The organism is Saccharopolyspora sp. NPDC000995 (assembly GCF_053599315.1).
The window spans coordinates 1-47,441 of the sequence record NZ_JBSFLZ010000040.1; the positions used below are offsets into that span (position 1 = coordinate 1).

Annotated in this window: 44 protein-coding genes and 1 pseudogene; 24 read left to right on the forward strand and 21 right to left on the reverse strand. The window is 69.7% G+C overall.

Annotated features, from left to right (window positions below):
• Positions 1 to 117 precede the first annotated feature (117 nt).
• Positions 118 to 2,922: an aconitate hydratase AcnA gene (gene acnA, locus ACWDKQ_RS15790; protein WP_450139468.1), complete on the reverse strand. Its 2,805-nt coding sequence runs from the start codon at positions 2,920 to 2,922 to the stop codon at positions 118 to 120.
• 261 nt (positions 2,923 to 3,183) lie between these two features.
• On the opposite strand from acnA, the gene ACWDKQ_RS15795 reads away from it, so the two are divergent.
• Entirely contained in the window at positions 3,184 to 4,116 is a 933-nt protein-coding gene (locus ACWDKQ_RS15795; protein WP_450139469.1) for an EamA family transporter, read from the forward strand.
• A gap of 230 nt (positions 4,117 to 4,346) precedes the next feature.
• On the opposite strand, the gene ACWDKQ_RS15800 is transcribed toward ACWDKQ_RS15795, so the two are convergent.
• From ACWDKQ_RS15800 to ACWDKQ_RS15840, 9 genes are all read right to left on the reverse strand, one after another.
• A complete protein-coding gene (locus ACWDKQ_RS15800) occupies positions 4,347 to 4,613 on the reverse strand; it encodes a hypothetical protein (protein ID WP_450139470.1) in 267 nt (88 codons plus the stop codon).
• 332 nt (positions 4,614 to 4,945) lie between these two features.
• Positions 4,946 to 5,314: a hypothetical protein gene (locus ACWDKQ_RS15805; protein WP_450139471.1), complete on the reverse strand. Its 369-nt coding sequence runs from the start codon at positions 5,312 to 5,314 to the stop codon at positions 4,946 to 4,948.
• Positions 5,315 to 5,433: 119 nt separating this feature from the next.
• Complete coding sequence (locus ACWDKQ_RS15810; protein WP_450139472.1) at positions 5,434 to 6,123, reverse strand: sirohydrochlorin chelatase; 690 nt, start codon at positions 6,121 to 6,123, stop codon at positions 5,434 to 5,436.
• A complete protein-coding gene (locus ACWDKQ_RS15815) occupies positions 6,102 to 7,244 on the reverse strand; it encodes a uroporphyrinogen-III synthase (RefSeq protein WP_450139473.1) in 1,143 nt (380 codons plus the stop codon). Before ACWDKQ_RS15815 ends, ACWDKQ_RS15810 begins: the two co-directional genes overlap by 22 nt.
• Entirely contained in the window at positions 7,241 to 7,564 is a 324-nt protein-coding gene (nirD, locus tag ACWDKQ_RS15820; protein ID WP_450139474.1) for a nitrite reductase small subunit NirD, read from the reverse strand. The genes ACWDKQ_RS15815 and nirD overlap by 4 nt, the downstream gene beginning before the upstream one ends.
• Positions 7,561 to 10,074, reverse strand: coding sequence for a nitrite reductase large subunit NirB (gene nirB, locus ACWDKQ_RS15825; protein WP_450139475.1), 2,514 nt, complete (start codon positions 10,072 to 10,074; stop codon positions 7,561 to 7,563). Before nirB ends, nirD begins: the two co-directional genes overlap by 4 nt.
• Positions 10,071 to 11,456: an FAD-dependent oxidoreductase gene (locus ACWDKQ_RS15830; protein WP_450139476.1), complete on the reverse strand. Its 1,386-nt coding sequence runs from the start codon at positions 11,454 to 11,456 to the stop codon at positions 10,071 to 10,073. Before ACWDKQ_RS15830 ends, nirB begins: the two co-directional genes overlap by 4 nt.
• The gene (locus ACWDKQ_RS15835) at positions 11,453 to 13,519 is read right to left on the reverse strand and encodes a molybdopterin oxidoreductase family protein (protein ID WP_450139505.1); all 2,067 of its coding nucleotides are present in this window, start codon (positions 13,517 to 13,519) and stop codon (positions 11,453 to 11,455) included. The genes ACWDKQ_RS15830 and ACWDKQ_RS15835 overlap by 4 nt, the downstream gene beginning before the upstream one ends.
• Position 13,520: 1 nt before the next feature.
• Positions 13,521 to 14,921, reverse strand: coding sequence for a nitrate/nitrite transporter (locus ACWDKQ_RS15840; RefSeq protein ID WP_450139477.1), 1,401 nt, complete (start codon positions 14,919 to 14,921; stop codon positions 13,521 to 13,523).
• Between the two features lie 175 nt (positions 14,922 to 15,096).
• Between ACWDKQ_RS15840 and ACWDKQ_RS15845 the strand changes: the two genes are divergently transcribed.
• The 8 genes from ACWDKQ_RS15845 to ACWDKQ_RS15880 all read left to right on the forward strand — a co-directional run bounded on the left by ACWDKQ_RS15845 (position 15,097) and on the right by ACWDKQ_RS15880 (position 22,753).
• Entirely contained in the window at positions 15,097 to 15,924 is an 828-nt protein-coding gene (locus ACWDKQ_RS15845; protein ID WP_450139478.1) for an SIR2 family NAD-dependent protein deacylase, read from the forward strand.
• 174 nt (positions 15,925 to 16,098) lie between these two features.
• Positions 16,099 to 17,427: an NlpC/P60 family protein gene (locus tag ACWDKQ_RS15850; RefSeq protein WP_450139479.1), complete on the forward strand. Its 1,329-nt coding sequence runs from the start codon at positions 16,099 to 16,101 to the stop codon at positions 17,425 to 17,427.
• 57 nt (positions 17,428 to 17,484) lie between these two features.
• Positions 17,485 to 18,069, forward strand: a complete 585-nt coding sequence (gene mobA / locus ACWDKQ_RS15855; RefSeq protein WP_450139480.1) for a molybdenum cofactor guanylyltransferase — start codon at positions 17,485 to 17,487, stop codon at positions 18,067 to 18,069.
• 227 nt (positions 18,070 to 18,296) lie between these two features.
• Positions 18,297 to 19,427, forward strand: coding sequence for an AAA family ATPase (locus tag ACWDKQ_RS15860; protein ID WP_450139481.1), 1,131 nt, complete (start codon positions 18,297 to 18,299; stop codon positions 19,425 to 19,427).
• A gap of 14 nt (positions 19,428 to 19,441) precedes the next feature.
• Entirely contained in the window at positions 19,442 to 20,395 is a 954-nt protein-coding gene (locus ACWDKQ_RS15865; RefSeq protein ID WP_450139482.1) for a DUF58 domain-containing protein, read from the forward strand.
• 2 nt (positions 20,396 to 20,397) lie between these two features.
• Positions 20,398 to 21,378 carry a VWA domain-containing protein gene (locus tag ACWDKQ_RS15870; protein WP_450139506.1) on the forward strand — a complete coding sequence of 327 codons (981 nt, stop codon included), beginning with the start codon at positions 20,398 to 20,400 and terminating at the stop codon, positions 21,376 to 21,378.
• Positions 21,379 to 21,392: 14 nt separating this feature from the next.
• The gene (locus ACWDKQ_RS15875) at positions 21,393 to 21,983 is read left to right on the forward strand and encodes a class I SAM-dependent methyltransferase (RefSeq protein WP_450139483.1); all 591 of its coding nucleotides are present in this window, start codon (positions 21,393 to 21,395) and stop codon (positions 21,981 to 21,983) included.
• Positions 21,984 to 22,030: 47 nt separating this feature from the next.
• A complete protein-coding gene (locus ACWDKQ_RS15880; protein ID WP_450139484.1) occupies positions 22,031 to 22,753 on the forward strand; it encodes an MgtC/SapB family protein in 723 nt (240 codons plus the stop codon).
• Between the two features lies 1 nt (position 22,754).
• Here ACWDKQ_RS15880 and trxA read toward each other — a convergent pair whose 3' ends face one another.
• Positions 22,755 to 23,105, reverse strand: a complete 351-nt coding sequence (gene trxA / locus ACWDKQ_RS15885) for a thioredoxin (protein WP_450139485.1) — start codon at positions 23,103 to 23,105, stop codon at positions 22,755 to 22,757.
• Positions 23,106 to 23,195: 90 nt separating this feature from the next.
• Positions 23,196 to 25,051: pseudogene (locus tag ACWDKQ_RS15890) on the reverse strand (FAD-binding and (Fe-S)-binding domain-containing protein).
• A 175-nt stretch (positions 25,052 to 25,226) separates the two neighbouring features.
• On the opposite strand from ACWDKQ_RS15890, the gene fabG reads away from it, so the two are divergent.
• From fabG to ACWDKQ_RS15905, 3 genes are all read left to right on the forward strand, one after another.
• Positions 25,227 to 25,931, forward strand: coding sequence for a 3-oxoacyl-ACP reductase FabG (gene fabG / locus ACWDKQ_RS15895; protein WP_450139486.1), 705 nt, complete (start codon positions 25,227 to 25,229; stop codon positions 25,929 to 25,931).
• A 68-nt stretch (positions 25,932 to 25,999) separates the two neighbouring features.
• The gene (fabI, locus tag ACWDKQ_RS15900) at positions 26,000 to 26,767 is read left to right on the forward strand and encodes an enoyl-ACP reductase FabI (protein ID WP_450139487.1); all 768 of its coding nucleotides are present in this window, start codon (positions 26,000 to 26,002) and stop codon (positions 26,765 to 26,767) included.
• A gap of 67 nt (positions 26,768 to 26,834) precedes the next feature.
• Positions 26,835 to 27,854 carry a ferrochelatase gene (locus tag ACWDKQ_RS15905; protein WP_450139488.1) on the forward strand — a complete coding sequence of 340 codons (1,020 nt, stop codon included), beginning with the start codon at positions 26,835 to 26,837 and terminating at the stop codon, positions 27,852 to 27,854.
• Here ACWDKQ_RS15905 and ACWDKQ_RS15910 read toward each other — a convergent pair.
• Positions 27,754 to 28,116, reverse strand: coding sequence for an arginase family protein (locus ACWDKQ_RS15910; RefSeq protein WP_450139489.1), 363 nt, complete (start codon positions 28,114 to 28,116; stop codon positions 27,754 to 27,756). The genes ACWDKQ_RS15905 and ACWDKQ_RS15910 overlap by 101 nt on opposite strands.
• Positions 28,117 to 28,284: 168 nt before the next feature.
• Complete coding sequence (locus tag ACWDKQ_RS15915) at positions 28,285 to 29,058, reverse strand: hypothetical protein (RefSeq protein ID WP_450139490.1); 774 nt, start codon at positions 29,056 to 29,058, stop codon at positions 28,285 to 28,287.
• A 140-nt stretch (positions 29,059 to 29,198) separates the two neighbouring features.
• On the opposite strand from ACWDKQ_RS15915, the gene ACWDKQ_RS15920 reads away from it, so the two are divergent.
• The 3 genes from ACWDKQ_RS15920 (at position 29,199) to ACWDKQ_RS15930 (ending at position 31,677) form a co-directional block, all read left to right on the forward strand.
• Positions 29,199 to 30,005, forward strand: a complete 807-nt coding sequence (locus ACWDKQ_RS15920; protein ID WP_450139491.1) for a DUF3097 domain-containing protein — start codon at positions 29,199 to 29,201, stop codon at positions 30,003 to 30,005.
• A gap of 75 nt (positions 30,006 to 30,080) precedes the next feature.
• Positions 30,081 to 30,512: an NfeD family protein gene (locus tag ACWDKQ_RS15925; RefSeq protein WP_450139507.1), complete on the forward strand. Its 432-nt coding sequence runs from the start codon at positions 30,081 to 30,083 to the stop codon at positions 30,510 to 30,512.
• A 16-nt stretch (positions 30,513 to 30,528) separates the two neighbouring features.
• Positions 30,529 to 31,677, forward strand: coding sequence for an SPFH domain-containing protein (locus ACWDKQ_RS15930; protein WP_450139492.1), 1,149 nt, complete (start codon positions 30,529 to 30,531; stop codon positions 31,675 to 31,677).
• Between the two features lie 46 nt (positions 31,678 to 31,723).
• On the opposite strand, the gene ACWDKQ_RS15935 is transcribed toward ACWDKQ_RS15930, so the two are convergent.
• The 3 genes from ACWDKQ_RS15935 to ACWDKQ_RS15945 form a co-directional block, all read right to left on the reverse strand.
• Entirely contained in the window at positions 31,724 to 32,131 is a 408-nt protein-coding gene (locus ACWDKQ_RS15935; protein ID WP_450139493.1) for a VOC family protein, read from the reverse strand.
• The gene (locus ACWDKQ_RS15940) at positions 32,025 to 32,975 is read right to left on the reverse strand and encodes a helix-turn-helix domain-containing protein (protein WP_450139494.1); all 951 of its coding nucleotides are present in this window, start codon (positions 32,973 to 32,975) and stop codon (positions 32,025 to 32,027) included. The genes ACWDKQ_RS15935 and ACWDKQ_RS15940 overlap by 107 nt, the downstream gene beginning before the upstream one ends.
• Before the next feature lie 153 nt (positions 32,976 to 33,128).
• Positions 33,129 to 33,422: an FCD domain-containing protein gene (locus tag ACWDKQ_RS15945; RefSeq protein ID WP_450139508.1), complete on the reverse strand. Its 294-nt coding sequence runs from the start codon at positions 33,420 to 33,422 to the stop codon at positions 33,129 to 33,131.
• A 369-nt stretch (positions 33,423 to 33,791) separates the two neighbouring features.
• Between ACWDKQ_RS15945 and ACWDKQ_RS15950 the strand changes: the two genes are divergently transcribed.
• Entirely contained in the window at positions 33,792 to 33,962 is a 171-nt protein-coding gene (locus ACWDKQ_RS15950) for a hypothetical protein (protein WP_450139495.1), read from the forward strand.
• A gap of 90 nt (positions 33,963 to 34,052) precedes the next feature.
• Complete coding sequence (locus ACWDKQ_RS15955; protein WP_450139509.1) at positions 34,053 to 35,507, forward strand: aldehyde dehydrogenase family protein; 1,455 nt, start codon at positions 34,053 to 34,055, stop codon at positions 35,505 to 35,507.
• 6 nt (positions 35,508 to 35,513) lie between these two features.
• On the opposite strand, the gene ACWDKQ_RS15960 is transcribed toward ACWDKQ_RS15955, so the two are convergent.
• Entirely contained in the window at positions 35,514 to 36,428 is a 915-nt protein-coding gene (locus tag ACWDKQ_RS15960; protein WP_450139510.1) for a LysR family transcriptional regulator, read from the reverse strand.
• 178 nt (positions 36,429 to 36,606) lie between these two features.
• Here ACWDKQ_RS15960 and ACWDKQ_RS15965 point away from each other — a divergent pair, with 178 nt between their 5' ends.
• Entirely contained in the window at positions 36,607 to 37,575 is a 969-nt protein-coding gene (locus ACWDKQ_RS15965; RefSeq protein WP_450139496.1) for a YeiH family protein, read from the forward strand.
• Positions 37,576 to 37,587: 12 nt separating this feature from the next.
• Here ACWDKQ_RS15965 and ACWDKQ_RS15970 read toward each other — a convergent pair whose 3' ends face one another.
• On the reverse strand, positions 37,588 to 39,006 hold the full coding sequence (locus ACWDKQ_RS15970; RefSeq protein WP_450139497.1) for an amidase: 1,419 nt from the start codon (positions 39,004 to 39,006) through the stop codon (positions 37,588 to 37,590).
• A complete protein-coding gene (locus ACWDKQ_RS15975; protein ID WP_450139498.1) occupies positions 39,006 to 39,983 on the reverse strand; it encodes a D-2-hydroxyacid dehydrogenase in 978 nt (325 codons plus the stop codon). Before ACWDKQ_RS15975 ends, ACWDKQ_RS15970 begins: the two co-directional genes overlap by 1 nt.
• A 268-nt stretch (positions 39,984 to 40,251) precedes the next feature.
• Here ACWDKQ_RS15975 and ACWDKQ_RS15980 point away from each other — a divergent pair, with 268 nt between their 5' ends.
• The 4 genes from ACWDKQ_RS15980 to ACWDKQ_RS15995 all read left to right on the forward strand — a co-directional run bounded on the left by ACWDKQ_RS15980 (position 40,252) and on the right by ACWDKQ_RS15995 (position 43,110).
• Entirely contained in the window at positions 40,252 to 40,746 is a 495-nt protein-coding gene (locus ACWDKQ_RS15980; protein WP_450139499.1) for a DUF3830 family protein, read from the forward strand.
• Between the two features lie 11 nt (positions 40,747 to 40,757).
• The gene (locus ACWDKQ_RS15985) at positions 40,758 to 41,516 is read left to right on the forward strand and encodes a maleate cis-trans isomerase family protein (RefSeq protein ID WP_450139511.1); all 759 of its coding nucleotides are present in this window, start codon (positions 40,758 to 40,760) and stop codon (positions 41,514 to 41,516) included.
• Positions 41,517 to 41,653: 137 nt separating this feature from the next.
• Positions 41,654 to 42,403, forward strand: a complete 750-nt coding sequence (locus ACWDKQ_RS15990) for a maleate cis-trans isomerase family protein (protein WP_450139500.1) — start codon at positions 41,654 to 41,656, stop codon at positions 42,401 to 42,403.
• Between the two features lie 14 nt (positions 42,404 to 42,417).
• Entirely contained in the window at positions 42,418 to 43,110 is a 693-nt protein-coding gene (locus ACWDKQ_RS15995) for a GntR family transcriptional regulator (protein WP_450139501.1), read from the forward strand.
• Between the two features lie 63 nt (positions 43,111 to 43,173).
• Here ACWDKQ_RS15995 and ACWDKQ_RS16000 read toward each other — a convergent pair whose 3' ends face one another.
• Complete coding sequence (locus ACWDKQ_RS16000; RefSeq protein WP_450139502.1) at positions 43,174 to 44,655, reverse strand: NAD-dependent succinate-semialdehyde dehydrogenase; 1,482 nt, start codon at positions 44,653 to 44,655, stop codon at positions 43,174 to 43,176.
• Between the two features lie 116 nt (positions 44,656 to 44,771).
• On the opposite strand from ACWDKQ_RS16000, the gene ACWDKQ_RS16005 reads away from it, so the two are divergent.
• Positions 44,772 to 46,028 carry an aspartate aminotransferase family protein gene (locus ACWDKQ_RS16005; protein ID WP_450139503.1) on the forward strand — a complete coding sequence of 419 codons (1,257 nt, stop codon included), beginning with the start codon at positions 44,772 to 44,774 and terminating at the stop codon, positions 46,026 to 46,028.
• Positions 46,029 to 46,201: 173 nt separating this feature from the next.
• A complete protein-coding gene (locus tag ACWDKQ_RS16010; protein ID WP_450139504.1) occupies positions 46,202 to 47,335 on the forward strand; it encodes an LCP family protein in 1,134 nt (377 codons plus the stop codon).
• Positions 47,336 to 47,441 lie beyond the last annotated feature (106 nt).

Consider the following 47,441-nt stretch of genomic DNA (forward strand, 5'->3'; position numbering starts at 1 on the left):
GGGATCACCTGGCAGGCTCACGCCACAGTGGTGTCAACCGACTTGATCGACTTCGTAGTGGCAATCATTGTGGCGCACCGGGCCCGTTCGGTATTTCCCGGCCGGATCGGCAGGGGGTCAGGAGCGGATCATCTTGCGCAGCACGTACTGCAGGATGCCGCCGTTGCGGAAGTAGTCCGCCTCACCGGGGGTATCGATGCGGACCTTGGCGTCGAACTCCACGGTGGAGCCGTCGGCCTTGGTCGCGGTCACCTTCACCGTCTCCGGGGTCTCGCCCTCGTTGAGCTTGGTGATGCCCGCGAAGTCGAAGGTCTCGGTGCCGTCCAGACCCAGGGACTTGGCGGACCGACCCGCCGGGAACTGCAGCGGGATGACGCCCATGCCGATCAGGTTCGAGCGGTGGATGCGCTCGAAAGACTCGGCGATGACGGCGCGGACCCCGAGCAGCCGGGTGCCCTTGGCGGCCCAGTCGCGGGACGAACCGGAGCCGTACTCCTTGCCGCCGAGCACCACTAGCGGGATGTCCTGGGCGGCGTAGTTCTGCGCGGCGTCATAGATGAACGCCTGCGGGGCGCCGTCCTGGGTGAAGTCCCGGGTGTAGCCGCCCTGCACGTCGTCCAGCAGCAGGTTGCGCAGCCGGATGTTGGCGAAGGTGCCCCGGATCATCACCTCGTGGTTGCCGCGACGGGAACCGTAGGAGTTGAAGTCCTTGCGGTCGATGCCGTGGTCGGTGAGGTACTTGCCCGCAGGCGAGTCCGGCTTGATCGCGCCGGCTGGCGAGATGTGGTCGGTGGTGACCGAGTCGCCGAGCAGCGCGAGCACGCGGGCACCGGAGATGTCGGTGACCGGAGCCGGTTCCATCGCCATGCCCTCGAAGTACGGGGGCTTGCGCACGTAGGTGGAGTCGGCGTCCCATTCGAAGGTCTGGCCCTCCGGGGTGGGCAGCGACCGCCACCGCTCGTCGCCCTTGAAGACGTCCGCGTAGGACTTGGTGAACATCTCGTTGGTGATCGCCGAGTCGATGACGTCCTGGACCTCCTGCGGCGACGGCCAGATGTCGCGCAGGTAGACAGGCTTACCCTCGGTGTCGGTGCCCAGCGGTTCGTTCTCGAAGTCGAAGTCCATCGAGCCCGCGAGCGCGTAGGCGATCACCAGCGGCGGCGAGGCCAGGTAGTTCATCTTGACGTCGGGGTTGATCCGGCCCTCGAAGTTCCGGTTGCCCGACAGCACAGAGACCACCGACAGGTCGTTGTCCTGCACCGCGGCGGAGATCTCCTCCGGCAGCGGCCCGGAGTTGCCGATGCAGGTGGTGCACCCGTAACCGACCAGGTGGAAGCCCAGCTTTTCCAGGTAAGGCCAAAGACCGGCCTTCTCGTAGTAGTCGGTGACGACCTGCGAGCCGGGGGCCATCGAGGTCTTCACCCACGGCTTGCGGGTCAGGCCCTTGTCGACGGCGTTGCGGGCCAATAGGGCCGCGCCCAGCATCACCGACGGGTTGGAGGTGTTGGTGCAGGAGGTGATCGAGGCGATCACCACGGCGCCGTGGTCCAGCTCGAACTCGCCGAGCTCCTCCGAGGCGACCTTGACCGGCTTGGAGATCCGGCCGTTCGAGCCGTTGGCGGCCGAGACGATCTGCGGCGCAGACTCGTGGTGGGTGAGTGCCGGGGCGTCGCTGGCGGGGAAGGACTCTTCGCCGGCCTCGTCGAGCGCCTTGTCGTCTGCGGTCTCGACCTTGGCGTAGTCGGTCAGCGTGGTGCGGAACGACTGCTTGGCCTCCGCCAGCACGATCCGGTCCTGCGGGCGCTTCGGCCCGGCGATGGAAGGGACCACAGTGGACAGGTCGAGCTCCAGGTACTCGGAGTACTCCGGCTCGTGGCTCGGGTCGTGCCAGAGGCCCTGTTCCTTGGCGTAGGCCTCGACCAGGGCGACCTGCTCGGTGGAGCGACCGGTGAGCTTGAGGTAGCGGACGGTCTCGTCGTCAATCGGGAAGATCGCGCAGGTGGAGCCGAACTCTGGGCTCATGTTGCCGATGGTGGCGCGGTTGGCCAGCGGCACCGAGGCGACGCCCGAACCGTAGAATTCGACGAATTTGCCGACAACGCCGTGCTTGCGCAGCATCTCGGTGATCGTCAGCACCACGTCGGTGGCGGTGGCGCCGGCCGGGATCTCGCCGGTGAGCTTGAAGCCGACGACGCGCGGGATGAGCATCGACACCGGCTGGCCGAGCATCGCGGCCTCGGCCTCGATGCCGCCGACGCCCCAGCCCAGCACGCCCAGGCCGTTGACCATGGTGGTGTGCGAGTCGGTGCCCACGCAGCTGTCCGGGTAGGCCTGGCCGCCCCGGGCCATCACGGTGCGGGCCAGATGCTCGATGTTGACCTGGTGCACGATGCCGGTGCCCGGGGGGACGACCTTGAACTCGTCGAAGGCGCCCTGGCCCCAGCGCAGGAACTGGTAGCGCTCCTTGTTGCGGCCGTACTCGAATTCGACGTTGCGCTCGAAGGCGTCCGGCTTGCCGAACACATCGATGATCACCGAGTGGTCGATCACCAGCTCGGCCGGGGCCAACGGGTTGACCTTGGCGGTGTCCCCGCCGAGGTCGGACACCGCCTCGCGCATCGTGGCCAGGTCGACCACGCAGGGGACGCCGGTGAAGTCCTGCATGATCACCCGGGCCGGGGTGAACTGGATTTCAGTGGCCGGCTCGGCCTTGGCGTCCCAGTTAGCGAGGGCGCGCACGTGGTCGGCGGTGATGTTCGCGCCGTCCTCGGTGCGCAGCAGGTTTTCCAGGAGGATCTTGAGGCTGTAGGGCAGCCGCTGCGCGCCGTCGACCGCGCTGAGCCGGAACACCTCGTAAGAGGCGTCACCGACGTTCAGCGTGCCGCGGGCGCCGAAGCTGTCCTTGCTCGCAGGTGCAGTCACGTTCAACTCCATCTCGCGACGGGCGCAAGTTCGGGAACGATTGCGAGTCTCGCGCACGTCGGCCGAGCGTGCGCGAGAACCCGCTCTCTTCGCGCTAACAGTACGCTTGTCCTGTATTCGCCCTCAACTAAGGGTCGGCAAACTCTCGATCACATGTACCACGGCGTGCAAACCCGCAGAATTTCCGTGCTTGCGATGAACTGGGTCGCCGGTACCAAAACTGGCTTCAGGGCCGGTGGGGCGGCGTGATTCGATTGGCGGATGCGAAACCTGACCGACAACGCGAAGTCCGGCGGCGTGGCGATCGCGATCGTCTCCGCGTTCTGCTTCGGCGGTTCCGGACCGTTCGCGAAGCCGCTGATTACTGCGGGATTCACCCCGCTTCAGGTGGCTTGGTTGAGGTTGGCCGGGGGCGCGCTGCTGATGCTCCCGTTCGTGATCCGCTACGCGCCGACCGTGCGCCGGGTGCCGAAGCTACTCGTCGGGTACGGCCTGTTCGCCATCGCCGGGGTACAGGTCTTCTACTTCGCCGCGATCGTCACGGTGCCAGTCGGAGTGGCGCTGCTGATCGAATTCCTCGGTCCGGTGATGGTGCTGGGCTGGATCCGGTTCGTCCGCCGCTATCCGGTAACCCGCTCGGCGGCCATCGGCGTGGCCGTCGCGATGGTCGGCCTGGCGTGCGTCGTGGAGCTGTGGTCGGGGTTGACCTTCGACCCGATCGGCCTGCTGCTGGCGCTGGGCGCGGCGGGCTGCCAGGCCACCTACTTCCTGTTGTCGGACAGCGGGCCCGAGGTCAATCCACTCGCCCTCGCGGGCTTCGGGCTGCTGCTGGGCACCGTGATCGTCACACTGCTCGCGCAGCCGTGGGAGCTGGACTGGGTGCTGCTGGTCGGCCACGTCCAGCTGGCAGAACACGAGTTCCCCGCGTTGTTCGCGGTCGGCTGGATCGTGGTGCTGAGCACGGTCCTGGCGTACCTGACCGGGATCGTCGCGGTGCGCCGCCTGTCGCCGCAGGTGGCTGGCGCGGTCGCGTTCCTGGAGCCGGTTATCGCCACGGTGCTGGCGTGGGCGCTGCTCGCCGAGGCGTTGGGGCCGATCCAGCTCGTCGGTGGGGCGCTGATCCTCGCCGGCGCGTTCACCGCGCAGCGTGCGGCACCGGCGAAGACCCAGACGTCCGAGCTCGAGGGAATTTAGGTCGGGCGCGTTGCGGGTCAGGCCGTGCGGATGGCCGACTTCACCAGGTGGATCAACAAGGTCTCGATGAGGGCGATGGCCACGCCAGCGAGGACGGTGGTGAGGAACTGGGGCATCGGTCTGCTTTCTCCAATGTTGCTCTGTTGTTACGCCCCGACTGTGCGCCGACCGGGTTAGCCGCGGTTGCGCGGAAGATGACGCGCAGGTGAATCGAGCCAGAACAGTGCAGGTCAGGAGGTCATCGGCGACCGCATCTGCCCCAGCAGCACCACAAGTCGCCGCGATCGAAGTGCCGAGCGCGATGAACCACTGGTCCAGCTCCGCCCCAGTGAGCCTCCGCTTGTCGCCGAGCATGACACCGCACCGCTGAGCTGCGTGACCGCTTCGGCGGTGGTCGGGTGCACCGGATCGGCCAGACCCAGCAGTCCAACGAATTTGAGCTCGTCCACATCGGCCTCGGTGAGTTCGAAGGTTTCCGGTACAGTGCGTTCGGCCACGGCCAGCAGCCGCGCAGAGCCAGCCGTTCGACCGCAGCTTCCACGAGTTGGCGCCGCCGAGCGCCATCGTGTCGACCGGGGCGCGGCCGAGCTTGCGCTCCAAGCCGGCGCGCATCCACGGCGCCGAGTCCACCACCGGCACCACGAGCTGCGACACGGCCCGCACCGGAGGGAAAGGCGCAGACGGCGGAGTAGTGCCACGCCCACGGCCAGGGCGGTCACGTCGCCGAGCACAACTCCCGCGTTTTCCGGGCGCGTCGCGTTGCGCCGGCGCGGCGAACTACGCGGCTTTCGACAGGAGGCCAACCCAGCGGCATCGAGGACCTTCGCGATCAGGCTTCGCTGATCTCCTTGCGCACGCTGCGCTGGAGAAGTGCGTTCCCGATGCCGATCGCCGCGGCTACCGGCCACTCGATCACGCTGAACGCGGCCGCTGCAGTCAGCCCACCGTAGAACAACGCCTGGTCTCGGGTGGGCAGCTGACCGCGCACCGTCTCGACGGCGGATGCCAGCTCCTTGCGGCCGGGAATCCCCGGTAGCTCGGGCAGCTGGACCTTGGTGGTGCGGAGTTCCGCCGTGACGTAGGGCAGGGTGATCGCCGTGCCGCCGCGCGCCGGGCTGGATTTGGTCGCGGGCTGCCTGCGCGTGCGCTGCGAGCCCGAGCTCGTCGACGAGGTGCTCGAGCTTGTCGTGGTGGCCATCGGGACCCCTCCTCCGGGACTGCAACCAATTAGAGCTATACGCCGAACGTCAGATTCCTAAGCTGTTCGATCCTGTTGAGGTACCCCGATGGGCGCAGATGAATCTCGGAGGCGTGCGCTCAGGCGGCGGAAACGTGGTCGCGCACCGCCAGCCGGTAGCGGCGGGCGACCAGGTCGATCACGTCCGGGTGCGCGCCGATCGGCTCGGCGACACCGGCCACCGGCAGTTCCGCGAGCCGCCGGTGGAACTGTCCCGGTGCCAGCAGGTACGGAGCGATGTAGTCCGCCGGGCCGCAGATTTCGGCCGTCGTGGGCGAGGCGGTGGTGACGTAGCTCGGGGTCAACCACCGGCCGACGCGGCGGCCGAGCATGCGCGCCGCGGCGCGCACGTCGGACAGCGCCCGCTCGTCCGACGACCCGGCCGCCGCGAACACGACCGGGTCCCCGGGCTGCCACCCGGCAGCGACCAGCCGCCGAAACATCGCCGCGATGATTTCCGGGGCTGGCCCGAGCGGGGCGCTGACCGCCACGTCTTCGTGCCCGCTGGCGACGATCTGCTCCGGCAGGTCGGTGCGCACGTGGTAACCGGTCGCGAGGAAGGCGGGCAGCGCGACCACCGGGCCGTCGATCTCGCTCAGGGCCGCTGCGACGGTCGGGCCGATCACGTCCACGTACGCGACGTGCACCGGCACCCGCAGGCGGTCGGCCGCGGCATCGGCGAGGCGTTCGACCACCCGTGGCCCGGCGGGATCTCGGGTGCCGTGGGCGACCAGCAGCAGCGGGGGAGTCACGGTTGCGGATCGGCGCATCGCGGGGCATCCCTCATCGGTTCCAGCGGAAGTCGGTATCCGCGCTTGATCACGGTCTGCACCAGCTCGGGCGCACCCAGCGAGGCCCGCAACCGGGCGACCGCCTGTTCCACGGCGTGCTCATCAAGCGAGTTCCCGGCGCCGCTGAGCGCCTCGGCTAGGCTGCGCCGTGATACCACCCGACCGGGCCGCTCCGCGAGCGTCTGGAGCAATGTTCTCCCCTGCGGAGAGAGCGGCTTCACCACTCCGTCGACGACGGCGGCGTGCCCGCGGATCTGGAGTTCCCGGCCGCTGACCGGCAGCATCGGCGAGCGGCTCGGCAGCGCGTCGCACAACGACCGCACCAGCGCGCCGATTCTGAACCGCTGCGGGATCACCGCGGGCACGCCGTGATCGGCCAGCGGCGCGTGCGTCACCGGCCCGACGCAAGCGACGAGAACCGGTCCGCGGAGCGCGGCGAGCAGCTCGTCCCGGCAACGTCGTTCGGCGGCCAGCGAAAGCATGCTGGCCGCAGCGGGCGCGCTGGTGAACGTCACCGCGTCGATCTCCCGCGCGCACACCGAGGTCAACAGCCCGTCCAGTGCGGTGATGTCGGCGGGCGCGGTCCACCGGTACACCGGGATCTCGATGACCTCCGCGCCTGCACAGTGCAGCGCCTCGACGAAGTCCGGCAGCGGCTGGCCGTGCAGCTGCACCGCGACCCGAACACCGTCCAGCGGCTGGTCGAGCAGATGTTCCAGCAGTTCCGCGGAGGACTCGGAGGCAGGCGACCACGGATCGGGCAGCCCAGCGGCGCGGACCGCTCCGCGCGCCTTCGGCCCACGGGCCAGCAGTTGCGCGGGGCGCAGCGCGTCGAGCAGTTCGGTGCCCATGCCCCAGCCGTCGCCCGCCTCGATCCAGCCGCGGAACCCGATGCCGGTGGTCGCCACGACCACGTCAGGTGGGTCGGTGATGCATTCGCGGCTGACCCGGAGCAGCTCGGTGTCGTCGGCCAGCGGGAGAATCTGCAGCGCGGGGCCATGCACGACCCGCGCGCCGCGGCGCTCCAACAGGGAACCGAGCTCGTCGGCGCGCCGAGCCGCGGTCACGGCGACGGTGTAACCAGCGAGTTCGTCGGTCAAGGGACCGCGACCTCCACCACGTCGGCCCGGCGGCGCACCGGGTACACCGGCAGCCGCGCGTCCGGGTCGTCCAGGCACTGCCCGGTCCGCAACGAGAAGACCTGCTTGAGCATCGGCGAGGCGACCGTGGGCTCGCCGTCGCGGTCGCCGACGATCCCGCGGCTCATAACGCCGGCCCCACAGAACGGGTCCACGTTGCCGACCGCGAACAGCTCATCGTCGCGGGTGCGGAACAGCGCCACCGGGTGGTCCCGGATCAGCGCGGGCAGCCCGTACTCGGGCGGCAGCAGGTTGAGTTCGCAGATCTGATGCCAGTTCACGTGAGCACCTCCTGGTTCGGGATGGCGGGCATCGGCAGCCAGACCCGGCCCGGCCGGATCTGGCCGCGCTCCTGGACGAAGCGGATCGTCGGGTCCGGGGCCTCGGGGGCATTGACGAAGGACACGAAGCGGGCGAGCTTGCCGGGATCGGCCAGCACCCCGGCCCACTCGTCGGCGTAGTTGTCGACGTGGCGCTGCATCGCGGCCTCCAGTTCGGCGCCGATGCCGAGGGAATCCTCGACGACCACCTCCCGCAGGTGGTCCAGCCCGCCGTCCAGCGACTCCAGCCACGCCGAGGTGCGCTGCAGCCGGTCGGCGGTGCGCACGTAGAACATCAGGAACCGGTCCACGAGCCTGATCAGTTGCGCGTCGTCGAGGTCGGCGGCCAGCAGCTCGGCGTGCCGTGGGGTGAAGCCGCCGTTGCCGCCGACGTAGAGGTTCCAGCCTTTGTCAGTGGCGATCACGCCGAAGTCCTTGCCGCGCGCCTCGGCGCATTCGCGGGCGCAGCCGGACACCCCGGCCTTGATCTTGTGCGGCGCTCGCAGGCCCCGGTAGCGCAGCTCCAGCCGGATTGCCATGCTCACCGAGTCCTGCACGCCGTAGCGGCACCAGTCGTTGCCGACGCAGGACTTCACGGTGCGCAGCGCCTTGCCGTAGGCGTGGCCGGATTCGAACCCGGCGTCGACCAGCCGCCGCCAGATCAGCGGCAGCTGCTCTACCCGGGCCCCGAACAGGTCGATGCGCTGCCCGCCCGTGATCTTGGTGTAGAGGCCGAACTCCTTGGCGACCTCGCCGAGAACGATTAGCTTGTCCGGGGTGATCTCGCCCCCGGGCACCCGGGGCACCACCGAGTACGTGCCGTTGCGCTGCATGTTGGCCAGGAACCGGTCGTTGGTGTCCTGCAGCCCGGCCTGCTCGCCGTCGAGGATGTGGCCGTGGCCGAGGCTGGCGAGGATGGATGCGACGGCGGGCTTGCAGATGTCGCAGCCGCGGCCGGTGCCGTGCTTGCCGATCAGCTCGGAGAACGAGCTGATCGCGGTCGCCTGGACGATCTCGAACAGTTCCGTGCGGGACTGGGAGAAGTGCTCGCACAGCGCCTCGGAGATGCTGACACCGCACTCGGCGAGCAGCTTCTTCAGCATCGGCACGCACGATCCACAGCTGGTGCCGGCCTTGGTGCAGCCCTTGATGCCGGGCAAGTCGGTGAGCCCCTGCTCGGCGATCGCCATGGTGATGTCCTCTTTGGACACGTTGTTGCACGAGCAGACCGTGGCGTCGGAGGGTAGCGCGCCGGCGTCGACACCGGAGCCGGCGGGCAGCAGCAGTTGTTCCGGCGGGGCGGGCAGTTCGCGGTCGATCAGCGGCCGCAGCACCGAATATGCGCTGGCATCGCCGACCAGCACACCACCGAGCAGGATCCGCGCGTCGTCGCTGAGCACGAGCTTGGCGTAGGTGCCGGCGGCGTTGTTGGCGTAGACGACCTCCAGGGCCCCTTCCGTCTGCCCGTGGGCGTCGCCGAAGCTGGCGACGTCGACGCCGAGCAGCTTGAGCTTGGTGGACAGGTCCGCGCCGGGGAAGGTTCCCTCGCCGAGGGAGAGCAGCTGCTCGGCGACGCCCTCGGCCATGCTGTAGCCGGGCGCGACTAGGCCGTAGCAGCGGCCGTCCACGGCGGCGCATTCGCCGATGGCCCAGATGTTCTCGTCGCTGGTGCGACAACCTTCGTCGACCAGGAAACCACCGCGTTCCGCACGCTCCAGCCCAGCGAGTTCGGCGAGTTCGTCACGCGGTCGGACCCCGGCGGAGAACACCACCACATCGGTGTCGATCACGGTGCCGTCGGCCAGCGTGACGCTGCGGACGCGGTCCTCGCCGTCGATGGACTTCGTGGCGGCGCCGCAGTGGATCGCCAAGCCGAGGTCGCCTACCAACCGGCTCAGGACCTGACCGCCGCCCTCGTCGACCTGCAACGGCATCAGCCGCGGAGCCATCTCCACGACGTGCGCGCGCATGCCCAGCAGCCGCAGGGCGTTGGCAGCTTCCAGACCGAGCAGACCGCCGCCGATTACCACCCCGGGCTTGCCCTCGGTCGCGGCGGCGCGGATGGAGTCGAGATCGTCGATGGTGCGATAGACGAAGCAGCCGTCGAGGTCGTGGCCGGGCACCGGCGGCACGAACGGCCGCGAGCCGGTGGCCAGCACCAGCGCGTCGTAGGACAGCTCTGAGCCGTCCGATGTGGACACCGTGCGGGCGGCCCGGTCGATGCCGGTCGCTGCCGTGCTCAGCCGCAGGTCGACCATCGGGTCGTCCAGCAGCTCATGGCCGGCCAGGCTGAGGTCTTCGGCGCTCTTGCCGTCCAGGTAGGACGACAGCGCCACCCGGTCGTAGGCGGCCCGGGGCTCCTCGCCGAGGACGGCGATCCGCCAGGTGTTGTCCACGTCGCGCTCCCGGAGCGTTTCGACGAGCCGGTGTCCGACCATCCCGTGGCCGACGACGACAAGCGTGCGGGTCAAGCCGCGCCCTCCTTCTGGTGTTCGATGCGGTCCGCCAGCGCGCCGCAGATGCGGCCGACGTCATCGACGCAGCCTCCGCAGCCGGTGGTCGCCCGCGTTGCCCTGGCCAGCTCGGGCACCGAGCGGGCGCCGCCTTGCCAGGCGGCGGTCAGGGACTTCTTGGTGACGTTGTTGCAGCGGCAGATCACTGCGTTTTCGGGCAGCTCGACGGGTGTGCCGGACACCGCGGCCGGGGTGCCCAGCAACAGCGCGAGGCGGTCGCTTGGGACCGGAAGGTCGCGGTCGTGCAGCTGGATGACCGATGCGATCGCATCCGGGAAGCCGAACAGAACCGCGCCGGTGATCCGCTCGTCCCGCAGCGCGAGCTTCGCGTAGCGACCGCGGGCCGGGTCCGACAGCGTTACGACCTCGGCGTCTGCGCTCTTGAGGCAGTCGACTGAGCCGATCGAGACGAGGTCGATGCCGCGGGCCTTGAGCCGGGTGACGGTGTGGGTGCCGCGGTAGCGGGCGTCGCCGCCGGTGAGCAGCACTGCCAGCGCGTCGGCCTGTTCCCAGGCCGAAGAGATCAGGCCGGGTGTGTCGCCGTCGTGCTCGGCGCAGTCGCCGATGGCGTGGATCCGCGGATCGCTAGTGCGCAACTGGTCGTCGACGACGATCCCGCGCTGAACCGGCAATCCGGCCCGCATCGCCAGTCCGGTCTCAGCTGTCACCCCGGTGCACGCCACGACCAGGTTGGCCAGCGCGACGTCGCTGCTGTCCAGGATGAGCCGACTGCTCCGGTAGGCGATCGCCCGGCGGCCCAGGTGCAGGTCCACGCCGAGCTTTCCGAGCCGCTCGGCGAGCAGCCGCCCACAGGGCTCGTCGAGCTGCCGGTGCATCAGGTGCGGATTCGGGTGCACCAGCGTCACGTCGTGGCCGCGGGCCAGCAGGGCCCGCGCCGCCTCGACACCGAGAATTCCACCGCCCAGCACCGCGACCGGGCCTGTGGCGGAGCCGATGCGTGCGCAGTCGGCGAGTGTGCGCAACGGCTGGAGGCGATCTCCGCTCAAACCGGGAATTTCCGGCATTCTCGGCCGCGAGCCAGTGGCCAGCACGAGGATGTCGTACGGGTGTTCCTCGCCCAAATCAGTGCGCACCACGCGCCGGGCGCGATCGATGTCAGTGGCGGTGACCCGCAGGCACACCTCGGCGTCCACAGCGGGCAGCGCCACAGTGGAGGGAGTCAGCGTGCGGTCCAGCACCGCGCCGAGCAGGACCCGGTTGTAGGCGGGGTGCTCCTCGCGGCCGAGCACCGTGATCGGGCCGGTGTGGTCGTGCGCGCGCAGCCGCTCGACGAGCCGGTGCGCGGCGGGCCCGTTGCCGACGATGACGATACGGCTCATCGGGTGACCACCTCCTCGACGGGTTCGATCCGGACGGCGCTGACCTTGAACTCCGGCATCCGGCTGCGCGGGTCCAGGGCGTCGCCGGTGAGCAGGTTCGCCCGCGCCGCGCCGGGGAAGTGGAACGGCAGGAACACGGTGTCGGTGCGCATCGTGGCGACGACGCGCACGCGTGCCAGCGCGCTGCCGCGCGCGGAGGTCACCTTGGCCATGGCCCCGTCGGCGAGACCGGCGCGGTCGGCAGTGTCCGGGTGGATCTCGACGAATGCCTCGGGCGAAACCTCGTTGAGCTCGGCGACCCGGCGCGTCTGCGCCCCGGACTGGTACTGGGCCAGCACGCGACCTGTGGTGGCGATCAGCGGGAACGCCTCCTGCGGCGTCTCGGCCGGATCACGGTGGTCCACGGCGGCGAAGCGGGCCAGCCCCTCGGGATGCGCGAACCCGTCGAGGAACAACCGCGGCGTGCCGGGGTGTTCCGGGTGCGGGCAGGGCCAGTGCAGGGCCTCACCGGCGTCGAGGCGGTCGTAGGTGATCCCGGCGTAGTCGGCCTTGCCGCCGGCCGATGCTCGGCGCAGCTCTTCGAAGACCTCGCGAGGTGAGGTGGGGTAGCGGTGGCCGGGCTCGCCGAGCCGGACCGCCAGGCCGTGCAGCACTTCGAGATCGCTGCGCGCATGGCCGGGTGGGACCTGCAACCGGCGGCGCCGCAGGATGCGCCCTTCGAGGTTGGTCATGGTGCCGTCCTCTTCGGCCCACTGCGTCACCGGCAGCACCACATCGGCCAGCCTGGCGGTCTCAGACGGCACGAAATCGGCCACCACCAGTAAGTCCAAAGCGGACAGGCGCTTCCCGACGTGGTCTACGTTCGGGGCCGAAACGACGGGGTTGGAGCCGAAGACCAGCAGCGCCCGGGGGCCGTCGGCGGTGCCCAGCGCGTCAAGCAGCTCGTAGGCGCTGCGACCCGGGCCCGGCAGCACATCGGGCAGCACGCCCCAGGTCTCGGCCACGTGCGCCCGCGCGGCAGGATCGGTGATCATCCGATAACCGGGCAGCTGGTCGGCCTTCTGGCCGTGCTCGCGCCCGCCCTGCCCGTTGCCCTGCCCAGTCAGGCAGCCGTAGCCGCGACCGGGGCGGCCCGGCAGGCCGAGCGCGAGGGCGAGGTTTATGAACCCCGCTACGGTGTCGACGCCTTTGCTGTGCTGCTCGGCGCCGCGACCGGTGAGCACGTAAGCACTTTCGGCCTCGGCGAGCATCCGCACCGCCTGCCGCTGCGCGGTCACCGCAACCCCGGTGACGCGCTCGACGCGCTCCGGCCACCAGGCCGTCGCTCGCTGCCACGCGACGTCGAACCCCGTGGTCCGGTCCTGGACGTAGGCGGTGTCGGTCCAGCCGTCGACCACCGCGACGTGCAGCAGCCCCAGCGCCAGGGCCAAGTCGGTGCCGGGAGCCGGTCGCAGGTGCAGCGCGGCGCTCTCGGCGGTCGTGGTCCGGCGCGGGTCGATGACCACTAGCTGCGCGTCGCGCAGGTGTTGCATCAGCGGCGGCATGGTCTCGGCCGGGTTCGCCCCGGCCAGCAGCACCACGTCGGCGCCGCCGAGATCGGTGACCGGGAACGGCAGCCCCCGGTCGACCCCGAAGGCGGCGTTACCCGCGGCCGCGGCCGAGGACATGCAGAACCGGCCGTTGTAGTCGATCTGGCTGGTGCCCAGCGCCAGCCGGGCGAACTTGCCGAGCAGGTAGGCCTTCTCATTGGTCAACCCGCCGCCGCCGAACACGCCGACCGCATCCGGTCCGTGCTCGCGCCGGATCCGGTCGATGCCGGCGGCGACGGTGCCCAGCGCGGTGTCCCAGTCGACCGGGGTGAGCTCGCCGCCACGGCGCACAAGCGGGTGCCGCAACCGGTCCGGGACGTCCAGCAGGGCCGGTGCGGTCCAGCCTTTCTGGCACAACCCGCCCCGGTTGACCGGGAAATCCGTCGGCCGCACCGACACCCCGCGCCGTTCCCGCGTCAGCTGGGTACCGCACTGCAGGGCGCAGTAGGGGCAGTGCGTGGCCACGGTCCGAATGTCAGGCACTACCGGCCTCGGCCTTCGACGACTGCTGGGCCGGGAACGGCTGCGCAGCGGCGGTTTTCTTGAGCGCCCCGCGCACGTACACAGCCCACGTGAGGATCCCGCAAACCACGTAGTAGACGAGGAACGTGGTCAGGGCAGCGTCGCCGTTGGCGGCCTCGCCGCCGTAAGAGGAGCGGAAGGCGAGGTTGATGCCCACGCCGCCGAGCGCGCCGATCGCACCAGCGATGCCGATCACCGCACCGGACATGCGCCGGGCCCGGGCGAAGGCCGCGACGGCTTCACCGCCATCGGTCACGTCGTCCTCGGCCTCCTTGGCGAAGATCGCCGGGATCATCTTGTAGGTCGAGCCGTTGCCGATGCCGGTCAGCACGAACAGCACGAAGAACGCCGCGACGTATAGCGCGAAGGAGTGCTGCGACGATGAGAACAGCAATGCCCCGGTGCCCGCGGTCATGCCGGCGAAGGTCCAGAGCGTGACCCGGGCGCCGCCCAAGCGGTCGGAGAGCCAACCCCCGAACGGGCGGGCGATCGAACCCATCAGTGGGCCGAGGAACGTCCAGCTCGCGGCCTGCAGCGGGGTGAAGTCGAACTCGGTCTGCAGCACCAGGCCGAAGGCGAAGCTGTAGCCGATGAACGAGCCGAACGTCCCGATGTAGAGGAACGAGATCCACCACGTGTGCTTGTTCGCGGCGGCCTCCCGCAACGCACCGGGGCGGGCCCTTACCGCGTCCACGTTGTCCATGAACAGCGCCGCGCACAGGGCTGCGATCACGGTCAGCGGCAGATAGATCGCCGCCACGTAGGACGGGTGGGTGTTGCCAGCGGTGGCGATCACCAGCAGGCCGACCACCTGGATCGCCGCCACGCCGAGGTTGCCGCCGCCGGCGTTGAGCCCCAGCGCCCAGCCCTGGTGGCGCTGCGGGTAGAAGGTCGTGATGTTCGTCATCGACGAGGCGAAGTTTCCGCCGCCGACCCCGGCCGCGGCGCCGATCAGCATGAACACCCACAGCGGCGTGCCCGGCTGCTGCACGAAGAAGAACGCCAGCGAGGCCGGCACCAGCAGGATCGCCGAGCTGAAGATCGTCCAGTTGCGGCCGCCGAAGCGGGTCACCGCCGCGGCGTAGGGCAGCCGCAACACGGCGCCGACCAGGTTCGGGGTGACGACCAGCAGGAACTTCTCCGCCGCGGTGAACGGCAGGCCGATGCTCGGGGACATGAACAGCACCAGCACCGACCAGACGCTCCAGATGGAGAAGCCGATGTGCTCCGAAAGGATCGAGAAGATCAGATTCCGGCGCGCCACGCGCTTGCCGGTGGACTCCCAGAACCGCTCGTCCTCCGGGGCCCAGCCCTCGATCCAGTGGCCTCGGCCGGCCAGAGCTCTCGTGGTCAACTCGGCTCCTCTCGTCGGGTTGCTCCGAAGGTAGGAACCGGGTGTTTCATGCGGGCTCGCCGATCGTTACCACGATGCAAACCAGGCTTCACATGCCCTGGTCCAGGCGGTGTGAGCAGCGCAACGGTGCCCGAAGACATTCCCTGCGGGCGGTCCGTGGCACCGTGGAGTCGTGATGCAGCGAGGCACTGGCGACGGTGCGGACTGGCAGCTCGCCCGGGAATTGTTCGGCGGCGCGCGCCGGATCACGACCCTCACCGGCGCAGGGGTGTCCACGGCCTCCGGGATCCCCGACTTCCGCGGCCCCAACGGGGTGTGGACCAAGAACCCGGCGGCCCAGCGGCTCAGCGACATCGACAGCTACGTCGCCGACCCGCAGGTCCGCGAGCAGGCGTGGCGCAGCCGCGCCGTGCACCCGGCGTGGCGCGCCGAACCCAACGCCGCCCACCGCGCGTTCGTCGACCTCGACCGCTCCGGGCGGCTGGGTGCGCTGCTGACCCAGAACATCGACGAGCTGCACCAACGAGCTGGCCTGGACCGGGACCGGGTCCTGGAGCTGCACGGCACGATCTTCCGCACGGTGTGCCTGGACTGCGGCGCGACCGGCCCGATGAGCGCCGCGCTGGACCGGGTGGCCGCGGGTGAGGCGGACCCGCCCTGCCGTTCCTGCGGCGGAATCCTGAAGTCGGCCACCGTCTCCTTCGGGCAGTCCCTGGACCAGGAGGTCTTGCGCAGCGCCCAGCGCGCGGCGCTGAACTGCGACCTGTTCGTCGCGGCAGGCACCTCGCTGACGGTGCACCCGGCCGCAGGTTTCGCGGAGCTGGCTTTCAGGGCGGGTGCGGCGCTGATCATCTGCAACGCCGAGGCGACCCCGTACGACGACGCGGCGGCCGCGGTGCTGCGCGAGCCGCTGGTCGAGGTGCTGCCGGCCCTAGTCGCCGCGCCGCTGATCGACCCGCCGCGCCCGTTGAGCACCTGGGGCGATCCCAGCACTTGGAGCTGACCACTCCGAAAGCGGACTTCAACTCGTGTGACACGAGTGGTTGATGATGCATGTGTGTCGTAGCCGTTTCCATTGGTGCATTCGGGGCAGGAGTGGCAAAGTCCCGACCGTCGTGTGACTCCATTCGGCCGATCGACTACCTCCGATCGGGCGCAGCAGCTGGAGGTGACGGTCGTGTCTCGATCCCGAGGGGTGTTCCGCACGCAATCCATCGCCACGATCACGCTGCTGACCGCCGTAGGACTGGCGGTATCCGGTACCGCCCTGGCCGTGCCGCCCCCGCCGCCCAACCCCAGCGACGCCGAGCTGAACGCCGGCCGAACGGCGGCGCAGTACTCGGCGGGCCAGGTGGGGGAGCTGGCCAACCGGCTGGCCGAGGCCGAGTCGCAGCTGGTCGGCCTGCAGTCCCAGGTCGAGATCAAGATGGAGGACGCGAACAAGGCGCGAGTCGACCTCGGCCGTGCGGAACGCGCCTACGACGACGCGCGGAAGGCCGCCGAAGTGGCCGGTGCCGAGGCGAATGCGGCGGCCAGGCAGATCGAGGAGCACCGCAAGCGGCTCGACCAGTTCGCGGCCAGCAGCTACCGGCAGGCCAGCCGGGTCGGCTCGGTCACGGCCTACATCGGTTCGACGAACCCGCAGGACGTGCTCGACCGGGCGGTCCTGCTGGACGCGATCAGTGCATCCCAGCTCGACGCCCTGGACGACCTGCAGCGCGCACGGGTCGAGAAGGTCAACAAGGACTCGCTGACCCGAGCTGCCCTGCAGGACGCGGAAGCGAAGCGCATCGCGGCAGACCGGGCACGCAGCGCCGCCGAGGCTGCCAAGCAGGTGGCCATCACGGCGCAGGTGACGCAGGCGGATCAGGCGCGCCGGCTGGAGGCCGACAAGGCGGGTGTTGAGGCGCAGCTCGCCCAGGCGCGCTCCCGCGTAGCGGGCCTGGAAGCGCAGCGCGGCCGGTACGAGAACTGGCAGGCTGCGAAGCAGCGCGAGGAGGACGCCGCTGCGCAAGCGGCGCTGCAGGCCGCAGCGAGCGGCGAAGCCGCGTCGGCGGCGGTCGCGGACACGCAGCTTTGGAGCGGCCCGTCGGTGGATGTAGTCGTCGGGCGGGCGCTGTCCCAGCTCGGGGTGCAGTACGCCTGGGGTGGCGGGACTTCGCGCGGCCCGTCGCGGGGCATCCGGGACGGGGGAGTGGCCGACTCGTACGGCGACTACCGCAAGGTCGGTTTCGACTGCTCGGGGTTGATGATCTACGCCTTCGCCGGCGCGGGCGTCGACCTCGACCACTACAGCGGCTACCAGTACCAGTCCGGTCGGCGGGTGCCGCTGTCGCAGATGCGACGCGGCGACATGCTGTTCTGGGAGGACGGCGGCAGGATTCACCACGTGGCGCTCTACCTCGGTAACGGCAAGATGGTCGAAGCACCGTACTCGGGCTCGCGGGTCCGGGTGACCGCAGTCCGCTACGGCGGCATCGCCCCGTACGCGGTCCGGATGCTCTGAGCCGCCGAACGCAGACCGGCTGTCCGTGCGGTTCGGTCGGCTGGAAGCATTGCGCTCGTGGCAGCGGCGTTCGCGGCAGTGGTGCTGGCCGGTGGTAGCGCCCGTCGGCTCGGCGGCGTGGACAAGGTCCTGCTGCCGGTCGAGGGCAGGACCCTGCTTGACCGCACGCTAGATGCGGTCGTGGACGCCGACCCGATAGTGGTGGTAGGGCCTCCGCGCACGGCGTCCAGGCCGGTCGTGTGGACGCTAGAAGACCCGCCGGGTGGGGGTCCACTCGCCGGTGTGCACGCTGGCTTGCTGAAGGTGCCCGCGTCGATGCCGTTGGTGGCGGTGCTCGCTGGAGACCACCCACATCTGACGTCGGCGACGATCTCGCGCTTGCTGCAGGCGTTGCGCGCCGATCCCGAAGCCGCTGGCGCGGTGCTGGCGGACGATGGTGGGAATCCGCAATGGCTGGTGGGGGTGTGGCGGACAGCCGCTCTTCGGGTGTCGATGCCCGCAGAAATCCGCAACGGTTCGCTGCGTTCCGTCTTCGCGCCGCTCGCCCCGCTACGGGTTCCGGCCGCCGGGTCAGAGGCGTCCGATGTGGACACGCCCGAAGACCTCCGGCAAGCGCGTCAGGCCCGAGAAGGCGATTTGTGAGAGGCATCCGCTGACGACCAACTCGGCAAAGGACGTCTCGCGAGGTTTGTAGTAACTGTAGCTTCAGTGCTGAACGAATTCAATTTCCGATTGGGCTTCACAGCGGTCATACCGCCGGTGAGGTTGGGTGTGCGTGGGAGATTGCCCCCGCGCGAGTTTGCGACGGGCGCGTGCCAGGATCTTGATCGGCCGGGAACGGCCGCACCGACGACAGGAGGCTGGGAGAAGTGACCGAGGCCGGCAACGGTGAGAGCGGGGGCGCCGGAGCCGCGGCGGCGCGCCCGGCGGACCAGGTGAGCACACCGGCGCGGGACGCGCAGCTTTTGGAGCGCACCGTCTTCGAGGTCAAGCGGGTGATCGTCGGCCAGGACCGGCTCGTCGAGCGGATGCTGACCGGGTTGCTGGCCAAGGGCCACATCCTACTGGAGGGCGTGCCCGGCGTGGCCAAGACGTTGGCCGTGGAGACATTCGCGCGGGTGGTCGGCGGTTCGTTCTCCCGCCTGCAGTTCACCCCCGACCTGGTGCCCGCCGACATTCTCGGCACCCGGATCTACCGGCAGGGCAGCGAGCGCTTCGACGTCGAGCTCGGCCCGGTGCTGGCCAACTTCGTGCTCGCCGACGAGATCAACCGCGCGCCCGCGAAGGTCCAGTCGGCGCTGCTGGAAGTAATGGCCGAGCGGCACGTCTCCATCGGTGGGCAGAGCTTTCCGATGCCCGCTCCGTTCCTGGTGCTGGCCACCCAGAACCCGATCGAGAACGAGGGCGTCTACCCGCTTCCGGAAGCGCAGCGGGACCGATTCTTGTTCAAGCTTCCCGTCGAATACCCGTCGGCGGAGGAAGAGCGCGAGATCATCTACCGGATGGGCGTGGCCGCTCCAGAACCCAACCCGGTGCTCAACCCCGACGAACTGATCCGCCTGCAGAACGTGGCGGCCGGGGTGTTCGTGCACCACGCGCTGGTCGACTACGTCGTGAGGCTGGTGGTGGCCACCCGGCTACCCAACGACCACGGCCTGTCCGACATCGCCGGCTGGGTCTCCTACGGTGCCTCTCCGCGCGCCAGCCTGGGCATCATCGCAGCCTCGCGGGCGCTGGCGCTGGTGCGCGGACGGGACTACGTCCTGCCGCAGGACGTGCTCGACGTGGTCCCAGATGTGCTGCGGCACCGCCTGGTGCTGTCCTACGACGCGCTGGCCGACGGGATCCCCGTCGAGCACATCGTCGGCCGGGTGCTGCAAACCGTGCCGCTGCCGCAGGTGTCGGCGCGGCCGCAGGCAGGCTCGCTTGTTCCGGTCGGTCCCGGTGGTCCCGGTGGTTACGGCCAGCAGCCGCACCTCGGGCCCAACCCGCACCAGTGAGGAGCGACGCAGCGGTGTCGGCAGCACTCCATTCCGGCCGCGACGATCGTCCGTCCTGGGCACCGCCCGCCCTGGACTCCGGACGGCTGGAGGTCGCCCTGCGGTCGCTGGAGCTGAACGTGCGCGGACGGCTCGATGGCCTCCTGCAGGGCAACCACCTGGGGCTGGTGCCCGGTCCGGGCACCGAGCCGGGCGAGGCGCGGGTCTACCAGCCAGGAGATGACGTGCGGCGGATGGACTGGGCGGTCACCGCCCGCACCGCCGAACCGCACATCCGGCAGACGGTCGCGGACCGCGAGCTGGAGACCTGGGTGGCGATGGACCTGTCGCCGAGCCTGGACTTCGGCTCGGCGGCCTGCGACAAGCGAGAGCTGGCCGTCGCCGCGCTTGCCGCAGTGATGTTCCTGACCAGCGGCGGCGGCAACCGGATCGGCGCGGTTGTGGACAACGGCACCAGCCCGGTACGGCTGCCGGCGCGCGGTGGCGCGGCGTATGCGCGGGGGCTGCTGAAGAAGGTGGCCGAGACGCCGCGCGCAGCGGAAGGCACACGGGGTGATCTAGCGAAATTGCTGGAGTCGCTGCGTCGACCCCCCCGGCGGCGCGGGCTGGCGGTGGTCATCTCGGACTTCCTGGGGCCGACGGATTGGCAGCGCGCGCTGCGCGGGCTGGGGGCACGCCACTCGCTGCTGGCGATCGAGGTGCTGGACCCGCGCGACCTGGAATTGCCCGATGTCGGCACCGTCTTGTTGTCGGACCCGGAAACGGGCAAGCAGCGGGAGGTTCACACGACCCCGGTGCTGCGCAAGGAGTTCGCCGCCGCCGCTGCGTCGCACCGCGACGAGGTCGCGGCCGTGCTGCGGCGAGCCGGGTGCGCGCACCTGTCGCTGCGGACGGACTCGGACTGGATCGCCGATGTGGTGCGGTTCGTGGTGGCGCGCAAACGGGGTTGGTCCGGAGGAGCTGCTTGATGTTGAGTTTGTCGGGATTCACCACACCGTGGTGGTTCCTGCTGCTGTTCGTGGTCGCGGCATTGGTCGCCGGCTACCTGTGGGCGTTGCGCCGCCGCCGCCGGGACACGCTGCGGTTCAGCAACATGGACGTGCTCGACCGGGTCGCTTCGGCCCGGCAGGGCTGGTGGAAGCACCTGCCTCCGGCGCTGCTCGGAGTGGCGCTGATCCTGCTCACCGTGGCGCTGACCGGACCGACCGCCGAGCAGCGGATCCCGCGTAACCGGGCCACCGTGATGCTCACCATCGACGTGTCGCTGTCGATGAAGGCCACCGACGTCGAACCCAGCCGCTTGGAGGCGGCGAAGGTCGCCGCGAAGGAGTTCGCGGACAAGCTGACGCCGGGCATCAACCTCGGGCTGGTGTCGTTCGCGGGCACCGCGACGGTGCTGGTGATGCCGACGACCGACCGGGCCAGCGTCAAGCAGGCCATCGACAGCCTGAAGCTGGCGGAGGCGACCGCCACCGGCGACGGGATCAACGCCTCGCTGCAGGCCATCGATTCGTTCGGGAAGATGGTCGGCGGCCCGGCCGGGGCGCCACCGGCTCGGATCGTGCTGATGGCCGACGGCGGGCAGACGATCCCGCGCGAGATGGACGCGCCGCGCGGGGCCTACACCAAGGCCAAGGAAGCCAAGCAGGCAGGGATCCCGATCTCCACGATCTCCTTCGGCACCAAGCACGGCAGCATCGAGATTGAGGGCGAGCAGGAGTGGGTCGAGGTCGACGACGAGGCGATGCAGGAGATCGCTCGGCTCTCCGGCGGTGAGTTCCACAAGGCTGCTAGCGCCGAACAGTTGCGCGAGGTGTACTCGACGCTCGGCGAGCAGATCGGGTACGAGACCAAGCACACAGACGCCAGCAAGCCGTGGCTGGTGCTGGGTACGCTCGCCGCGATCATCGCGGCCGGGATCTCGCTGTTCGCTGGCCGAAGGTTGCCTTAGCGACGGGAGCGCCGGTGGGCACAGCAGCGGGTTTTCTGTGGGAGTTCGTCAAATCGCCGACCACGACCGCTGCCGTCGGTCCCAGCTCGCGGTCGCTGGCGGAGCAGATGGTGGCGCCCATCCCGCACCGGGGTGATCCGGTGGTGGTCGAGCTGGGGCCGGGCACCGGTGCGTTCACCGAGGTGATCCAGCGTCGGCTCGGCGGCCGCGGACGGCACCTGGCGCTGGAGCTCAACCCGCGGTGGGCGGCGGAGCTGAGAGAGCGGTTCCCAGTGGTGGAGGTGGTGTGCGCGAACGCCCGGGACCTGCCGGAGCTGTTGCGGCAGCGCGAGTTGCGGGCCGATGTCGTCGTCAGCGGCCTGCCGTGGGTGGCGCACGCGCCGGTGGACGGGGTGCCGCTGATTCGGCTGATCGCCCGGTCGCTGGTCCCCGGCGGCGCGTTCACGCAGTTCGCCTACACCTGGACGAGGTGGGCCCCGCCGGCCCGTCGGCAGCTGGCCGACCTGCGGGCCGAGTTCGAGGAGACGGTGATCAGCCGGACGGTTTGGCGCAACCTGCCGCCTGCTGTGGCCTACTTGGCCAGGCGGCCGCGGCAGGCGGGCTGAGCGCACAGATGGCGACCGAACCGGGGGCGGTGCGTTACGTTCCAGGGATGTCTGGTGCGGTTGTAGCCGGGTTGGGCGAGGTTCCGCTGCTCGTCGAGTTGGGCACTGCGTTGCTGTTCTCCAGCTTGATCGGGCTGGAGCGGGAGATCCGGGCCAAGAGCGCCGGACTGCGCACCCACGCCCTGGTGGGCGTCGGCGCGGCGCTGTTCATGCTGGTGTCCAAGTACGGCTTCGGTGATCTGCTGGTCCTCGACCGGGTCTCGTTCGACCCGTCGCGGGTGGCGGCGCAGATCGTCTCGGGCATCGGGTTCATCGGCGGCGGCTTGATCTTCGTGCGCCGGGATGCGGTGCGCGGCCTGACCACCGCGGCCACGGTGTGGGTGGTCGCCGCGGTCGGCATGGCCTGCGGCAGCGGCCTGGTGGTGCTGGCCGCGGCGGTGACGACGGTGCACTTCCTCGTGGCGATGGGATATCCGCGGTTGATGCGGTTGATGCGTAAGTCGCTGCGGGAGCCGCAGGTCCTGCGCATCGGTTACCTCGACGGGTACGGCGTGCTGCGCAGCGTGCTGACGCTGTGCACCAGCCGCGGGTGGACCGTGATGGATCTGGAAGTGGAACGCGAGGACACCGACGACGAGCAGCAGCGGACTGCCGTGGTCGCGCTGAAGCTGCGAGGCAAAGTCCCGGCAGCGGCGCTGGTCGAAGAGATCAGCGCACTGCCAGGCATCCTGCACACGGCGGTCGGGGAGGCCTTCGAACCGGGCTTCTAGCTCACTTCGCGCTGTTGCGGACTTCTTCCATGTCGAGTTCGCGGGCCTGGCGGATGAGGTCTTCGAAGACGTTCTCCTGGAGGGCGCCGGGCTGTTGGAAGACGAGGACGTTGTCGCGGACGATCGCAAGCGTCGGGATGGAGCGGACCTCGAAGGCTCCGGCCAGCTGCGGCTGGGCCTCGGTGTCCACCTTGGCGAAGACGATGTCGTCGTGCTTCTTGGCACTGCGTTCGAAGACCGGCGTGAACATCTTGCACGGGCCACACCAATCGGCCCAGAAGTCGATGATCACGAACTCGTTGCCGGAGACGACCTCGTCGAAGTTCTCGGTGGTCAGCTCGACCGTTGCCATCTATCCTCCTGGCTGGTTGCGGGCGTACCCGGGAAACACGGTGCACCGGCGTCGCATTCCCCGGCCTCGTATCGCACCCATCACCCCGTGTCACGACCCGCCGACGTCGAGAGCGCGGGCGACGAGGGTGGCGAGGTGGACTGGCTCGGTCTCGCTGGCCTGGCGGAGTTGGGTTCGGCAGCTGAAGCCGTCGGCGACGATCTCAGTGCCCGGGTCGGCCGCTCGCACGGCCGGGAGCAGGGCTTGTTCGGCGCAGGCGATCGAGACGTCGTAGTGGCCGCGTTCGAAGCCGAAGTTCCCCGCCAGTCCGCAGCAGCCCGAATCCAGCACCCGCGTGCGGGTCCCGGTGGCGTCCAATGTGGCCTGATCGGCGGCGAAGCCCAGCTCCGCGTGCTGGTGGCATGCACCAGCGCCTCCGGCCCGGATTCGGATCGCTGCCACTGCGCGCAGGTCGGTTCGACCCATTCGGCGAATGTCTTGGTCGCCGCGGCCAGCGCCCTGACGTCCGGGTCGTGCGGCGCGAGTTCCAGCGCGTCGTTGCGCAGGAAGGCGGTGCAACTGGGTTCCAGGCCCACGACGGGCAGGCCTTGGTCGACTCGGGAGCGCAGCAGGCGGGCCGTGTGGGTGGCCATCGAGCGGGCGATGTCGAGCTGCCCGGTCGAGTGCCAGGTCAGCCCGCAGTAGACCGGGCTCGCGCGGCATCTCCACGGCGTGGCCGAGCGCTTCGAGGGCCGCGACGGCGTCCCGGCCGATCTGCGGATCGAAGTGGTTGGTGAAGGTGTCCGGGAAAAGGACCACACGGGTGGTGGCGTCGGCGATCGGGCGCCGCCTCGACCACCACGCCTGTAGTGTCTGCGGCGCCAACTCCGGGGCCGCGCGCCGAGCGTCGATGCCGCCGAGCCGCTTGAGCACTGGGGCCAATGGTCCGGCGAGCACCCGGTTCGCCAGCTTCGGGACGCGGTGCCCCAAGAGCAACCACAGCGGCCGGAAACCCATCGAGTAGTGCGCGGCTGGGCGGACGCGGTGCCGGTAGTGGTGGCGCAGGAACTCGGCCTTGTACGTCGCCATGTCGACATCGACCGGGCAGTCCGACATGCAGCCCTTGCACGACAAGCACAGGGCCAGTACGCCCCGGATCTCAAGCGAACGCCAGCCGCGGCGGGCGACACGACCGGCCAGCATCTCGAACAGCAGATGCGCCCTGCCCCGGTGGAGTGCTTCTCCTCCTTCGTGGCCCGGTAGCTCGGGCACATTACCCCGCCTGTGGTGTTCAGGCATCTGCCCATCCCGACGCAGCGCCGAGTCGCTGCCGCGAGATCGCCGGAGTCGGCGTGCAGCGCCAGCGTGGTCCGGCTCGGCAGCCGGGGCGGGGCCACCAGCAGCCGCAGGTCGGCGTCGACCGGGCGGGGGCGCACGATCTGGCCCGGGTTGAGCAGGTCGTCGGGGTCGAAGGCGGCCTTGTGTCGACGGTCTTGCCCCAGGCGACCGAGTGCGTGCCGCACGAGTTGTTGCCGATCATGCCGCCGAGCGTGCAGCGGCTGTGGGTGGAGGGATCCGGCCCGAAGGTCAGGCCATGACCGGCGACTGCGGACCGCAGCGAGTCCAACACGACGCCCGGCTGTACGTGGGCCAGCCGCCGCTCGGGGTCTATATCCAGGATCGGTTGAGGTGCCTGGAGAAGTCGAGCACCAGGCCGGGACCGACGGCGTTCCCGGCGATGCTGGTGCCCGCGCCGCGGCCGGTGACCGACACGCCATGCCGCCGGGCGATTGCGACCGCCGCGGCCACGTCGTCGTCGGTGCGAGGGAGCGCCACGCCGATCTGGACTTGGCGGTAGTTGGACGCATCGGTGGAGTACAACGCGCGGGTGCCGGGGTCGAAACGAACCGGGCCGGACAGCGCGCCGCGCGCAACTCGGCGGCGAGGTCGTCGAACGAGGTGGCCATGAAAGCGCCTCATGGCTCGGGGCTCCTGTAGCGCAGTCTGCCTGCCCCGGTCGCTGTAGGGGGACCACGACACGGTGCAGGTATTTCTGTATGGAGGCGACGAGCGGCCGGGGATCGGGAGCGGATAATGTCGCGGCTGAAACGAATCTTGAGCATTGTTGGAGGGAGATCCACAGTGGCACGGTCCGTACTGGTGACCGGCGGCAACCGCGGCATCGGATTGGCCATCGCGAAGGCCTTCAAGGCCGCCGGGGACAAGGTCGCGGTCACGCACCGCGGATCGGGTGCCCCGGAAGGGTTGTTCGGGGTGCAGTGCGACGTCACCGACCCGGAGCAGGTGGCCTCGGCATTCGACGAGGTGGAAGCCGTGCACGGCCGGGTCGAGGTGCTGGTGGCCAACGCGGGCATCACCGACGACACGCTGCTGCTGCGGATGAGCGAGGACCAGTTCAGCCGGGTCATCGACGCCAACCTGGCCGGTTCATTCCGGGTGGCCAAGCGGGCGGCCAGCAGCATGCTGCGCAACCGCAAGGGGCGGATGATCTTCATCTCATCGGTGGTCGGGCTCTCCGGGGCCGCAGGGCAGGCCAACTACGCGGCGAGCAAGGCGGGCCTGGTGGGCCTGGCGCGCTCGATCGCCCGGGAGCTCGGCTCACGCAGCATCACGGCCAACGTGGTGTCGCCCGGCTTCGTCACCACGGACATGACCGATGCGCTGGCCGAGGACCGCAAGAAGGAGATCCTCGGCCAGATCCCGCTGGCCAGGTTCGCCGCCGCCGAAGAGATCGCGGCCACTGTGGAGTGGTTGGCCTCCGACGCCGCGGCCTACGTCACCGGCGCGGTGATCCCGGTCGACGGCGGACTCGGGATGGGCCACTGAGTCCGGTCCGGTTGGACGGACGCAGTGGAAGATCAAGTCTTTTCGCGAAAGCACAGCGGAGGAAACACGTGAGCGGATTGCTCGAAGGCAAGCGGATTCTGATCACTGGCGTGATCACGGACGCCTCGATCGCATTCCACGCGGCCAAGGCCGCTCAGGAGCAGGGTGCCGAGGTGGTGCTCACCGGGTTCGGCCGGATGAGCCTGGTGCAGCGCATCGCCGGCCGGTTGCCCAAGCCCGCGCCGGTGCTGGAGCTGGACGTGACCAGCGACGAGCACCTCGACAGCCTCGCCGACCGGGTGCGCGAGCACGTCGACGGGCTCGACGGCGTGCTGCACTCCATCGGCTTCGCCCCAGCGTCCTGCCTGGGCGGGGATTTCCTGGCCGCGCCGTGGTCGGACGTCTCGACCGCACTCGAGGTCTCGGCGTATTCGTTTAAGTCGCTGAGCACCGCCACATTGCCGCTGCTCAGCGACGGCGCCTCGATCGTCGGCATGGACTTCGACGCCCGGGTCGCCTGGCCCGCCTACGACTGGATGGGCGTGGCCAAGGCCGCGCTGGAGTCGACCTCCCGCTACCTGGCGCGTGAGCTGGGGCCGAAGGGCGTCCGGGTCAACCTGGTGTCGGCCGGTCCGGTGCGGACGATGGCTGCCAAGTCGATCCCGGGGTTCGCCGACCTGGAGGCTGGCTGGGGCGACCGCGCCCCGCTGGGCTGGGACGTCAACGACCCCACCCCGGTGGCCAAGTCGGTGTGCGCGGTGTTGTCGGACTGGCTGCCCAAGACCACCGGTTCGATGATCATGGTCGACGGCGGCGTGCACGCCCTCGGCATCTGAGTTGCGACGCGTCCGCGGCCGGTGCCCCCGGCTGCAGACGCTCGTCGCGCGGCGGCATCATGGTTGGGTGAGTTTCGATGCGTTGCTGTTCCTGTCGTTCGGGGGCCCCGAAGGCCCGGATGAAGTCCGACCGTTCCTGGAGACCGTGACCAGAGGCAGGGGAGTGCCGCCGGAACGCCTCGACGAGGTCGCCGAGCATTACCACCACTTCGGCGGGGTGTCGCCGATCAACGGGCTCAACAAGGACATCATGGCGGCTCTGGAGGCGGAACTCGCCGCGCAGGGCCGGGATCTGCCGGTCTACTTCGGCAACCGCAACTGGCACCCGATGGTCGAGGAAACCGTCGCGAAGATGGCCGACGACGGGGTGCGCCGCGCACTGGTGTTCGCCACCTCCGCCTGGGGCGGGTACTCGGGTTGCAAGCAATACCACGAGGACATCGCGCGGGCCCGGGCCGCGGTCGGCGACCGGGCCCCGGAACTCGTGAAGCTGCGGCAGTTCTTCGACCACCCGCTGTTCGTCGAGGCCAATGCGGACGCGGTGCGCCGCGCGTTCGCCGAGCTGGACACGGCGCAGCGCGAGCAGGCGCGCCTGGTGTTCACCGCGCACTCGATTCCGCTGAGGGCCGATGCGCAGGAGGGACCGGACGGTGCGCCGCGGTGGTATTCCCGCCAGGTCGCCGAGGCGTCGCGGCTGGTCGCCGAGGCGGTCGGGGCCGCTGATTACGACGTGGTTTGGCAGTCGCGGTCCGGCCCGCCGCAGGTGCCGTGGCTGGAGCCGGACATCTGCGACCACATCGAGGACCTGCACGGCAAGGGCGTCCAAGCGGTGGTGGTCAGCCCGATCGGCTTCGTCTCCGACCACCTGGAGGTGATCTGGGACCTGGACAACGAGGCCAAGGACAAAGCCGCGGAGTTGGGCATGGGCTTCGCCCGCGCGGCGACGGCCGGTCCGGACCCGCGGTTCGCGAAGCTGATCGTAGAACTCATCGCCGAGCACACCGGTGGCGTCGAGCCGCGGAAGCTCTCCGCCATGCCGGCAGCAGGCTCCACCACCAACGGCGAACCCTGCGCCCCCGGTTGCTGACGGGTCGATCAGGTGTTGCTCCGGTGGGTCGATGTCGCGTACCGACGAGGACCGCGCTCTTCGGTGTGTTGATGTCCGTGTGGGCGTCAAACCACACGACTGCGGCATCGGGGCGGTGAGCGGCGATCCTCGGCAATGCGGCCAGGGCGACAGCGCAGCGGCCGGTTCGAGGATTTCCTGAAGTCGAGATTCCACACTCCACGATCGGAGTGTGGAATCTCGTCGTCCAACTCCGCGCTCGATCGCTGTCCGAGTTCGACATCACCCCGGAGGGAATCTGCGGCGTACCGGGAGTACGCAGACCAGCTTGTTGTTCAACTTGCTGACTGCTCGCTGACGGTGGGCCTTCGGTCCGCGTGAAGGGCGCCTCTTGCCAGGTGTTGTGGTGATTTGGCGAAAGGTGCCTTCTACGCTTACACGTTCGGGTGAGTCAGGACTTCTCGGCTCGGCCGGCGAGGACGCGGACCATCTCGGCGACCGACGCCCGGCGAGCGGCGCGGACCGCATCGAACAGCGGCCGCAGGGCTTCCGTGCGGCCGCGGATCGCCGAGGCGGACATGGCGCCGCCGGGCGCGTCATCGGTGGCTACCCACAGGATCGCCTCGACCTCGGTGGCCCGTTGCAGGATTCGGAGGGTGCGCTGAGGAACGCCATCCGGCCAGGGCGGAGCAGGCCGGGACGCGACGGTTTTGGCGATCTCCTCCCGTACCCCGGTGCGGTGCTTGGCCACGCCGAGGTCGATCAGCGCGCTGGCCGCTTCCCGCATCGCCGAGGCCATGCCGTGCTCGGCCTCGGCGATCGGCAGATGTTCGGTCGGCGGCAGATCGCCGATTTCGAACGCCGTCCAGCGCAAGATGCTCTCGGCGATGCGCTGCGGGACTAGCCCGATCCCTGCCTGCGGCAGCACGACGGCTTCGCCGACGCGCATGGCCAGCTTCGCGAACGGGCTCGCACCGCCGAGCCCGCGGGCGTCGCCGGGGACCGGCAGCACCAGCTCGCTGTTGCCCGCCCCGGCTTTGCGCAGCGCTGCCAGCAGCAGCGCCGGACCGGCCGGGGTTTCCTGCGGGCAGGGGAGGTCCAGCCGCGCGGCCAGATCCGCGTCGGCGGCTTGCACTTCTTGGAACTCGGCCCAGGTCTGCAGGGCATCGAGCACGTCGTCCGAAGCGGCTGCACCGTGCAGCCAGGCGGACGTCCAGACAACCATCGTGGCGCTTGGGCAAGGCACGTCGACAGAGGGTACGGACCAGTACCGCGCCGCGCCGTATGGGGGCGTTCCACTGTGATCTGCGCTTCGGCGGCGCGCCGCACACCACGATGTCCACGATCGGATTACCGTGATGCCTCGTGCGTTCGGTCAACTACGGCAAGGACATCCTCGCGGGCCCGCGGCGGCGGAAGGTGCCCGAGATCCCCGCCGAACCGGGCCTGGTGGTCGAAGACCCAGCCAGCGGTTTCTGCGGCGCGGTGCTGAGGGTGGAGAAGGACACCGTCGTGCTGGAGGACCGGCACGGCAAGCAGCGGCTGTTCCCGATGCGCCCGGCCGCGTTCCTGTTCGAGGGCAAGACCGTGACGCTGGTGCCGGTGCGCAGGACGGCTCAGGCGAAGCCGACGCGCTCGGCGTCCGGGTCGGTGCGGGTCGAGGGACTGCGGGCACGCACCGCGCGTGGCGGCCGGATCTGGGTGGAGGGTCAGCATGACGCTGAGCTGGTCGAGCGCATCTGGGGGCATGACCTGCGGGTGGAGGGCGTGGTCGTGGAACCGCTGCACGGCGTGGACGACCTGCCCGGGCGGCTGGCCGAGTTCGCCCCCGAGCCGGGGCGGCGCGTCGGGGTGCTGGTGGACCACCTGGTGCCCGGCAGCAAGGAGTCTTGCCTCGTCGAGGGCATCGACGACCCGCACGTGCTGATCACCGGTCACCCGTTCGTCGACATCTGGGAGGCGGTCAAGCCGCAGGCGCTGGGCATCGCGGGCTGGCCGCGGGTGCCGCGCGGGACGGACTGGAAGCAAGGGGTCTGCGCGGAGCTGGGCTGGGGTGAACCGGCGGACGGCTGGCGGCGGGTCCTCTCGTCGGTGTCGAACTTCCGCGACGTCGAGACCCCGCTGCTGACCGCGGTCGAGCGACTGATCGACTTCGTTACCGAGGACGGCTGAGCCGGACATCACGCGTTGATCACACCCGGCGAATCGGCCAGCCGGGGCCTGTCCGCGTCTGTCACCATGGGAAACATGACGCCCGCGCTGCTGTGGCTCATCGCCGGGGTGCTATTCGTCGCTGCCGAGGTGCTCTCCGGGGAGTTCGTCTTGGTGATGCTCGGCATCGCTGCCCTGGGGGCCGCGGGTTCTTCGGCGCTGGGCGCTGCGCTGCCGGTGGACGCGGTGGTGTTCGCGGTGCTGGGACTGGGGCTGATCTTCCTGGCACGGCCGGCGCTGAAGCGGCGGCTGAAGGTGCCCCACGAACTTAAGACCAATGTGGACGCCTTGGTCGGCAAGCACGCCCTGGTGGTATCCACTGTGGATGAGCACAGCGGCCAGGTGCGCATCGAAGGGGCGCTGTGGTCGGCGCGGGCGTTCGACGAAACCCAAGTTATCGAAGCTGGCCAGACGGTCACCGTGATGGGGATCGCGGGCGCGACCGCCGTCGTGTGGGCCGAGCCGTGAGGAGATGGATGTACGCATGACCGGACTGATCGTGCTAGTGGTCGTGGTGCTGCTGGTGCTGATCATCGCCGTGAAGTCGGTGATGGTGGTGCCGCAGGCCCAATCGGCGGTTATCGAACGGCTCGGGAGGTTCCGGTCGGTGGCCGAGCCCGGGCTGAACTTCCTGGTCCCCTTCTTCGACCGGGTGCGGGCCCGGATCGACCTGCGTGAGCAGGTCGTCTCGTTCCCGCCGCAGCCGGTGATCACCCAGGACAACCTGACGGTGTCCATAGACACGGTGGTGTACTTCCAGGTCACCGATTCGCGCTCTGCGGTTTACGAGATCTCCAACTACATCATCGCGGTGGAGCAGCTGACCACCACGACGCTGCGCAACGTAGTCGGCGCGATGAGCCTGGAGGAGACGCTGACCTCGCGCGACAAGATCAACACGCAGCTGCGCGGGGTGCTGGACCAGGAAACCGGTCGTTGGGGCATCCGGGTCGCGCGGGTCGAGCTCAAGGCCATCGATCCGCCGCCGTCCATCCAGGACTCGATGGAGAAGCAGATGCGTGCTGACCGGGAGAAGCGGGCGATGATCCTCAACGCCGAGGGCACCCGGGAATCGGCGATCAAGACCGCGGAGGGGCAGAAGCAGGCGTCGATCCTCGCGGCAGAGGGCCAGAAGCAGGCGGCGATCCTGGCCGCCGAGGCCGACCGGCAGTCCAGCATCCTGCGGGCGCAGGGCGAGCGGGCCAGCCGGTACCTACAGGCGCAGGGGCAGGCCAAGGCGATCGAGAAGGTCTTCGCGGCGGTCAAGCGCGGCAAGCCGACTCCGGAGTTGCTGGCCTACCAGTACCTGCAGACTCTGCCGCAGATGGCGCAGGGCGATGCGAACAAGGTCTGGGTGGTGCCCAGCGACTTCGGCAAGTCCCTGGAGGGCTTCGCGCGGATGCTCGGCGCGCCCGGTGAGGACGGCGTGTTCCGCTACGAGCCGCCGAAGGAGGAGCCGCCGACCGCCGCTCCGGAGGAGGAAGAGGAGTCGGTGAAGTCCTGGTTCGACACCTCGACGACCCCGGAGGTCGCGGAAGCGGTGCGGGCGGCCGAGGCGGTGGCGCGCAAGGAGGTGCCCAGCCCGGGCATCGTCCCCACCGCGCTGCCGGAGCCGCCGCAGCAGCAGGGCTGAGCGGAGTTCGCCTGAGGCTCGGCGGGACGTTCAGTCCCGCCGAGCCTTATTCGTAGCCGAGTCGAAGGGTTCGGCGGTTAGCTGCCTTTGTATGTCCCGAAGCTCCAGCTGTTGCCTTCCGGATCCCGGACGGAGAACTCCCGCGAGCCGTAGTCCTGGTCATGGGCTCGTGGACAACCTCGGCGCCGGCGGCGACGGCGCGTTGGAACAGCGCGTCGGGGGCGTCGGTGACCACGTAGGCGGCGCCCGAGCCCTTCGGCTTGGCGAAACGGCTTCCGGAGTCGCAGGTCCCGATCATGATGCCGCCGCCTGGCCAGCGCAGCTCCGCGTGCACGAGGTCACCGTCTTCACCGGGCACGATCAGGGTTTCCTCGAACCCGAACGCCTCGACTAGGAAGCGGATACCGGCTTTCTTGTCGGCGTAGGGGATCAGAGGCCAGGTCGTGGTTCGCATTGCGTTCGTCGTCATGGCACGAGGGTGCGTCTCCGAGATGCGTCGCGCCTTGGACGAATGGAAGCTCCTCGGCAATCCATCGCGACGGCGCGACGCCGGTGAACTCCCGCCAGTCACGGTTGAAGTGGGCCTGGTCGCTGTAACCGCAGTCGGCGGCGACGTCGGCGAGGTTGCCGGCGGTCCCGGTGACCAGTTGGCGGCGGGCGCGTTCGAAGCGCATCACCCTGCCGAGGAGCTTGGGGGAGAGGCCGAACTCGCGGCGGAACCGCGCCCCGAGGTGCTGGCGGGTCCAGCCGACGTCGGCGGCCAGGGCTGCGACGGGGATGTGCCCGTCGGTCTGTGTCATCCGCCGCCAGATCCAGGCCAGCTCCGGGGTGGGGAACGTGACCGGGGCGGCGAGCCGGAGGAGTCCGTCGTTGAGGCGGTCGAAGCGCTCGGTCCAGGTGGTCGCGGAGCGGATCCGTTCGGTGAGTTCGATTACGACCGGGCCCAGCACTGCGGACAGGTCGACACCGGTGTCGGCGAGCTCCCCGGCGGGCAGTCCGAGCAGGGCGCGGGCGCAGAGCGGGGTGAGGCCCAGTTGGATGCCGTGCTGGAGTTCGCCGTGCTCAACCTTGGCCGGCTTGCTGTGGAGCCCGCCGACGAGCGCGGTGCAGCACTGCCGGTAGCCCGAGTCGAAGGTGACGTCCACCGTTTCGTCCAGCGCGATGATCATGGTCAGACTCCGCGACGGGAGGCCGCGGTGCACGCCGGGCGTGGAACGCACGCGGTATCCGGAGATGTCGCTGATCAGCTGCCGCAGTGCTGGCGGAGGCGTTGCCTTGACGAACTGCCTCTCGGTCACGTCCCGAGGCTAGGCGGCGATTCCGAAACTGGCGGGGCGAATCCCGGAGCAGCCGTCGTTTTTACAATTACGATTATTTCAGTGTTGATCAAAATTAATTTGATTACCCTCGCGGGCGGCGTGGCGAAGGCTTAAGAAAAGCTCAGAGCGGCCTCAGAACTCCGATTCCGGGTCGAGGTAGAGGCCTCCGGCGACGCCGAAAGCGCGGACCGGGCCGAGCAGGTGCTCGCGCAGCACGGCCTTGGCCCGCTCCGGGTCGCCGGCCCGGAGCGCCGACGCGAGGTGCAGGTGCTGCTGGGTGATGCGGGGGCGCACGGCGTGGGTGCGGGCCGTGGCGGTGATCCGCATCTGCTTGTCGCGCAGGGCGCTGTAGAGGTCGGCGAGTTTCCGGTGTCCGAGACCGTCATGACCGCGCCATCCAGCGAGGAGCTTCGACGATCGCCGCAGATCGTCGAAGGTGGCGTGGCTGGTGTCGGGAGTCGGCGCGCTCTGCTATTGCGCGGCGCTTTTCCACCGGGCCCCTGACGGTCGTGCTGACACTGCTCGCGGCACTCGCGATCCGGGACCGACCTGACTACGCCCAGCCTGACTACGCCCAGCCTGACTACGCCCAGCCTGACTACGCCCAGCCTGACTACGCCCAGCCTGACTACGCCCAGCCTGATCACGCCCAGCCCGTGCACGACACGCCGAAGCCCCGCGAGCGGGTCGCGCACACGTTGCGCCACGTGATCGCGCAGCGCGGCACCAGTCGCTCGTTCTGGGTGCACTTCGTGCTGATGGCACCGCTGCGGCACCGCCTCGGGCGTGGTGAACATGGGCGGGTTCAGCGCGGCGGTGCTGATCCAGCTGCTGGTTGGCGCAGTGTTGCAGTCGGTGTCGGACCTGCTCGCGGCGCAGGCGTACCGGTGGGCGTTCGCGCCGGTGCTGGTCCTCATGGCGGTGGGCACTCTGGCGCAGTGGCTGCGACGGCCGAAGACTAGCTGACCCGGCGAGCCGCCTTCCCACGCTCGGCCGTGGGGATAGGGTCGGTTGGCGGACGCAGCATCCGGTCGGCCAACGGCGGTCGGCCCGGCGATGGAGGCCTATCTTTTGACCACGGCGTTGGAACTGCACAACTTCGTCGACGGCGAGCCCGCCGACACCCTGGCCGGCGAGACGCTACCGCTGGTGGATCCGAGCACCGGCGAGGAGTACGGCACCGCTCCGCTGACGCGCTGGACGGACGTCGACGCGGTGATGGCGGTGGCCGCGTCGGCGTTCGAATCCTGGTCGCAGACGACGCCCCGGCAGCGGCAGCAGGTGCTGCTCGACGTCGCCGACGCCGTCGAGCAGCGGGCCGACGAGCTGGTGGTGGCAGAGTGCCGCAACACCGGCAAGCCCTGGTCGGTGGTGCGCGACGACGAGCTGCCGATGGCGGTGGACCTGATCCGCTTCTACGCCGGGGCGGCGCGGGTTCAGGAGGATGGGGCTGGTGGCGAGTACCGGCCGGGACACACGTCGTTCTCGCGGCGGGAACCGATCGGGGTGTGCGCGCAGGTCACGTCGTGGACGCATCCGCTGCTGCTGGCTGCGGCAAAGTTCGCGCCGGCTCTTGCGGCGGGCAACACGGTGGTGATCAAGCCAGCGGAGACGACACCGGTGAGCACCGCGCTGCTGGTGGAGATCGCGGGCCAGTTCTTGCCCGCGGGCGCGTTGAACCTGATTTGCGGGGACCGCGACAGCGGCCGGGCGATGGTGGCGCACGAAGTGCCCGGGATGTTCTCGATCACCGGCACGGTCCGGTCCGGGATGGAGGTCGCGGGTTCAGCGGCTGCCGACCTAAAGCGGGCGCACCTGCAGCTCGGTGGCAAGGCCCCGGCGGTGGTGTTCGACGATGCGGACGTGCCGCGCGCGGCACGGCGGATCGCGGCGGCGGCGTTCGGCAACGCGGGGCAGAGCTGCACGGCGGCAAGCCGTGTGCTGGCGGGTCCGGCGGTGTTCGACGAGTTCGTGGCGGCGTTGGCCGAGTGGGCCGAGGCGATGCGTCCGGGGCCGCCGCAGGATCTGGACGCGGCGTTCGGACCGTTGAACAGCCTGGGGCAGCTAGAGATCGTGCAGGCACACCTGGAGCGGTTGCCGGAGCACGCGCGGATCGTCGCCGGTGGGCGGCGCAAGGGGGAGCGTGGCTTCTTCCACGAGGCGACGGTGGTCGTCGGCGTGGAGCAGGACGACGAGCTGGTGCAGAACGAGGTGCTCGGGCCGGTGCTGACGGTGCAGCGCTTCGACAGCGAGCAGGAGGCTGTCGAGCTGGCCAACGGCGTGCGCTACGGGCTGGTGTCGAGCATCTGGACGCGCGACCACGCGCGAGCGATGCGGGTGTCGCGGCGGTTGCAGGCCGGCACAGTGTGGATCAACACGCACCACCCGTTCACGGCGGAGATGCCGCATAGCGGGTTCAAGCATTCGGCGTCTGCGCGCGACTTCGGCCGCTACGGCCTGGAGGAGTACAGCCGGATCAAGCACGTGATGTCGGCCTGGGACGAGGAGTAGCGCTGCTTACCCGGCGGAGCTGGCCTCGGGCGTGCGTATGGCGGTGGCCAGCAGGGCTGCGGCGGAGCCGGTGAGCTGGAGGCCGGAGCGCCAGACCGCGTGCAGCGGGCGGTGCAGGTCGAGCGCTGCGACGGGTACATCGACGAGGCGTTTCTCGGCGAGGTCGGTGGCGACCGCGAGGACGCTTAGGACCGCGGGCCCGGCGCCGGCGACGACGGCGTTGCGGGCAGCTGTGGTGGAGCGGAGCTCCAGCAGCGGGGTGACTGGGTCAGCACCGACCTCGGCGAGCGCGCGGTAGAGGGTTTCGCGGGTGCCGGAGCCGTGTTCGCGCACGATCAGCGGGGTCGCGGCGAGTTCCGTGGCGGTCAGTGGGCGACGAAGCCGGGCCCACGGATGCTCCGGCGGTGCGACGACGACCATGCGGTCGCGGGTGACGAACCGCACCGAGACGCCTTCAGGAGGCACTGGGGTTTCTATGAAGCCGAGGTCGGCGTGTCCGTGGCGGACGGCTTCGGCCACGGACAGGGAGTTGGCCACGTCGAGTTCCAGGTGCACGTCGGACAGCGTGCGGCGCAGCTGGCTGATCCAGCGGGGAACGAGGTATTCGGCGACAGTCATGCTGGCAGCGACCCGGAGCTTTGACTCGTGCTGGGCACGCAGCGCCCGCACACCGTTCATCAGGCCGTCGACGTGTGCCAGGACCTGGTTGGCCCAGTCGCAGACCATGACCCCGGCAGGGGTGAGCGTGCAGCCCTGCCGGGTGCGTTCCACCAGCGGTAGGGCGAGTTGGCGCTCCAACCGGCTGAGGCGCTTGCTCGCCGAGGGCTGGCTGACCTGCAACTCGGCCGCTGCGGCTCCGATGCTGCCGAGCTCGCCGACGAGGACCAGGAGCCGGAGCGATTCGGGGTCGGGCGGGGCCATGCCCTCAGGGTAGGTCATTAGCCGGGTGAGTTCGGCTCGCTCGCGGCCCGCCCGCATGTCGGGCATGCACTTCAGCTATGACCTCCTGTGCAAACCATGGCTACTGCGCGGGCGGCGTCCAGGCAAGCCTGAACGGGTGACGAAAACATTCAGTTCGCAGCAGTCAGGTGCAGGCGTCGTGGAGTTGTGGCCGGGTCTCGCGGTCACCGCTGTGGCGATCGCGGTGTCCATGGCGATCTCCGAGCTGGTTCCGGCGGTGAGCGCGTTGACCATCGCGGTGGTCCTGGGCATAGTGGCCGGCAACGTGCCGAGCTTTCCGGCGTCGGCGCGGCCGGGCATCGCGTGGTCTACCAGGAAGTTGCTGCGCGTCGGGGTGGTGTTGCTGGGTTTGCAGCTGTCGGTGACGCAGGTGCTGGGGCTCGGTGCGGGCACTGTGGTGGCGGTGCTGCTGATCGTGACCCTGACCTTCGTGGGGACGTTGCTGATAGGTCGGTTGATGGGGGTGCCGCGCGGGCTGTCGATGCTGGTGGCGACGGGCTTCTCTATCTGCGGTGCGTCGGCGGTAGCGGCGATGGAGAGCGTGGTCGAGCGCGATGACGAGGACGTGGCCACGAGCGTGGCGATGGTGACGGTCTTCGGGACCATCTCGATGCTTGCGTTGCCCGCGGTGGCCGTCGGGTTTGGGTTGTCGGGCGATGAGACCGGCCGTGTCGCTGGCGGCAGCGTGCACGAGGTGGCGCAAGTGGTGGCGGCCGCGTCGCCGGCCGGTGCGGCCGCGGTGGCGGTCGCAGTGGTCGTCAAGCTCAGCCGTGTTGTCGTGCTGGCGCCGATGGTGACCGTGGTCAGCCTGGTGGAGCGCCGCCACAGCGCCGCCGACAGCGGCAAGCGGCCACCGATCATGCCGCTGTTCGTGCTCGGATTCCTGGTCGCGGTGGCGGTTCGCAGCGCTGGTGTGCTGCCTGGGACAGTGCTAGACGGCGCGAAGCAGTTGACCACCCTGCTGCTGACGGGCGCGCTGTTCGCGCTGGGGTTCGGGGTGCGGATCAAGGCGCTGCTGCGAAACGGCGCCAAGGCTTTCGTGCTCGGCGCCTGCTCCACGATTCTGGTGACGGTCCTCGGCTTCGCCACCTTGCTCACCCTGGCGTGAAGTCGCTCCGAATCAGGAGGTTCTGGGGCGCTGCCAGGGGTGTGTCCGCTCGTAGGCGCGGGCCGCGCGGAGGATCTTCGCGTCGCCGTGGCGGGGGCCGACGATCTGCAGGCCGATCGGCAACCCGTCAGCGGTAAGTCCACAGGGGATGCTCGCGGCGGGCTGCTGGGTCATGTTGAACGGGTAGGTGAATGGGGTCCAGCTCGTCCAGCGCGGGCTGGGGGAACCGACCGGGACCTCCAGGCCCGCTTCGAACGCCGGGATCGGCACGGTCGGGGTGAGCAGCAGGTCGTAGGTCTGGTGGAACGCTCCTATTCGCTGCCCGGTAAGCATCCGCGTGTTGGTCGCCTCCAGGTAGTCCTGGGCGGAGTAGGTCAGCCCCTGCTGGCAGATCTCGTGCAGGCCTGGGTCCAGCAGCTCCCGCTGCTCGGGGGTGAGGTGCTCGACGGACTTCGCGGCACCGGTGAACCACAGCACGTGGAAGTCCTCGACCGGATCGGTGATACCGGGAGCGACCTCCTCGACGATGGCCCCGAGCTCCTCGAAGGCCCGGGCGGCTGCGGTGACCGCGTGCGACACCTCGGGATCGACGAAGGTGCCGAAGCCGAGGTCGAGGCTTACGGCGATGCGCAGGCCCCGCACCCCGGAGTCGAGCCCGTCCACGAAGGACCCGCTCGGCGGTTCCAGCGCGGACCAGTCCCGGCTGTCCGGTTCGGACAGCACGTCGAGCATCAGCGCGGTCTCGGTGACCGTAGCGGTCATCGGTCCGGCGTGGGCGAGGGTGCCGTAGGGGCTGGCGGGGTAGTGCGGTATCCGGCCGTAGGTCGCCTTGAGCGCGACGATGCCGCAGAACGCAGCAGGGATGCGCACCGAGCCGCCGCCGTCGGTGCCGATGGCCAGCGGGGCCATGCCCAGCGCCACTGCCGCAGCTGCACCACCGCTGGACCCGCCGGCGGTGCGAGTCGGGTCCCACGGGTTGCGGGTGATGCCATGCAGCGGGCTGTCGGTGACGCCCTTCCACGCGAGCTCCGGTGTGGTGGTCTTGCCGACGAACACCGCGTTGTGCTCCCGCAACCGGGCTACCGCCGGGGCGTCGACGGTCCACTGCTGGTGCGGGTCGATGGTTCGGGAGCCGCGCAGCGTCGGCCAGTCCTTGGTCAGAAAGATGTCTTTGACCGAGGTCGGCACGCCGTCCAGCCGCCCGGCGGGTTCGCCGCGCTGCCAGCGTTGTTCGGATGCCCTGGCCTGCTCCAACGCCCGATCGGCGTCGACCAGGCAGTAGGCGTTGACCGCCTCGTCGGCGTCCGCGATGCGGCGCAGCGCCGCTTCGGTCGCTTCCACCGGGGACAGCTCCCCGGCGGCGTAGCAGGCGAGGAGTTCGGTGGCGGTGAGGTCGGCTGCCGTTCGGGCGGCCGGCTGGGTGTTGCCCATCAGTGCTCCGTTCCGCTGACGTAACCCCGGTGCTTGTCGACCACGTTGCGCAGCTGTGTGCCGTCGGTGTAGCTGCGCAGGTTGGCGAGGAAGAGGTCGACGAGTTCGTCGACCCAGCCGACGGTGTCCCCGGACATGTGCGGGGAGACGAGCACGTTGGGCAGCTCCCACAGCGGCGAGGTCTGCGGCAGCGGCTCGGTTTCGAACACGTCCAGTGCCGCGCCGGCCAGCTTCCCGCAGCGAAGGGCGGCGATCAGGTCGGTCTCGACGACGAGTTCGCCCCGGCCGACGTTGATTAGCCTTGCGCCTGGGCGGCAGTGGGTGAGGACCTCGGCGTCAACGAGCCCCTTGGTCTGCTCGGTCAGCGGGGCGGCGAGCACGACGTAGTCGAAGGCGCCGATGACGTGGGCGAGGTCGCTGGAGGCGTGCACGTCGCCGAAGTCTGGGTCGCCGCTGCGTCCGATGCGCCCGGCACCGGACACGGACAGCCCGGCGGCGGTGAGCTGGCGGGCGATGCCCCGGCCGATCGGGCCGGTGCCCACGACCAGTGCGCTCTTGCCTTCGATGCGTTCGGTCACGCGGTGTCGCCACTGCTTGCGGTCTTGCAGCCGCAGGGTGGTGTGCAGTTCCTTGGCGAAGGTGAGCACGGCGCCGAGCACCCATTCGGCCATCGGTCGGTCGAAGACGCCGCGGGAGTTGGTCAGCAGCACCTCGGAGTCGCGCAGGGCGGGGAACAGCAGGTGGTCGACCCCGGCGCTGGCCGCGTGCAACCAGCGCAGCGCGTCGGCGTGCGGCCATGCCGAGGTGATCGCATCGGAGCGGAAGTCCCAGACGAACAGCACGTCGGCGCCGGGCAGCGCGGTGGCTAGCTCGTCGGCGTCGGCGTAGCGGAGCTCGGCGTGGTCCTGGATGCGGGCCAATTCCGCGGGCGGGTTCCCGTCGTGCAGAACGACGACCGTAGGGGGGCGGCTGATCATGATCTGACCTTAGGGGCTTTGCGTGCGGGGGCCGGGCAGCGGTGATCGTCGGGCGCGCCGGTTAAGAGTTTGTTTCCCCCGCGCTGAACGGGAAAACGCGTTGGGCCTGGGGCATTGACACGCTATGAAGCGTTCGTAGGATTGTCAACAATCCACGGGTGCCCTCGGCCGACGAGGCGAATCCCGACCTCGCCGGCCGGGCCCGGGTAGAGGCCGGGACCGGAGGAGATGAGCCAACAGTCCCCGCTCCTGCGAACGGAAGATCACGATGCCCAGGTACTTGTCGATCACCCTGGAAAAGCGCGGTGTGTCCTGCGTGGCGGAACTGCTCGACAAGGACGCCCCCCGCACCTGCGAAGCCGTGTGGCAGGCGCTGCCCCAGGTCGGGCCGGTTCACCACGCCAAGTACGCGCGCAACGAGATCTACACGATGGTGCCTCGGTTCGCGGCTGAGGAGCCAGGTCAGGAGAACCCGACGGTCACTCCGATCCCCGGCGATGTCGTGTACTTCTCCTTCCCGGGCGGCATGCTCGACCGCCAGTTCAAGGAGGAGAAGAACATCCACGAACTGCCTGGCGTGATCGACCTGGCAATCTTCTACGGGCGTAACAACCTGCTGCTCAACGGCGACGTGGGCTGGGTGCCGGGCAACGTCTATGCCACCATCGTCGAGGGGTTGGACCGGATCGCCGAGGCGTGCAACGACGTGTGGCGCTCCGGCAGCGTCGGCGAAACCCTCCGCTACGACCGCTACCAGGGTTGACGGGGGTGCACATGCCGCCTGACTTCCTCGGGGCGGTATCGGGCCCGGAGCCGCAACGCGGCGTGGGAGTGATTGCCCCGTTCGACCTTGCGCTGGACCGCGAACTGTGGCGGTGGACCCCAGCGGGCGTCTCGCTGTACCTGACGCGCACGGCGTTCGTGCCGGTGCCGGTGACCGTCGAGCAGGCCAGTCTGGTCAGCGACGAAGCGGCGGTGCACGGCGCGACCCGCGACCTGCTGGTCCCGGAGCCGGAGGTGGTCGCTTACGCGTGCACCTCCGGCAGCTTCGTCAACGGGGCCACCGGTGAGCGGTCGCTGGTCGAGGTGATGCTGCAGGCGGGTGCGCCCGCCGCGGTCACCGCCTCCGGCGCGCTGGTGCAGGCCCTGCAGATGCTGGGCATCGGCCGGATATCGATCGCCACGCCGTATGTGGAGAGCGTGACCGAGCGGTTGCACGGCTTTCTCGACGAGCACGGCGTCGAGGTGGTCACCAGCGTCGGCCTGGGGCTGCTCGGGCAGATCTGGAAGGTCAACTACCGGCAGGTGGTGGACATCGTCCGTTCGGCAGACCGGCCGGAGTCCGAGGCGATGTTCATCAGCTGCACCAACCTGCCGACTTACGACATCATCGGGCCGCTGGAGCAGGAGCTGGGCAAGCCGGTGTTGACGGCCAACCAGGTCACTATCTGGGCTGCGCTGCGTGAGATGGGCCTGTCGGCGGTGGCCCCGGAACAGCGGTTGATGCAGGCGGTGGACGCCCCGGCCGCGTGACGATCGCATCAAGATTGAGTTAGCCGCGGCGACTCGTGCGGTAACATTGTCAACAATCGACCGGTCGTCCGGTGTTGGCGCCCGGAATCGCCGCGGTGGTGTCGGAAACCGATGTCGACGAAGGACGGAGCTCCCCGGTGTCGTACACCGCAGGAATTCTCTACCCCGGCTACAGCGCCGAAGACGACTACCCCACCCTCGAACGACAGCTCGGCGACGGCATTCGCCTGCCGCTGGTACACACCCTGATGCGCGAGGACGCGCACCGGGTCGACGCGCTGCTGGACATCGGCTCGGACGACGTGCTCGCCGACGGTGCCCGGCAGTTGCTGGAGCACCGCGTGCAATCTGTGATCTGGGCGTGCACCAGCGGCAGCTTCGTCTTCGGCTGGCAGGGTGCTCGCGAGCAAGTGGAGAAGTTGCAGGCTGTCACCGACCTGCCGACCTCCAGCACGTCGTTCGCGTTCGTGAACGCCGCGGCCTGCCTTGGGCTGCGGCGGGTGGCGGTCGCCGCGACCTACCCGGACGACGTGGCGGCGAAGTTCGTGGAGTTCCTGCTGGCCGCCGGCCTGGAGGTGGTGCGGTTGTCCAGCAGGGGCATCATCACCGCCGCTGAGGTCGGCACACTCGAGCGCGGCGAAGTGCTGGAGTTCGCTGCGGCCAACGACGACGACCGGGCCGATGCGCTGCTGATGCCGGACACCGCGCTGCACACCGCGGCGTGGCTGAGCGACCTGGAGGACTGGCTTGGCAAGCCGGTGCTCACGGCCAACCAGGTCAGCACGTGGGAAGCGCTGCGGCTGGCCGGTGATCGCGCGGTGCACGACGGATTGGGAACGCTGTTCCGCGAAGGAACAGGAGGGGAGCGCAATGCCTCCCAGGGATGAGGAGATGGTGTCAGGTGCTCGGGACCGACGAGCAGAACTCGCAGCCGGGTGAATTAGAGCCGGTGCAGCGCAAGTCGACCGCGGCGATCGTGGCCGACCAGCTGCGGGCGGCGATCATGTACGGGTCGCTGCCACCTGGTAGTCAGCTCGGCGAAGCCGAGCTCGCGGCCCGGCTGGGCGTCAGCCGCGGGCCGCTGCGGGAGGCCATGCAGCGACTGGTCGCCGAGGGGCTGCTGCGCAGCGAACCGCACCGCGGGCTGTTCGTGATGACGTTGGACGCCGAGGACGTCCACGACATCTACCTGGCCCGCCTGGCGGTGGAGCGCGCCGCGTGCGAGCAGATCGTTCGACACCACCGGGTGGAGGCGGTGGCGGAGCTGACCACTGCGCAGAGCCGGATGGTTGCGGCGGCCGGAAGGGGCGATTCGATCGAGCTGGCCGACGCCGACCAGGAGTTCCACGAGACGCTCGTGCGGGTGTCGGGCAGCCCCCGGCTGCAGCGGATGGCGCAGACGCTGCTGGTGGAGAAGCGGATGTGCCTGACCGCGCTGCAGGACAAGTACCACGCGGACGTGCAGGCGCTGGTCGATGAGCACAAGGGCCTCGTTGACGCGATCGAGGCCGGCGACGAGCAGCTGCTGCTAGGGCGGTTGACGGAGCACATGAACGACGCCCTGGACCGCCTCAACGGCTCCATGGCGAGCTGACGCCCGAGAAAGGGGTGGGCTCCCTCCACCGCGGAGGAAGCCCACCCCTTTCGTGCGAATGTCTCAGAGTCCGCCGACGGCGACGTACTTCGTCTCGAGGAACTCGTCGATGCCGAATTTGCCACCTTCGCGGCCGAGGCCGGAGTGCTTCACCCCGCCGAACGGCGCCGCCGGGTTGGACACGATGCCCTGGTTGAGCCCGACCATGCCGCTCTCCAGCGCCTCGGAAACCCGCAGGCCGCGCTGCAGATCGCGGGTGTAGAGGTAGCTGACCAAGCCGTACTCGGTGTCGTTGGCCTGGGCGATGACCGCCTGCTCGTCGGTGAAGGTGGTGATCGGGGCGACCGGCCCGAAGACCTCCTCCCGCCCCATCCGGGCCTCCAGCGGTACGTTCGTCAGCACGGTCGGCTGATAGAAGTAGCCGTCACCGTCGCGGGCACCGCCGCCGGTGACGACCTTCGCGCCGAGCCGCACGGCGTCGGCGACCAGGTCGGTGACCTTGCCCAGCTGGGCGTCGTCGATCAACGGCCCCACCTGGATCTCGTCGGTGACGCCGCGGCCCACCCGCAGGCCGCTCATCCGCTCGGCCAGCCGCTGGGAGAACTCCGTGGCGACGTCGGCGTGCACGTAGAACCGGTTGGCCGCCGTGCAGGCCTCGCCGATGTTGCGCATCTTGGCCAGCATCGCACCGTCGACCGCGGCGTCTAGGTCGGCGTCGTCGAACACGATGAACGGAGCGTTGCCGCCCAGCTCCAGCGACACCTTGAGCACCTGGTCGGCGGACTGCTCGATGAGTTTGCGGCCCACAGCGGTGGAACCGGTGAATGACAGCTTGCGGGCGCGGCTGTCGCGGATCATCGGTTCCATCAGCTCGCCGGCGTGGCGCGAGGTCACCAAGTTGAGGACGCCGTCCGGCAGCCCGGCTTCGATGAGGATTTCGGCCAGAGCCAGCATCGACAGCGGCGTCTGGTGCGCTGGCTTGATCACCGAGGTGCAGCCCGCAGCGATGGCCGGGCCGATCTTGCGGGTGCCCATCGCCATCGGGAAGTTCCACGGGGTGATCAGCAGCGCTGGTCCAACCGGCTGGTGCATCACCAGGAACCGGCCGCTGCCATTGGGAGCCACCGCGTAGTCGCCGCCGATGCGCACGGCTTCTTCGGAGAACCAGCGGAAGAACTCAGCCGCGTAGGTGACCTCGGCGCGCGACTCGGCCAGTGGTTTGCCCATCTCCAGCGTCATCAGCAGCGCAAGATCTTCGTGCCGCTGCATGATCAGCTCGAAGGCGCGCCGCAGGATCTCGCCGCGCTCGCGGGGCGGGTGCTTGGCCCACTGGGGCTGGGCGTCGGCCGCGGCCGCCAGCGCGGCCAGCCCGTCGTGCGGGGAGGCATCGGCGACCGAGCACAGCGCCCGGCCGGTGGAGGGGTCTTCGACCTCGTAGCTGCGGTCCCCGTCGGCGTTGCGCCATTTGCCGCCGATGAGGAGTTGTTTCGGCGCGGCGTCGACGACGACTGCCTCTCGGGGGTGCTGCTCGGATGAGGTTGTCATGGCAACGGCGAACCCTTCTGCCTCGGTGGTGGACAGCGACGCTCGGTGATGGTTGCATGTCAGCGGAGATTGTCAACAATCCTACATTTTGCACGCTTCGAAGCTTGGAGTCGATCATGGCTGAGCTCTCGCCGGCGCTGAAGCAGGCCACGCCGGTCCTAGCCGCCCGTGGGGAAGGCGTCTACCTCTACGACGAGCAGGATCGCCGCTACCTGGACTTCACTGCCGGGATCGGGGTCACCAGCACGGGACACTGCCACCCGCGCGTGGTCGAGGCGGCCCATCGCCAGGTGGGTACCCTCATTCACGGCCAGTACACGACCGTCATGCACCGGCCGCTACTGCAGCTGACCGAACGGCTCGGCGAGGTGCTGCCGACCGGCCTGGACCGGCTGTTCTACGTCAACTCTGGTAGCGAAGCGGTCGAGGCGGCGGTGCGGTTGGCCCGCCAGGCCACCGAGCGGCAGAACATCGTGGCCTTCCAGGGTGGCTTCCACGGTCGCACGATGGGCGCGGGCGCGCTGACCAGCTCCGGAGTGAAAGTGCGGGCCGGGATCGGCCCGATGATGCCCGGCGTGGTGTTCACCCCGTTCCCGGAGGCCTACCGCCACCGCACCAGCGAGGCCGAGGCGGTGCGCCACGCGCTGGCCGAGTTCGACCAATTGCTGGTCACCGTCAGCTCCCCGCGCGACACCGCCGCGATCATTATCGAGCCGGTGCTCGGCGAGGGCGGCTACATCCCCGCACCGCCGGCGTTCCTCGCTGGCCTACGGGAACGCGCCGACCGGCACGGAATCCTGCTCATCGTCGACGAGGTGCAGACCGGTGTCGGTCGAACCGGCCGGTTCTGGGGCCACGACCACGCCGGGATCCGGCCGGACATCCTGATCACCGCCAAGGGGTTGGCCAGCGGTTTCCCGCTGTCGGCCATCGCCGCGCCGGAGGAGCTGATGAGCCAGGCATGGCCGGGCTCGCAGGGCGGCACCTACGGCGGCAACGCGGTGGCCGCCGCGGCGGCGCTGGCCACCCTCGACGTGGTGCGCGACGAACACCTCGTCGAGAACGCCGCCGAGCAGGGCACCCGGCTGCAGGAGGGCCTGCGCAAGGTCGCCGCCGAGCACCCGGTGATCGGCGACGTGCGCGGGCTGGGCCTAATGGTCGGCAACGAGTTCAGCACGCCCGATGGCACGCCGGACACCGCGACGGCCACCCGGGCGCACCAGGCCGCCGCCGAGCGCGGGCTGCTGCTGCTGACCTGCGGCCCGCACGGCAACGTGGTGCGGATGATCCCGCCGCTGATCGTCACCGCCGAGCAGGTCGACGACGCGGTCGGGCTCTGGGCGGAGGCGGTGCGGGACGCCGTCAACGCCTGATCACCACGGCTGGTGGCTGGTGAGCCTGCGCTCGCGCCCCTCACCAGCCAAAACGGGTGATGGTCGATCACTGTTCGGTAGCGGTGGGTGCTTCCGGCCCAGCCGTCTGGAATGCTTCACGCCAAACCCGGCGCGTGCGGGGCGCGCCGGATCGAACCGACGCAGGTGTGTGCATGAGCGACTGGTCGGCGGGGCAACCGCCGAGGAGCCGGAGACCGCAAGGCGGCGGCGAGAGGTACGACTACTACCGAGAGGCCCCGGGCGGGCCGCCGCCAGGCGGGCGCCCACCGCCTCCGCACCGCGGGCCCCGGCGGCCGGTGGACGAGCCACCGCCGCTGCCGCCGCGCCGCAAGGAGAAGCGGTGGGGCCGGCGCATCGGCATCACGCTGGTCGTGCTGGTCCTGCTCCTGGCAGGATTGGTGATCTACTTCGACAGCATGCTGCAGCGCACCGACGCGCTGGGCTTCGGCGGGCAGGCCCCGGACTCGGCAGGCACCAACTGGCTGCTGGTCGGCTCCGACAGCCGCGAAGGCCTCGACGAGGCGCAGCGGGAGCAACTGTCGGCCGGCGACGCCGCCGGACGTCGCACCGACACCGTGATGCTGGTGCACATCCCCAGCGGTGGCGGCCAGCCGGCGCTGATCAGCCTTCCCCGCGACTCGTACGTCGCGATCCCGGGGCACGGCAAGACGAAGCTCAACGCGGCGTTCTCCTTTGGTGGGCCGCAGCTGCTGGCGCAGACCGTCGAACAGGCAACTGGCGTGCACATCGACCACTACGCGGAGATCGGCTTCGGCGGGTTCTCCGACCTGGTCGACGCCGTCGGCGGGGTGGACATCTGCCTGGACCAGCCGATGGACGACGAGATGGCCAACGTGCATCTGCAGGCCGGTTGTCAGGAGCTCGACGGGCCGCAGGCCCTGGGCTTCGTGCGGGCCCGCTACTCGCTCAAGGGCGGGGACCTGGAGCGAGCGGAGAACCAGCGCAAGCTGCTGGCCGCCCTGGTCAAAAAGGCCACCAGCCCGGCGACGCTGCTCAACCCGTTCCGGCTGTTCCCGCTGGCCTCCGGGGCCAGCAAGACGTTCCTGGTCAACGACGGCGACCACCTGTGGCATCTGGCGTCGCTGGCGCTGGCGATGGGCGACATCAGCAGCGGTCAGGGCGTCACCACCAGCGCGCCGTTCGGCCGCTTCGGCAAGGACTCCGACGGCGGCTCGGTGATCATCTGGGACTCCGCCGCCGCCAAGCGGATGTTCGAGGCGATCGCCAACGACCAGCCCATCCCGCCGGACCTGGTAGCGAAGTAGATCGCGAAACGATGCGGGCCCGCACGCGCCGGGCCGGCGCTCAGCCGCCCCAGCTGTGCCAGGCGTCCACCTCGATCCAGCCGCTGACCCGGGGCCGGTCGCGGAC

Coding starts and splice junctions, on each gene's coding strand:
- ACWDKQ_RS15795 (WP_450139469.1), top strand. CDS start 3,184: ATGCGAAACCTGACCGACAACGCGAAGTCCGGCGGCGTGGCGATCGCG.
- ACWDKQ_RS15805 (WP_450139471.1), bottom strand. CDS start 5,314: ATGGCCACCACGACAAGCTCGAGCACCTCGTCGACGAGCTCGGGCTCG.
- ACWDKQ_RS15810 (WP_450139472.1), bottom strand. CDS start 6,123: ATGCGCCGATCCGCAACCGTGACTCCCCCGCTGCTGCTGGTCGCCCAC.
- ACWDKQ_RS15830 (WP_450139476.1), bottom strand. CDS start 11,456: ATGAGCCGTATCGTCATCGTCGGCAACGGGCCCGCCGCGCACCGGCTC.
- ACWDKQ_RS15845 (WP_450139478.1), top strand. CDS start 15,097: ATGCAGCGAGGCACTGGCGACGGTGCGGACTGGCAGCTCGCCCGGGAA.
- ACWDKQ_RS15880 (WP_450139484.1), top strand. CDS start 22,031: ATGTCTGGTGCGGTTGTAGCCGGGTTGGGCGAGGTTCCGCTGCTCGTC.
- trxA (WP_450139485.1), bottom strand. CDS start 23,105: ATGGCAACGGTCGAGCTGACCACCGAGAACTTCGACGAGGTCGTCTCC.
- ACWDKQ_RS15910 (WP_450139489.1), bottom strand. CDS start 28,116: ATGTCGAACTCGGACAGCGATCGAGCGCGGAGTTGGACGACGAGATTC.
- ACWDKQ_RS15915 (WP_450139490.1), bottom strand. CDS start 29,058: ATGGTTGTCTGGACGTCCGCCTGGCTGCACGGTGCAGCCGCTTCGGAC.
- ACWDKQ_RS15925 (WP_450139507.1), top strand. CDS start 30,081: ATGACGCCCGCGCTGCTGTGGCTCATCGCCGGGGTGCTATTCGTCGCT.
- ACWDKQ_RS15930 (WP_450139492.1), top strand. CDS start 30,529: ATGACCGGACTGATCGTGCTAGTGGTCGTGGTGCTGCTGGTGCTGATC.
- ACWDKQ_RS15935 (WP_450139493.1), bottom strand. CDS start 32,131: ATGCGAACCACGACCTGGCCTCTGATCCCCTACGCCGACAAGAAAGCC.
- ACWDKQ_RS15950 (WP_450139495.1), top strand. CDS start 33,792: ATGGGCGGGTTCAGCGCGGCGGTGCTGATCCAGCTGCTGGTTGGCGCA.
- ACWDKQ_RS15955 (WP_450139509.1), top strand. CDS start 34,053: ATGGAGGCCTATCTTTTGACCACGGCGTTGGAACTGCACAACTTCGTC.
- ACWDKQ_RS15960 (WP_450139510.1), bottom strand. CDS start 36,428: ATGGCCCCGCCCGACCCCGAATCGCTCCGGCTCCTGGTCCTCGTCGGC.
- ACWDKQ_RS15970 (WP_450139497.1), bottom strand. CDS start 39,006: ATGGGCAACACCCAGCCGGCCGCCCGAACGGCAGCCGACCTCACCGCC.
- ACWDKQ_RS15975 (WP_450139498.1), bottom strand. CDS start 39,983: ATGATCAGCCGCCCCCCTACGGTCGTCGTTCTGCACGACGGGAACCCG.
- ACWDKQ_RS15980 (WP_450139499.1), top strand. CDS start 40,252: ATGCCCAGGTACTTGTCGATCACCCTGGAAAAGCGCGGTGTGTCCTGC.
- ACWDKQ_RS15985 (WP_450139511.1), top strand. CDS start 40,758: ATGCCGCCTGACTTCCTCGGGGCGGTATCGGGCCCGGAGCCGCAACGC.
- ACWDKQ_RS16000 (WP_450139502.1), bottom strand. CDS start 44,655: ATGACAACCTCATCCGAGCAGCACCCCCGAGAGGCAGTCGTCGTCGAC.
- ACWDKQ_RS16005 (WP_450139503.1), top strand. CDS start 44,772: ATGGCTGAGCTCTCGCCGGCGCTGAAGCAGGCCACGCCGGTCCTAGCC.
- ACWDKQ_RS16010 (WP_450139504.1), top strand. CDS start 46,202: ATGAGCGACTGGTCGGCGGGGCAACCGCCGAGGAGCCGGAGACCGCAA.